This window comes from Mycobacterium intermedium, from assembly GCF_002086275.1.
Classification (GTDB): Bacteria; Actinomycetota; Actinomycetes; order Mycobacteriales; family Mycobacteriaceae; genus Mycobacterium; species Mycobacterium intermedium.
In genome coordinates, this window is record NZ_MVHT01000039.1 from 1 (window position 1) to 56,227 (window position 56,227).

At 65.6% G+C, this 56,227-nt stretch carries 50 protein-coding genes, 1 tRNA gene and 3 pseudogenes; 29 read left to right on the forward strand and 25 right to left on the reverse strand.

Annotation, left to right across the window (positions count from 1 at the left end; genetic code table 11):
• Positions 1 to 335: 335 nt before the first annotated feature.
• Positions 336 to 1,265: a cation diffusion facilitator family transporter gene (locus BST27_RS15185; protein WP_069421198.1), complete on the reverse strand. Its 930-nt coding sequence runs from the start codon at positions 1,263 to 1,265 to the stop codon at positions 336 to 338.
• 81 nt (positions 1,266 to 1,346) lie between these two features.
• Here BST27_RS15185 and BST27_RS15190 point away from each other — a divergent pair, with 81 nt between their 5' ends.
• On the forward strand, positions 1,347 to 1,748 hold the full coding sequence (locus BST27_RS15190) for a VOC family protein (RefSeq protein ID WP_069421199.1): 402 nt from the start codon (positions 1,347 to 1,349) through the stop codon (positions 1,746 to 1,748).
• 4 nt (positions 1,749 to 1,752) lie between these two features.
• On the opposite strand, the gene BST27_RS15195 is transcribed toward BST27_RS15190, so the two are convergent.
• The gene (locus BST27_RS15195; RefSeq protein WP_069421200.1) at positions 1,753 to 2,877 is read right to left on the reverse strand and encodes an epoxide hydrolase family protein; all 1,125 of its coding nucleotides are present in this window, start codon (positions 2,875 to 2,877) and stop codon (positions 1,753 to 1,755) included.
• A gap of 94 nt (positions 2,878 to 2,971) precedes the next feature.
• Positions 2,972 to 4,483 (reverse strand): GMC family oxidoreductase, encoded by a 1,512-nt coding sequence (locus tag BST27_RS15200; protein ID WP_069421201.1) that lies wholly within the window; start codon positions 4,481 to 4,483, stop codon positions 2,972 to 2,974.
• A 77-nt stretch (positions 4,484 to 4,560) separates the two neighbouring features.
• Here BST27_RS15200 and BST27_RS15205 point away from each other — a divergent pair.
• Positions 4,561 to 7,850 (forward strand): annotated as a pseudogene (locus BST27_RS15205) (LuxR C-terminal-related transcriptional regulator).
• 29 nt (positions 7,851 to 7,879) lie between these two features.
• Entirely contained in the window at positions 7,880 to 8,812 is a 933-nt protein-coding gene (locus BST27_RS15210) for a short-chain dehydrogenase/reductase (protein ID WP_069421202.1), read from the forward strand.
• Here BST27_RS15210 and BST27_RS15215 read toward each other — a convergent pair whose 3' ends face one another.
• Entirely contained in the window at positions 8,813 to 9,466 is a 654-nt protein-coding gene (locus tag BST27_RS15215) for a nitroreductase family protein (RefSeq protein ID WP_232007391.1), read from the reverse strand. It lies immediately after the preceding gene.
• Positions 9,467 to 9,528: 62 nt separating this feature from the next.
• Here BST27_RS15215 and BST27_RS15220 point away from each other — a divergent pair, with 62 nt between their 5' ends.
• Positions 9,529 to 9,861: a hypothetical protein gene (locus BST27_RS15220; protein ID WP_069421203.1), complete on the forward strand. Its 333-nt coding sequence runs from the start codon at positions 9,529 to 9,531 to the stop codon at positions 9,859 to 9,861.
• A 52-nt stretch (positions 9,862 to 9,913) separates the two neighbouring features.
• Complete coding sequence (locus BST27_RS15225; protein WP_079220020.1) at positions 9,914 to 10,966, forward strand: PGAP1-like alpha/beta domain-containing protein; 1,053 nt, start codon at positions 9,914 to 9,916, stop codon at positions 10,964 to 10,966.
• Positions 10,967 to 10,978: 12 nt separating this feature from the next.
• Here the strand turns inward: BST27_RS15225 and BST27_RS15230 are convergent, their stop codons facing one another.
• Complete coding sequence (locus BST27_RS15230; RefSeq protein ID WP_069421204.1) at positions 10,979 to 12,187, reverse strand: acyl-CoA dehydrogenase family protein; 1,209 nt, start codon at positions 12,185 to 12,187, stop codon at positions 10,979 to 10,981.
• Between the two features lie 25 nt (positions 12,188 to 12,212).
• Positions 12,213 to 13,289, reverse strand: a complete 1,077-nt coding sequence (locus BST27_RS15235; RefSeq protein ID WP_079220021.1) for a phosphotransferase family protein — start codon at positions 13,287 to 13,289, stop codon at positions 12,213 to 12,215.
• Positions 13,290 to 13,658: 369 nt separating this feature from the next.
• Between BST27_RS15235 and BST27_RS15240 the strand changes: the two genes are divergently transcribed.
• Positions 13,659 to 14,081 (forward strand): DUF6319 family protein, encoded by a 423-nt coding sequence (locus tag BST27_RS15240; protein ID WP_069421205.1) that lies wholly within the window; start codon positions 13,659 to 13,661, stop codon positions 14,079 to 14,081.
• A 1-nt stretch (position 14,082) separates the two neighbouring features.
• Here the strand turns inward: BST27_RS15240 and BST27_RS15245 are convergent, their stop codons facing one another.
• The 5 genes from BST27_RS15245 to BST27_RS15265 all read right to left on the reverse strand — a co-directional run bounded on the left by BST27_RS15245 (position 14,083) and on the right by BST27_RS15265 (position 16,197).
• On the reverse strand, positions 14,083 to 14,337 hold the full coding sequence (locus BST27_RS15245) for a hypothetical protein (protein WP_069421206.1): 255 nt from the start codon (positions 14,335 to 14,337) through the stop codon (positions 14,083 to 14,085).
• A gap of 164 nt (positions 14,338 to 14,501) precedes the next feature.
• Positions 14,502 to 14,576: transfer RNA gene (locus BST27_RS15250), tRNA-Val, on the reverse strand.
• 59 nt (positions 14,577 to 14,635) lie between these two features.
• On the reverse strand, positions 14,636 to 15,097 hold the full coding sequence (locus tag BST27_RS15255; protein ID WP_069421207.1) for a peroxiredoxin: 462 nt from the start codon (positions 15,095 to 15,097) through the stop codon (positions 14,636 to 14,638).
• Positions 15,097 to 15,519 (reverse strand): DUF3052 domain-containing protein, encoded by a 423-nt coding sequence (locus BST27_RS15260; RefSeq protein WP_069421208.1) that lies wholly within the window; start codon positions 15,517 to 15,519, stop codon positions 15,097 to 15,099. Before BST27_RS15260 ends, BST27_RS15255 begins: the two co-directional genes overlap by 1 nt.
• Positions 15,520 to 15,594: 75 nt before the next feature.
• Entirely contained in the window at positions 15,595 to 16,197 is a 603-nt protein-coding gene (locus BST27_RS15265; RefSeq protein ID WP_069421209.1) for a hypothetical protein, read from the reverse strand.
• Positions 16,198 to 16,357: 160 nt separating this feature from the next.
• On the opposite strand from BST27_RS15265, the gene aceE reads away from it, so the two are divergent.
• The 8 genes from aceE (at position 16,358) to BST27_RS15305 (ending at position 27,263) form a co-directional block, all read left to right on the forward strand.
• A complete protein-coding gene (gene aceE / locus BST27_RS15270; protein WP_069421210.1) occupies positions 16,358 to 19,150 on the forward strand; it encodes a pyruvate dehydrogenase (acetyl-transferring), homodimeric type in 2,793 nt (930 codons plus the stop codon).
• 276 nt (positions 19,151 to 19,426) lie between these two features.
• A complete protein-coding gene (locus BST27_RS15275; RefSeq protein ID WP_069421211.1) occupies positions 19,427 to 20,755 on the forward strand; it encodes a PucR family transcriptional regulator in 1,329 nt (442 codons plus the stop codon).
• Positions 20,756 to 20,895: 140 nt separating this feature from the next.
• Positions 20,896 to 21,804, forward strand: coding sequence for an ACP S-malonyltransferase (locus tag BST27_RS15280; RefSeq protein WP_069421212.1), 909 nt, complete (start codon positions 20,896 to 20,898; stop codon positions 21,802 to 21,804).
• A 71-nt stretch (positions 21,805 to 21,875) separates the two neighbouring features.
• Positions 21,876 to 22,223 carry a meromycolate extension acyl carrier protein AcpM gene (acpM, locus tag BST27_RS15285; protein WP_069421213.1) on the forward strand — a complete coding sequence of 116 codons (348 nt, stop codon included), beginning with the start codon at positions 21,876 to 21,878 and terminating at the stop codon, positions 22,221 to 22,223.
• Entirely contained in the window at positions 22,220 to 23,470 is a 1,251-nt protein-coding gene (gene kasA / locus BST27_RS15290) for a 3-oxoacyl-ACP synthase KasA (protein WP_069421214.1), read from the forward strand. Before acpM ends, kasA begins: the two co-directional genes overlap by 4 nt.
• A gap of 26 nt (positions 23,471 to 23,496) precedes the next feature.
• A complete protein-coding gene (gene kasB, locus BST27_RS15295) occupies positions 23,497 to 24,750 on the forward strand; it encodes a 3-oxoacyl-ACP synthase KasB (protein WP_069421215.1) in 1,254 nt (417 codons plus the stop codon).
• Between the two features lie 79 nt (positions 24,751 to 24,829).
• On the forward strand, positions 24,830 to 26,251 hold the full coding sequence (locus BST27_RS15300; RefSeq protein WP_069421216.1) for an acyl-CoA carboxylase subunit beta: 1,422 nt from the start codon (positions 24,830 to 24,832) through the stop codon (positions 26,249 to 26,251).
• Between the two features lie 124 nt (positions 26,252 to 26,375).
• Positions 26,376 to 27,263, forward strand: coding sequence for a hypothetical protein (locus tag BST27_RS15305; RefSeq protein WP_069421217.1), 888 nt, complete (start codon positions 26,376 to 26,378; stop codon positions 27,261 to 27,263).
• A gap of 33 nt (positions 27,264 to 27,296) precedes the next feature.
• Here BST27_RS15305 and BST27_RS15310 read toward each other — a convergent pair whose 3' ends face one another.
• The 4 genes from BST27_RS15310 to BST27_RS15325 all read right to left on the reverse strand — a co-directional run bounded on the left by BST27_RS15310 (position 27,297) and on the right by BST27_RS15325 (position 31,898).
• Complete coding sequence (locus BST27_RS15310) at positions 27,297 to 28,625, reverse strand: MFS transporter (protein WP_069421243.1); 1,329 nt, start codon at positions 28,623 to 28,625, stop codon at positions 27,297 to 27,299.
• 136 nt (positions 28,626 to 28,761) lie between these two features.
• Complete coding sequence (locus BST27_RS15315) at positions 28,762 to 29,682, reverse strand: aromatic alcohol reductase (RefSeq protein WP_069421218.1); 921 nt, start codon at positions 29,680 to 29,682, stop codon at positions 28,762 to 28,764.
• Between the two features lie 102 nt (positions 29,683 to 29,784).
• Positions 29,785 to 31,326 (reverse strand): glycerol-3-phosphate dehydrogenase/oxidase, encoded by a 1,542-nt coding sequence (locus BST27_RS15320; RefSeq protein ID WP_139805172.1) that lies wholly within the window; start codon positions 31,324 to 31,326, stop codon positions 29,785 to 29,787.
• Positions 31,326 to 31,898 carry a TetR/AcrR family transcriptional regulator gene (locus BST27_RS15325; RefSeq protein WP_069421245.1) on the reverse strand — a complete coding sequence of 191 codons (573 nt, stop codon included), beginning with the start codon at positions 31,896 to 31,898 and terminating at the stop codon, positions 31,326 to 31,328. The genes BST27_RS15320 and BST27_RS15325 overlap by 1 nt, the downstream gene beginning before the upstream one ends.
• A 50-nt stretch (positions 31,899 to 31,948) precedes the next feature.
• Here BST27_RS15325 and BST27_RS15330 point away from each other — a divergent pair, with 50 nt between their 5' ends.
• From BST27_RS15330 to BST27_RS15340, 3 genes are all read left to right on the forward strand, one after another.
• Positions 31,949 to 33,529: an FAD-binding oxidoreductase gene (locus BST27_RS15330; protein WP_139805174.1), complete on the forward strand. Its 1,581-nt coding sequence runs from the start codon at positions 31,949 to 31,951 to the stop codon at positions 33,527 to 33,529.
• Positions 33,526 to 34,473: a diacylglycerol kinase gene (locus BST27_RS15335; protein ID WP_069421220.1), complete on the forward strand. Its 948-nt coding sequence runs from the start codon at positions 33,526 to 33,528 to the stop codon at positions 34,471 to 34,473. The genes BST27_RS15330 and BST27_RS15335 overlap by 4 nt, the downstream gene beginning before the upstream one ends.
• Before the next feature lie 90 nt (positions 34,474 to 34,563).
• Positions 34,564 to 35,103 carry an Rv2253 family sensor-like surface protein gene (locus BST27_RS15340; protein WP_139805173.1) on the forward strand — a complete coding sequence of 180 codons (540 nt, stop codon included), beginning with the start codon at positions 34,564 to 34,566 and terminating at the stop codon, positions 35,101 to 35,103.
• 6 nt (positions 35,104 to 35,109) lie between these two features.
• Here BST27_RS15340 and BST27_RS15345 read toward each other — a convergent pair whose 3' ends face one another.
• The 3 genes from BST27_RS15345 to BST27_RS15355 form a co-directional block, all read right to left on the reverse strand.
• On the reverse strand, positions 35,110 to 35,622 hold the full coding sequence (locus BST27_RS15345; protein WP_069421221.1) for a DUF3145 domain-containing protein: 513 nt from the start codon (positions 35,620 to 35,622) through the stop codon (positions 35,110 to 35,112).
• 173 nt (positions 35,623 to 35,795) lie between these two features.
• The gene (locus tag BST27_RS15350) at positions 35,796 to 36,626 is read right to left on the reverse strand and encodes a serine hydrolase domain-containing protein (protein ID WP_069421222.1); all 831 of its coding nucleotides are present in this window, start codon (positions 36,624 to 36,626) and stop codon (positions 35,796 to 35,798) included.
• On the reverse strand, positions 36,626 to 37,687 hold the full coding sequence (locus BST27_RS15355; protein ID WP_069421223.1) for a class I SAM-dependent methyltransferase: 1,062 nt from the start codon (positions 37,685 to 37,687) through the stop codon (positions 36,626 to 36,628). Before BST27_RS15355 ends, BST27_RS15350 begins: the two co-directional genes overlap by 1 nt.
• A 42-nt stretch (positions 37,688 to 37,729) precedes the next feature.
• Here BST27_RS15355 and BST27_RS15360 point away from each other — a divergent pair, with 42 nt between their 5' ends.
• Together BST27_RS15360 and BST27_RS15365 are read left to right on the forward strand one after the other, a co-directional pair.
• Positions 37,730 to 38,815 (forward strand): S-(hydroxymethyl)mycothiol dehydrogenase, encoded by a 1,086-nt coding sequence (locus tag BST27_RS15360; protein ID WP_069421224.1) that lies wholly within the window; start codon positions 37,730 to 37,732, stop codon positions 38,813 to 38,815.
• A complete protein-coding gene (locus BST27_RS15365; RefSeq protein ID WP_069421225.1) occupies positions 38,815 to 39,441 on the forward strand; it encodes an MBL fold metallo-hydrolase in 627 nt (208 codons plus the stop codon). The genes BST27_RS15360 and BST27_RS15365 overlap by 1 nt, the downstream gene beginning before the upstream one ends.
• Positions 39,442 to 39,534: 93 nt before the next feature.
• On the opposite strand, the gene BST27_RS15370 is transcribed toward BST27_RS15365, so the two are convergent.
• Both BST27_RS15370 and lnt read right to left on the reverse strand, forming a co-directional pair.
• Positions 39,535 to 40,281: an SHOCT domain-containing protein gene (locus tag BST27_RS15370; RefSeq protein ID WP_069421226.1), complete on the reverse strand. Its 747-nt coding sequence runs from the start codon at positions 40,279 to 40,281 to the stop codon at positions 39,535 to 39,537.
• A gap of 12 nt (positions 40,282 to 40,293) precedes the next feature.
• Positions 40,294 to 41,808 (reverse strand): apolipoprotein N-acyltransferase, encoded by a 1,515-nt coding sequence (gene lnt, locus BST27_RS15375; RefSeq protein ID WP_079220079.1) that lies wholly within the window; start codon positions 41,806 to 41,808, stop codon positions 40,294 to 40,296.
• A gap of 53 nt (positions 41,809 to 41,861) precedes the next feature.
• Between lnt and BST27_RS15380 the strand changes: the two genes are divergently transcribed.
• The 3 genes from BST27_RS15380 to BST27_RS35060 all read left to right on the forward strand — a co-directional run bounded on the left by BST27_RS15380 (position 41,862) and on the right by BST27_RS35060 (position 44,599).
• Complete coding sequence (locus BST27_RS15380) at positions 41,862 to 42,815, forward strand: SDR family oxidoreductase (protein ID WP_069421227.1); 954 nt, start codon at positions 41,862 to 41,864, stop codon at positions 42,813 to 42,815.
• A gap of 1 nt (position 42,816) precedes the next feature.
• A complete protein-coding gene (locus tag BST27_RS15385) occupies positions 42,817 to 43,920 on the forward strand; it encodes a class I SAM-dependent methyltransferase (protein ID WP_069421228.1) in 1,104 nt (367 codons plus the stop codon).
• A gap of 85 nt (positions 43,921 to 44,005) precedes the next feature.
• On the forward strand, positions 44,006 to 44,599 hold the full coding sequence (locus tag BST27_RS35060) for a hypothetical protein (protein ID WP_069421229.1): 594 nt from the start codon (positions 44,006 to 44,008) through the stop codon (positions 44,597 to 44,599).
• A 21-nt stretch (positions 44,600 to 44,620) separates the two neighbouring features.
• Here BST27_RS35060 and BST27_RS15395 read toward each other — a convergent pair.
• Both BST27_RS15395 and BST27_RS15400 read right to left on the reverse strand, forming a co-directional pair.
• Positions 44,621 to 45,737: pseudogene (locus BST27_RS15395) on the reverse strand (Hsp70 family protein); the annotation flags it as partial.
• 5 nt (positions 45,738 to 45,742) lie between these two features.
• Positions 45,743 to 46,840, reverse strand: a complete 1,098-nt coding sequence (locus BST27_RS15400; protein ID WP_069421231.1) for an NAD(P)H-dependent amine dehydrogenase family protein — start codon at positions 46,838 to 46,840, stop codon at positions 45,743 to 45,745.
• 138 nt (positions 46,841 to 46,978) lie between these two features.
• On the opposite strand from BST27_RS15400, the gene BST27_RS15405 reads away from it, so the two are divergent.
• Both BST27_RS15405 and BST27_RS15410 read left to right on the forward strand, forming a co-directional pair.
• Positions 46,979 to 47,326, forward strand: a complete 348-nt coding sequence (locus tag BST27_RS15405) for an MmpS family transport accessory protein (protein WP_069421232.1) — start codon at positions 46,979 to 46,981, stop codon at positions 47,324 to 47,326.
• Positions 47,323 to 48,609, forward strand: a complete 1,287-nt coding sequence (locus tag BST27_RS15410) for a cytochrome P450 (RefSeq protein WP_069421233.1) — start codon at positions 47,323 to 47,325, stop codon at positions 48,607 to 48,609. Before BST27_RS15405 ends, BST27_RS15410 begins: the two co-directional genes overlap by 4 nt.
• An 85-nt stretch (positions 48,610 to 48,694) precedes the next feature.
• On the opposite strand, the gene BST27_RS15415 is transcribed toward BST27_RS15410, so the two are convergent.
• Positions 48,695 to 49,885, reverse strand: coding sequence for an Rv3169 family protein (locus BST27_RS15415; protein WP_232007392.1), 1,191 nt, complete (start codon positions 49,883 to 49,885; stop codon positions 48,695 to 48,697).
• Between the two features lie 58 nt (positions 49,886 to 49,943).
• On the opposite strand from BST27_RS15415, the gene BST27_RS15420 reads away from it, so the two are divergent.
• Positions 49,944 to 50,495 (forward strand): TetR/AcrR family transcriptional regulator, encoded by a 552-nt coding sequence (locus tag BST27_RS15420; protein WP_069421234.1) that lies wholly within the window; start codon positions 49,944 to 49,946, stop codon positions 50,493 to 50,495.
• On the opposite strand, the gene BST27_RS15425 is transcribed toward BST27_RS15420, so the two are convergent.
• A complete protein-coding gene (locus BST27_RS15425) occupies positions 50,492 to 51,337 on the reverse strand; it encodes an alpha/beta fold hydrolase (protein WP_069421235.1) in 846 nt (281 codons plus the stop codon). The two genes, BST27_RS15420 and BST27_RS15425, sit on opposite strands and share 4 nt — an antisense overlap.
• 79 nt (positions 51,338 to 51,416) lie before the next feature.
• Between BST27_RS15425 and BST27_RS15430 the strand changes: the two genes are divergently transcribed.
• The 4 genes from BST27_RS15430 (at position 51,417) to BST27_RS15445 (ending at position 55,654) form a co-directional block, all read left to right on the forward strand.
• A complete protein-coding gene (locus BST27_RS15430) occupies positions 51,417 to 52,466 on the forward strand; it encodes a phosphotransferase family protein (protein WP_069421236.1) in 1,050 nt (349 codons plus the stop codon).
• A gap of 154 nt (positions 52,467 to 52,620) precedes the next feature.
• A complete protein-coding gene (locus tag BST27_RS15435) occupies positions 52,621 to 53,175 on the forward strand; it encodes an ester cyclase (RefSeq protein ID WP_069421237.1) in 555 nt (184 codons plus the stop codon).
• 62 nt (positions 53,176 to 53,237) lie between these two features.
• Complete coding sequence (locus BST27_RS15440) at positions 53,238 to 54,305, forward strand: sulfite oxidase (protein WP_069421238.1); 1,068 nt, start codon at positions 53,238 to 53,240, stop codon at positions 54,303 to 54,305.
• On the forward strand, positions 54,296 to 55,654 hold the full coding sequence (locus BST27_RS15445; protein ID WP_069421239.1) for an MBL fold metallo-hydrolase: 1,359 nt from the start codon (positions 54,296 to 54,298) through the stop codon (positions 55,652 to 55,654). The genes BST27_RS15440 and BST27_RS15445 overlap by 10 nt, the downstream gene beginning before the upstream one ends.
• Before the next feature lie 5 nt (positions 55,655 to 55,659).
• On the opposite strand, the pseudogene BST27_RS15450 reads toward BST27_RS15445, so the two are convergent.
• Positions 55,660 to 56,151 (reverse strand): annotated as a pseudogene (locus BST27_RS15450) (rhodanese-like domain-containing protein); the annotation flags it as partial.
• Positions 56,152 to 56,227 lie beyond the last annotated feature (76 nt).

Genomic DNA, 56,227 nt, shown 5'->3' on the forward strand with positions numbered 1-56,227 from the left:
CTGGAAAACACCCGCCGAAGCCCTCGACGAACTACTGTCAAACCCGCCCACCGTTGCATCGACCGCTTGAAACCGCCGGCACCCCGCGGTACGTAAGCCACACATTCGACGCCAGCGTCGACCGACACCCCCACACACCCACCGCCGACCGTGCGGCCTACGGCCCCTAAACGGCACCCCGCGGTACTTAAGCCCCACATTCGACGGCAGCGTCGACCGACACCCCCACACACCCACCGCCGAACGTGCGGCCTACGGCCCCTAAACGGCACCCCGCGGTACTTAAGCCCCACATTCGACGGCGGCGTCGACCGGGCCGCCGGCGGCCTCCACCCTCACGCGGGCGGTACGGCGCGCGCCGCCCAGGTGAAACTCCGCATTTCGGGCAGCCGCTCGCACAGCTGGTCAGCAACCAGCCGGCCGATCCGTTCGGCGTCGGCGACCGTGGTGTCGGAGGCGACCCAACCCTCGACCTCTACCCGCAGCGTGCGCCCAGTCCACCGGGCCCGCGCATGTGCGTGCACGACACCATCCGTCTCGGCCGCCACCGCTTCCGCGGTTTCGATCACCTCGGGATCAACCCCGTCCAGCAACCGATGTCCGATGTCAGAGGTCACCTCCCACCCGACGTGGCAGATGAATCCCGTCACCACGATGCCGGCCACGCCGTCGGCCCATTCCCAACCGGCGGCCACCGCGCACAGTCCGACCAAGGCGCCGGCCGAAGATAGGGCATCGAGCCAGGAGTGCTTGGCGTCGGCGATCAGCGTGGACGACTGGATGCGGCGTCCGACCACCAGCTTGTAGCGCGCGACAAGCTGGTTGCCGACGATACCGAGCGCCGCCGCCGCGATACCCCAACCCACGTGATCAGTGGGGCTGTGCCGCACCAACTTTTCCACGCTCTCCCAGCCCGCAAACACGGCGCTCACCCAGATCACCAGCGCCACACCGATTCCGGCGAGGTCTTCGGTGCGTTCGCGGCCGTACGGGTAGCGCGGACTCGCCAAACCACGCGATCCCCAAAAGCCGACGAACACGACGATGCTGGTGGTGACGTCGGCCAGGTTGTGCAGCGCGTCGCCAAGCAGCGCCGCGGAACCGGAGACCAGGGCGACCGCGAGTTCGAGCACGCCCGTCAGCGCCAACCCGAACGCACCGATGACCACCGCGCGGTTGGCCCGTCGTCGCTCGTCGCGATCGTCGATCACATTCCGAAGCGGGAAACTTGTCGCCGGATCGCGTACGCCGCTCTTGATGTGCATGCCGGTAAGCGTGACACGACGACGCGCCGCGGTCACGACACCTCGCGGAATTCGGTGTGCCCTAGCGCGGTTGCTGTACCCATGACCTTTCCCGCTCTCAACCATGTGGCGGTCACGGTGCGTGACCTTGAGGTCAGCGGTCCCTGGTACCGGGACCTCATCGGAGCAGACCCAGTGGTTGACGAACACACCGACGCCGGCTTCCGGCATCTGGTGTGGATATTGGGTAGCCGAACCGTCTTCGGCATCCACCAACACGACCGCCAGGCGCCAGACGAGAAATTCAGCGAGTTCCGGGTTGGCCTGGATCACGTCGGTTTCGGCTGCGCTGACCGCGCCGAACTGGAGCAGTGGGCCGCCCGCCTCGATGACCTGGGCATCGAGCACGGCGGGATCGTGGACGCGCCCTACGGCTCGGGGCTGAGTTTCCGCGACCCCGACGGCATCGCGTTGGAGTTCTTCGCCCCGCTGGGCCGCCAATGAACGCTCAGCGCACAGTGGCGAAGAACGCGCGGACGTCCTCGACGAACAACTCGGGCTGTTCCAGCGCGGCGAAGTGCCCACCGCGCGGCATGGTCGTCCAGTGGGTGATGTTGTAGACGGGCTCGCACCAGGAGCGCGGCGCGCGCAGCAACTCCTTCGGGAAAGCCGCGACGCCCGTGGGCAATTCGACCCGGTATGACTCCCCCCAGACCCGGAAGCTCTCCCAATAGAGTCGCGCTGAGGAAGCGGCGGTGGCGGTGACCCAGTACAGCATCACGTTGTCGAGCAGTTCGTCACGGCTGACCGCGTTCTCCGGATGCCCGTCGCAGTCGGTCCAGGCCCAGAATTTCTCCACGATCCACGCCAGTTGTCCCACAGGCGAATCCGTCAAGCCGTAACCGAGCGTCTGCGGTCGGGTCGACTGCTGCTTGGAATAGCCGGTGCCCCACTTGCGGTGGTGGTCCAGCGCCGCCAACGCCGCCTTTTCCTCCTCCGTCGGATTCTTGAACGTCTCGGCGGTCGGCCGACCCATCGGCATGTTCAAATGGATTGCCGCGCAATGCCCTTGGTTACGACCGAGCTGGGTCGTCACTGCGGCTCCCCAGTCACCGCCCTGGGCGCCGTAACGGTCGTAGCCCAGTCGCAGCATCAGCGTCTCCCAGGCCTCCGCGATCTTCTCGACACCCCAGCCCGTGCGGGTGGGCTTGCCGGAGAATCCGTAGCCGGGCAGCGACGGACAGACAACGTGGAAGGCGTCTTCGGCGCGGCCGCCGTAGGCAGTGGGATTGGTGAGCGGCTCGATCACCTTGTGAAACTCCACGATCGAACCGGGCCAGCCATGCGTGATCACCAGCGGGAAGGCGTCCTCGTGCGGCGAGCGCTGATGGATCAGGTGGATGTCCAACCCGTCGATCTCGGTCACGAACTGGTCGAAGCGGTTCAGCGCGGCCTCGCGCGACCGCCAGTCGTAGTCGCCGGCCCAATAGGCGGCCAGGTCACGGGTGTACGCGAGCGGGATGCCCTGGCTCCAGTCGTCAACGCATTCGGCTTCCGGCCAGCGGGTGCGCGAAAGGCGCGCCTTCAGGTCATCGAGAACGTCGTCGGGTACGTCGATGCGAAACGGCTCCACCCGCGGGCCTACTTCTGCGTCGATTCGCGAATCAGCACGCCCACGACCTTGCCATACCCTCCCAAACCCGTCCACGAGGTGGCGAATCAGGCGCCTACAGTTGCGCCAGCAGGAAATCGGCGCAACGTTCGCCGATCATGATCGCCGGGGCGTTGGTGTTGGCACGGGGAATCCGCGGCAGCGCCGACGCATCCGCGACCCGCAGGTTATCCACGCCGCGCACCCGCAGTTGCTCATCGAGCGGACTGTCGGGTTGGCTGCCCATCGCGACGCTGCAGGCAGGGTGGGCGGTCGTGATCGCGGTGCTCCTGATGGACGCCTCGACGTCGGCTCCCGGGCCGGGCACCACCTCGTGATCGACGGCCGAAGCGAGCGGCTCGGTGCCGATGATCTCCCTCGACCGCTGCACCGCACGGACCATCGCGTCGATGTCCTCACGTTCGGAGAACATGTTCAGCCGGATTGCCGGTGGGACCGCAGGATCCGACGAGCGGATCAGCACGCTGCCGCGGCTCTTCGGTGTCCAGTACGAGTGGATGACGGTCAACGCGGGCTCGAACTTTCCCGATTGGCTATCGGCAAGGGCGTCGCCGGGAGTGAAGGCCAGTTGGAAGTCGCAGGCCGGTAGGTCGGGCGCTGACCGGATATGCGCCACCGCTTCCACCCCGTTACTCGTGAGCTTGCCCCGTCGCTGAAACAGCCACTGCAGCAGCCACTTTGGGTTGGCGGCGTCTGCGAGCCCGACGAAACCGGGTGCCAGCCGCCAGATACCGAACGCATTGGGATGGTCGGCCAAACCCTGGCCCACGTTGGGGCTGTCGACAATCGGGGTGATCCCGAGTCCGACAAGGTGATCCGCTGGGCCGATACCGGAGAGCTGCAGCAGTTGCGGCGTGCCGAACGCGCCGGCGCTCACCACGACTTCCCGGTCGGCACGAGCCCGTTGCAGACGACCCCCGCGACGGTATTCGACGCCGACGGCCCGACCGTTGCTGATGACGATCCGGTTGACCACGGCCTTGGTGACGACGGTCAGGTTCTTCTGGTTCCGCAGGTAGCCGCGCGCGGTGGTCCAGCGCTGGCCGTTGTGAATGGTGACGGGGCTGATGGCCGCGCCGTCCAGATCGGGGCCGCTGACGTCGTCGGTCGCGGCGACCCCGGCCGCGCGTGCGGCGGCGACGAAGCGACGGGACACCTCGTCGGGTTCGGCCACGCGGGTAATGCGCATGGGTCCCCGCTCGATCCGCTTGAAGACCGGCGCCACGTCTTCCCATGCCCAACCTGGCAACTGCCAGCCGTCGTAGTCGAGGTCGCTCCCCCGGACCCACACCATCGCGTTCATCGCGCTGGTCCCGCCCAGTACACGCCCGCGCGGCTGCGGGATCTGCCGGTGGTCGCAGCCCGGTTCGGGCTCGGTCTGGTAGGCCCAGTCCAAGGAGGTGCCGAGCTGGCGCGGGAACGCCAGCGGTGCGCGCACCGTCAGGCGCCGGTCCGAACCGCCGGCTTCGATCAGCAGTACGCGGGCTGAGGACTCCGTGGCCAGGCGTCCCGCCACCGCGCAACCGGCGGAACCGGCACCCACCACCACGAAGTCGTACGAAGTCATCAAGCCCCGATCATCTACGCATTCCGCGCCGCAACTATTGGCATTTTCGCTGATGCTCGGCTTCGGCAAAGCGCCGCATGCTGGCTAGCATGAGCGAAACAAGCTGGAGCGACGTAACCATGAGCGAGCTTCCGACCGGAACCGTCACGTTGCTGCTGGCTGATGTCGAGGGTTCGACGCGGCTGTGGGAGACTCAGCCCGAGGCCATGAAAGCCGCTGTCGCGCGACTCGACGCGACGCTGTCCGACGCGGTCGCCGCCCATCACGGCGTCCGCCCGGTGGAGCAGGGCGAGGGTGACAGCTTCGTCATCGCTTTCACGCGCGCCGCCGACGCGGTGGCCTGCGCGTTACAACTGCAACTTGCCGCCCTGGCGCCGATCAAACTGCGAATCGGCCTGCACACCGGCGATATTCAGCTCAGGGATGAGGGCAACTACATCGGTCCGACGATCAACCGCGCGGCCCGCCTGCGCGACCTGGCGCACGGCGGCCAGACCGTGCTGTCCGGAGCCACCGAACCCCTTGTCGTCGACCAGCTTCCGGCCGGAGTGACTCTGCTGGACCTGGGCTCGCACCCGCTGCGCGATCTGCCCCGGCCCGAACGGGTGACCCAGCTGTGCCACCCGGATTTGCACAACGACTTCCCTCCGCTGCGTACTGTCAATATCGTTGCCGCCGAACGACTTCCGATGCAGCTGACCAGTTTTGTCGGACGGCAGGCGGAGGTCAAAGGCATCCGCGATGCGCTGGCCGACAACCGGCTCGTCACCCTGACCGGTGCCGGGGCGCAGGCAAGACGCGGCTGGCGGTGCAGATCACCGCTCAAGTGGCCACCGAATTCGCCGACGGCATTTGGTACGTCGACCTGGCACCGATCACCGACCCTGACGTCGTGCCACTCACGGCGGCACGTGCTTTGGGGGTAACAGACCAACCCGGTCAACCGACGACGGACCTGGTGGTGCGGTTCCTTCGCGAGCGTGAAGCACTGGTGGTGTTCGACAACTGCGAGCACCTGCTCGACGCCAGCGCCGAGCTGATCACCGAACTGCTGCGCGCCTGCCCGGGCCTGACGCTGCTGACCACCAGCCGCGAGCCGATCGGGGTAGCCGGCGAAGTGAGTTGGCGGGTGCCGTCCTTGTCGCTCGCCGACGAGGCGATCGAACTCTTCGGCGACCGCGCTCGTCGCACCAAGCCCGACTTCCGCATCAGCGTCGACAATGTCGATACCGTGACCGAGATCTGCCGCCGACTCGACGGCCTGCCGCTGGCCATCGAACTTGCCGCCGCGCGCGTCCGCGCCCTGTCCCCAGCCGAGATTCTGCGCAGCCTGCACGACACCTTCCGGCTACTGACCGGCGGAGCACGCACGGCCGTGCGCCGTCAACAGACGCTGCGCGCTTCGGTGGACTGGTCGCACGAACTTCTGAGCGAGCCCGAACAGGTACTGTTCCGCCGCCTCGCGGTCTTCTACGGGGGCTTCGACCTCGACGCCGCCCGGGCCGTCGCGGGCGACGGCCTGGAGCGCTACCAAGTGCTCGACCAGCTCACCCTGCTGGTCGACAAATCACTCGTGGTTGCCGAAGACACTGCGGACGGAACCCGCTACCGGTTGCTGGAAACCGTCCGCCAATACGCACAGGAAAACCTGCACGAGTCCAGTGAGGGCAACGAGGCCCGCAACCGCCATCGCGACCACTACACCGCGCTGGCAGGACTGCTTGACACACCGGTCGCCGGAGAGCATCAACGCCGCATCGAGCGGGCAGGGATCGAAATCGACAATCTGCGAGCGGCTTTCGCGTGGAGCCGGGAAAACTCGGATACCGATTTGGCGCTGGGCCTCGCGTCGTCATTACTCCCGCTCTGGTTGTCGCGGGGGCTCATGCAAGAGGGGCTGAACTGGTTGGGTGCGGCGCTCTCCGATGTGGACTGCGACGGCAACGAAGCGGCGCCGGCGCGGGTGCGGGCGTTGGTGCACAAGGTCGTCTTGGAGTCCTTCAGGGGCGTGACCGCCGATCTCGATAGCACCGAGCGCGTCCTGGCAGCGGCCCGCAAACTCGGCGATCCAGCACTCGTGGCGCGCGCGCTGACCGCCTGCGCGTGTCACGCCGCCGACGACCGCGACTTGTCAGTCGCGTATTTCAGCGAGGCGGCGGGCGTCGCGCGCGACATCGACGATTCATGGTGGCTGGGCCAGACACTAACCTTGGAGGCAATATTCGCCCTGCTGTTCGGCGAACCCGTCGCGGGCCAGGTTGCCGCCGAGGAGGTTCTTCGAATTGCCGACCGGGTGGGCGACAAGTTCTTATCGCGCCAGTGCCGTTACGTTCTGGGCTGGGCCCAAATCCTCCGCGGCCAGCTAGCTGAGGCGCTCACAGCGCTTCGTGAGGTCGAGGAGGAGTCCACAGCGGCCGGCGATGCCTTTTTCTCCATGCAGGCAATGGCAATTCAAGCGATCGCGCTTGCCTACCAGGGCAACATCGAGGCCGCTCAAGCCGCCTCCGAACTCGCCTTTCAGCGCGTAACCGATCTCTTCGCCACCTTCACCGGAATCGTGCATGCGGGCTCCGCTTACGTGCACCTGGCCGCGGGCGACGCGTCCGCCGCGTGGGAAGCGCATGAAACGGCGCGCAAGCTCACCGGGTTGGATCCGCAACTTGCGCCCATGCACGTCTTTGCGGCATTGGCTCCGTTGGCTTGTGGTGATCTCACCGCGGCGCGTCGTTGGGCCGACGACGTGGTATCCGCCACCAGAGGTTGGAGCCTAGGCGCATCCTTGACAACCCGGTCGCGCGTCGAGATCGCTCAGGGCGAGATTGGCGCCGCCGAACGCGACGCCCACGACGCCCTGGACTTGGCGGCCCGCCTCAAGGGAGACCTGCTCGTTCCCTTTGCCCTCGACTGTCTCGCCACCGTCGCGGCCGAATACGGCAACGAACATTCGGCTGCGCGACTATTCGGCGCCGCGGACGCGGCACGCCGGCATATGGGCATAGTGCGCTTCAAGGTACTCGATGCCTACGACGAAGCCCGGGTGGCCGTGTTACGGGACACCTTGGGCGACAACGACTTCGACACAGCATGGGCGGAAGGCGCGGCACTGTCGATCGAGGAGGCGATCGCTTACGCGCAGCGTGGCCGCGGCGAACGCACCCGGGCCACCAGCGGTTGGGCATCGCTGACGCGCGCCGAGTTGGACGTGGTCCGGCTCATCAGTGCGGGTCTGGCCAACAAGGACATTGCCGCGCGCCTGTTCGTCTCGCCCCGCACCGTGCAGGCCCATCTCACGCACATCTACACCAAACTCGGGCTGACCTCGCGGGTGCAGCTCGCCCAGGAAGCATCGCGACACGGAGCTTGTTAGGACTGCGCCAGAGGGGTAACACAGCATGCATGCAACCCGTTCGAACGCTCGCCCGTACGACGTCGCGGATTGCGCGGTCGCTGCCGGTCATTAATCGCGTCCTCGGCAGCCATGACAGCCTGCCGTTAGAGGAGCGGGTCGTTTTCGTCACCGGCGCAGCCCGCGGGCTGGGCGCAGAAGTCGCCCGCCAAGCCCACGCAGACGGCGCCCATGTCGCTCTGGTGGGCCGCCGTCTGGAACCGTTGCAGAAGCTTGCCGGCACTCTCGGGGACCGCGCCGCCGCTTTCGAAGCCGACGTCACCGACGTCGAGGCGCTGCAGCGCGCCGCCGACGACACGGTGGCCACCTTCGGCGGGATCGACGTGGTGGTGGCCAACGCTGGGATTGCGCCTCCCGACCAAACCGTCGCGACGATCTCGCCAGATGATTTCGAGCGGACCGTAGAGGTGGACTTGCTCGGTCAGTGGCGTACCGCCCGAGCGACCCTGCCGGCCTTGATCGATCGGCAAGGGCACATCTTGTTCGTGGGTTCCATCTACGCGTTCTTCAACGGCGTGCTGGCCGCCTCCTACGCGGTGAGCAAGGCCGGTGTCGAACAGTTGGCCCGGGCACTGCGGGTCGAGCTGGTGCCGCACGGGGTGACCGTCGGCATCGCTTACCTCGGCTTCATCGACACCGACCTTGCGGCCGACGTGTTTTCACAACAGCACGCGGCTCAGGTGCGCCAGGCGGTCCCGGGCTTTCTCACTCGGCCGATAACGGTCGCCGACGCCGCCGAGGCGGTTCTGGACGGCGTCCAGCGTCGCGCCGCCCGGGTGACCGCGCCGGCGTGGGTGGGACCGATGCTAGCCACGCGCGGCATCACGACGAGGCTGATGGACAGCATCCTGCTGCACAACGCCGACGTCGCGGCGGCGATCACCGGCGCCGAAACCGACAGCGACAGCGACGGTTCGGCCTGACTACCGGAACGCCCGGTTCCCGTACCGGTCCAGCGAGACGAACTCGCCGACCGGCCGGCGCGTCGTGGGACCATACTTGCCCTTCGGCCAGCCCAGCGGCACCACGGCGACCGGGGTGACATTCCAGGGCAGGCCCAGCGCGCGCTTGGCCGCGAACGTGTTCCACAGCGGCAGCGTGATCAAGGCCGCGCCCAGCCCGGCCGCACGCGCCGCCAGCAACAGGTTTTGCACCGCGGGATAAATGGACCCGTAAGCGCTGGTGACGGCGAGATTCGGGCGGGGCGGAATGACGCCTTTGAGGCAGGCAACGACGATGACCGGTATCTCCTCGAAATGGTCGGCCTGCCACCGCACGGCCTTCTCGATGCGCAGCATCTTCTCGTCCATGCGCTTTTCCAGGGCACGTTTGTAGAACGGGCCGAAGACATTTATCGCGGCGCGATTCAAACGTGCCAGCTTGCCCACCACCGCGCGGTCCTTGACGACGATGAACTCCCAGTTCTGTGCGTTCGAGCCCGTCGGGGCCTTCATGGCCAGTTCGAGGAGATGCAGTACCAGCGAATCGTCGACCGGGTCGCTCTTGAGCCGGCGGATCGCGCGCTGGGTGCGCATCGCTTCTTCGAGCGGCATGTTCAGGGGTTCTGGGTTCGTCATGACCACGATTCCAGCAACCCGGTGAGCTCGCTGGCAATGCTTCGAGAACTTATCGTGAGTTGATGCGGCAGATCCGGGCGTCCCTGATGAAGTACGTCGGTGTGCTGTCGGTGCTGATCATGGCTTGTCTTGCCTGGCCTTCGGCGCACGCCGAAGCGACCTATGGACCGGGCACGTATGCGGTACCCGCTCAGCTTCCCTACGGCGTCTACACCGCCAGCGTCGACCAGAACGACTTTGGACGTGCCTGCTCGTTCAGCACCTGGACCAGCGATTGGAAGTTCCTGACGGGCGACAGCGGGAGCCCAACGAAAACGCTCGTCGCCGTGATCCAGCCGCCGTTGGTCGCGAATTTCATCACTCACGGCTGCACGCCGTGGACCAAGGTGCAGTGAGTCGTCCCCCGGTTAGGCCAGATTCACCGTCATCGAACTAGTCTTTTTGCACATGTTGCGATTGCTGGCGTTTTTCGCGGTAGTGATGGTGTTGGCTGGCTGCGGTGGCGGCAACCATGCCGCCAACAAGCCGGCGGCCGGCCAAGCGGTGGTGATCGTTTCCGGTGGGGATGCGACGAGCCCCTTCACCACCCCCGACCAGGCCTGCGCCACGGGGCTGGCCGCGGGTAACACGGACACCGCGATCCGCGAGTACCTGCTCAAGCAGGGCTACACCGTCTACACCTCCCCCGCCATGGCGGGCCGCGGCCAAGTCACCGATCAAACCGGTTTCGGTCCATTCGCGATGTGCCCGGTGACGCTGCCAGAGACCATGACGGTGAACTCGCAGGGAAGCATTGACACCGCGGGTGAGCATCTGGCCCGGTTCTTGACCTGGCTGCAGACCGAAAAGGGCGTCACCGAGGTGGACCTGATCGGCCATTCCATGGGTGGCCTGTACTCACGCGCCGCAATCCGAGTGCTCACCGGCACCAACTCGACGCTGAAGGTCCGCTCGCTGACCACCATCGGCACACCCTGGCAGGGCGCCTATGTGGCCGACTACGCCAATGACGCGGTGCCGCTGAGCGATTGCCTGGGAGACCGACTCTGCGAAGACGCCATGAAAGGATTCAAGACCGAGGTGCAGCGGCTGGTGTCGGGCTCCGGGCGTGAGGTCACCAATGCCTACCTGCAGGGCGACAACGGCTGGAACCAGTTTCAGGCCGGTGTGCTCGACAAAATCCCGGTGGTGCTGATCGGTGGTAACAAGTTCACCAAACCCGGTCAGGTGAACCCCGCTGTGTGGCCTAACGACGGCATCGTCGCTCTTCGCAGCGCGCTGGCCACCGACGTCCCCGACTCGGTGCTGCCGCACCGACGCTGCTACACCTTCGATGACACCCACAGCATCTACGTCTCCAACCTGGCCGGGCTGGACTGGAAGACCGGGCTCACCTGGGATCCCCGGGTGTTCGACGTGCTGAACAACGCGCTCAAGGACGCACCGACGGCGCTCGACACCCCCAACCGGCGGGACTGCCCCGAACCTTCGCGCCGCTAGCCGAGATCCCGATCAGACGGTGTCGGATCCCGGCACCCGCGCCGCCGTCGAGCCAACGTGGTTCATTCGCCGGATGATCGCGTACTTGTGGACCTCCGTCGGCCCGTCATAGAGCCGGAATCCGCGGATGTCCCGGAAGATCATCTCGATCGGCGTTTCGTCGGTGACGCCGATGCCCCCCATGACCTGGATGCAACGGTCGACAACTTTGAAGAGCTCCTCGGACACGAAGGCCTTGCTGATCGAACTCTCGTGCCGCCCCTTTTGCCCCTGGTCCAGAACCCAGGCCGTGTACCAGATCGCCAAGCGGCACTGGGTGAGCGCAATCTCGTTGTCCGCCAGCATGAACCCGACGCCCTGGTGGTCGATGATCGGAGAGCCGAACGCGGTTCGGGTCTTCGCATGCTCCAAGGCGATGTGCTGAGCGCGCGAGGCGGCACCCAACCAGCGCATGGCGTGCGTGAGACGTGCTGGGGCCAAGCGCATCTGCGCGTAACGCATGGCCTCCCCGACCTCGCCGAGCACGTTCGCTGCGGGCACCCGCAGATCGTCGAAGACGACCACGCCGTGCCCTTCGACGTAATTGCGGTCCATCGAGTTCATCACGCGTTCGATGACGATGCCGGGGTCGTCACCCTTGGCCAGGAACAACGTTGGTCCGCTGCGGTTTCCGTCGTCGACCACGTTGGCCATGATGATCCAGGTGCCCGCACCGTTGGCTCCGGTGATGAGCCACTTTCGGCCGTTGATGACGTAGGAGTCGCCGTCCCGTCGCGCCTCGGTGAGCAGTTGCGAGGGATCCGAACCAGCCCCGCCGGGCTCGGTCATCGCGAACACCGACCGGAACCGCCCGTCGAGAACGGGCTTGAGGAAGACCTCGGCCTGCTCGTCGGTGGTCAGCTTGTCGAGCAAGAACATGTTGCCCTCGTCCGGCGCAGCGCAGTTCATCGCAACGGGGCCGAGGGTGGACCATCCGGCCGCCTCGTAGATCACCGACTGCTCGATGTGCGAGATTCCCTTGCCGCCGAATCGCGGGGACGCCTGCGGGGTGAGCAGCCCTTGCTTGCGGGCCAGCTCGACGAGCTCCTGCCGCAACTCGTCATTCGGACCGTGCTGGGTGAGCCGCGGATCGCGCTCGTAGGGAATGATTTCGTCGATGACGAACTGGCGGACACGTTCGCCGAGTGCCGTCAGTTCCTGCGGTATGGAGAAGTCGATCACGGAGCCGTCCTGTTCGTGTGAGTGATCAAATGTGTTCTGTCGAAAGACAATCTGCGGTCACCGCCAAGACCGACGTCGCAATGCGGTTGAACGCGGCGTACTTCGGGCCAACGAGCGCGCCGCGTTGATGCAGCACGAACATCTGCTGCCAGGCGATCGCTAGCCGCAGTCGGCCCAACGCCAGGTAGAACCCCACCGGCACCGCTTCGCGTCCTGCCGCGGCGAAGTATTTGGCCGCGAGCGCCTTTCGGTGCGGGAAGCCGGGCTGCAGTGATGGCGCCAACCCGAGTTCGCGAATGACTTCGGCGTCGTCAGGCTGCGCCCAGTAGGACAGCGTGACGCCGAGATCGAAGAGCGGATCGCCCAGTGTCGACATGTCCCAGTCGATCACGGCGGCGGCCGCGCCCGTTTCGTCGAAGATCACGTTGTCGAACTTGAAATCATTGTGCAACACAGTGGGTTTCACGCAAGGATCTGGTGCGGCGGTCTCCAGCCAGGACACGATGTGCTCGACAGTGGTGGGTGGCGATCCGTCGAACGCATTGTGAGCCCGCCGGTTCCAACCGCTGATCTGGCGTGCGATGAAGCCGTCCGGCCGCCCGAGCTCGCGGAGTTCAGGATGTGCGTCGAGGTCGATCGAGTGCAGGTCCGCGAGCGCGGTCACGAATTCGTCGGCCAGCCGGGCAGCGGGGATGTCCGCGAGTTCCTCGGGGATCGCGTCGGACACGACCGTGCCCGGCCGGTATTCGATCAGCTGGAATGGGCCGCCGAGTACCGAGGTGTCCTCGCAGAAGGCGACCGCGCGCGGGGCGCGGCGGTAGTGCGCGTGCAGGCGACTCAGCACCCGGAATTCGCGCGCCATGTCGCTGGCGCCCTCGGCCAGCGGTCCGCTCGGCGGGCGGCGCAGGACCACGGGTTGGCCATCGACCCAGATCAGGTAATTCAGGTTGGCCAAGCCGTTGGCGAACTGGCGAGGTTCCGTCGCGTCGAGCGTCATCCCGCGGCTGCGTAGCCAGGCACCCAGCGCCGCCCAGTTCTGCGGTACGCAGTCAGCACGCAGGCTGCGCTCTGATACGTCACCACGGTCGTGGCGTGCGGTCATCGGGCTCCTTCGTCCGACGTCGATGGCGGGCGCATCCCCTGAGGCGTCCGTTGATCAGATGGCCCCCGCAGGTCGGGATGTCGTCAATCAGCCCATCACGGTACCCACGGTCCGGATGCCGCGTCGGGGTCACCCTCTCGACCCGTGACTCAGCCTCGTCGTCGCTGAATAGAGCCGTGGACTGCTACACCGCGCAAGAGTTTTCGGTCGGAGATTCGTTGTGGCTCTGAACGAACACGTGGACCAAGCTCCACGGTTTACCACTGGACCGCGGCGTTTGGATTTTGCCCATGGTCGAACATATGTTCTAATAGGCGTCTGTTCAGCCTGTTCCCAGCCGGCGACGTTCACGAGGGGATACCGCAAACGATGACTGTAGACACTCTGGCACCACAAGCACCGTCCACCGACCCTACCGACGCCTTGGTTGCTTCTGTCGAGGGCACCAGCACCTCACCTTCCGCCGACGAGGAGCCCCAGTCTCATCCTAAGAAGGCCCCGGCCAAGAAGGCCGGCGCCAAGAAGGCGAAGACCCTCGAGTTGACCCTCACTGTCACCGGCACGGCCGACGGCGAATGGCGCGCGGAGTTAAAGCAAGGGACCACCTACCTGGCCCGCAACCTTGCCGTCGCGGCAGCAGCCGTCTCCCGGGCAGCCAAGGAACTGCATGAGGACCTTTCCACCCCAATCGACGAGGTCATCGAAGAGGCGCGTAGGCAGCAGGCCGCCAGGGTTGCCGCGCTCGAAGCCGAACTGGAAGCCGCCCGTAAGGCCCTGGCTGAACTGGACTGAGTCAAATCCGCGTCCGGTACCGCTCGGCATTTGGTTGCAGCAAGGCACCGCAATCGAAAACCGTCGTGACGGGGATGCCGAACTCGTGCCACAGTTCTACGATCTCGGGGTCGTCGTCGATGGCCGCCCCGGATGTCGTACGTCGTTGCCAGCCGGTGACGACCAAAATCTCGCGTCCGTCGTTGTGGTGGTCGACGAGGATTGATCGGCCACGTCCCGCGCGCTGTTGCGAATTTGGCCCACCGAGCAGCGACAATCGCTAGACCTGCAGTAATGCAACACGATCGACGCCGGGCTCGCCCTAGAAATGCGGCCTTGACGTGCAACAACGCCATTGTCGCTGAAACGCGGGCAACACTCCTAGTGGCCGAAACACGAGGGCTGTACACGCCCGCGGCGCTGGGGGGAACTGCATGATCTTGGTGGGCGCGGACGGTATCGAACCGCCGACCGCTGGTGTGTAAAACCAGAGCTCTACCACTGAGCTACGCGCCCTATGCCCCGGCGCAGCAGGCTACACGCCGAAGGGCCAAGCACCCAAAACGATCAGGACTTCAACCCCTTAACGCCGCTAACGCGTCGGTCCACGCCCGCTGATCGCGGGACTCACCGGGCTGCTTCATCTCCGCAAACCTGATGATCCCCGATCGGTCGACCACAAAGGTACCGCGGTTGCTGACGCCGGCGACATCGTTGAAGACGCCGTAGGCCTGGCTCACCGCACCGTGCGGCCAGAAGTCGGACAACACCGGGAACAGAAACCCGTTCTGGGTGGACCAGACCTTGTGCGTCGGCGGCGGACCCACCGAAATGGCCAGCACGGCACTGTCGTCGTTTTCGAACTCCGGCAAGTGGTCGCGCACTTGGTCCAACTCGCCCTGACAGATCCCCGTGAACGCCAGCGGAAAGAACACCAGCAACACGTTCTTCTTGCCCTGGTACGAACTCAGCGTGACGCGCTGTTGATTCTGATCGCGCAGGGTGAAGTCGGGGGCGGGGACTCCGACTTCCAGCATCAGCGCCGCCCGGCCCGTGTTTTCGGCTGCACCAGCCGGCTTGCGCTCCAGTTACCCAAGTTGACCGACGACGTCGGCACCAGCCCCGCAGTGGGTGCGGCCTCGGCGATCTCGGCGGGCAGCACATGCCCAGGCCGACCCGTCTTCGGCGTCAGCACCCAAATCACGCCGTCATCGGCCAGCGGGCTGATCGCGTCCATCAAGGTGTCCACCAAGTCTCCGTCACCGTCGCGCCACCACAGCAGAACGACGTCGACAACCTCGTCGGTGTCCTCGTCGAGCAAGTCGGCACCACAGGCCTCCTCGACCGCTGCGCGGATATCGTCGTCGGTGTCTTCGTCCCAGCCCCACTCCTGGACAACTTGGTCTCGTTGGATGCCCAGCTTGCGAGCGTAGCTCGGGGCGTGATCCGCCGCGACCACCGTGGAACCTCCCTTACCCAACGGATGCGATGGCAATTATCGTCGCACAACCAGCACCCTGCCGGAATCTCCGTCTTAGTAGTACGTCTTGCACAATTTGATCGCCTTTGACCTGGCGTCGTTGAGTTGATTGACCCGCCGGTTGAACTCGCCCGTTGCCGCGTGGGTCGCGATGGCGTTCGCGACTGCCCGCGAAGCGTCACTGTAGGCGTTGAGCGCATTGCGCAACTCGGGGCCTATCGCATCGGTGATGCTGTTCGTCACGGCCGTGGCGCTGTTGTTCGACGCTTCGATGGCCGGTCCCTCAGTGGGGCCGGTGTTGCGGTTCGAGTTGAACGCCTCGACGAAGGCGTTGACCTTGTCGATCGCCTCGTTGCTGGTGGTGGCGAGCGTGTCACAGGAATTGTGGATCGCCTTGGTCGTCAAAGACACCTGCCGCTGTGACTCCCGGACGCTGGACGTCGCGATCGACGCGGACACCGACGCCGACACCGACGAGCGGTAGGCCGGCGCCACAGCGGTATCGGGCGCGGCCGTACCTTCGGTGACCTTGGTACACCCCACGATCCCCAGCAGCACAGCAGCTACAGAGCCAAGCGCCAGGGCACCTCGCCGACGGTCACGAAAGGGAGAAAACCCCCCGTGCGTGCGAGGGACGGCACGCCATCCGATGAGCACGGCTAGAAACGTTACCGGTTCCCGTCAGCAACACAATCCCCACGCACACCAGAAGCAACCGCGGACCGCAACTATCCGCATCGGACGCCAGTGCGGCACGATAGGGGGTGGATCACTCGAGTTGCCCCCAAACAGCACCCCGCCGACTGAGGAGCGGAAGTTGACCACCGAGTTCGCTCGCCAAGATCTGGCCAAGAATTCAAGCAGCACAAGCGAACCCGACCGGGTCCGTGTCATCCGCGAAGGAGTTGCCTCCTATCTGCCCGACATCGACCCCGAGGAGACGTCGGAGTGGTTGGAGTCGTTTGACGAATTGCTGGCCCGTTCGGGGCCGGCACGGGCCCGCTACCTGATGCTGCGACTCCTGGAGCGAGCCGGTGAGCAGCGGGTCTCCATCCCGGCGCTGACGTCGACCGACTACGTCAACACCATCCCCACCGAACTGGAGCCATGGTTCCCCGGGGACGAGGATGTCGAACGTCGCTACCGCACCTGGATCCGGTGGAACGCCGCGATCATGGTGCACCGCGCACAGCGCCCGGGTGTGGGCGTAGGCGGCCACATCTCGACCTACGCGTCGTCGGCGGCGCTCTACGAGGTCGGCTTCAACCACTTCTTCCGGGGTAAGTCGCATCCCGGAGGCGGGGACCAGGTTTTCATCCAGGGTCACGCATCACCGGGCATCTACGCGCGCGCCTTCCTCGAGGGGCGCTTGACCGCGGAACGGCTCGACGGCTTCCGTCAGGAGCACAGCCACTCCGGCGGCGGGCTGCCTTCCTACCCGCACCCCAGGCTCATGCCCGATTTCTGGGAGTTCCCCACGGTGTCGATGGGTCTGGGCCCGCTCAACGCCATCTACCAGGCCCGGTTCAACCACTATCTGCATGACCGGGGCATCAAGGACACCTCCGACCAGCACGTGTGGTGCTTCCTCGGCGACGGCGAGATGGACGAGCCGGAAAGTCGCGGGCTTGCCCACATCGGCGCGTTGGAGGGTCTGGACAACCTGACCTTCGTCATCAACTGCAATTTGCAGCGCCTCGACGGCCCGGTGCGCGGCAACGGCAAGATCATCCAGGAACTCGAGTCGTTCTTCCGCGGCGCGGGGTGGAACGTCATCAAGGTGGTGTGGGGGCGCGAATGGGACGCGCTGTTGCACGCCGACCGCGACGGCGCCCTGGTGAACCTGATGAACACCACGCCGGACGGCGACTACCAGACCTACAAAGCCAACGACGGCGCCTACGTGCGCGACCACTTCTTCGGACGGGACCCGCGGACCAAGGCACTGGTCAAGGACATGACCGACTCCGAGATCTGGAATCTCAAGCGCGGCGGGCACGACTATCGCAAGGTCTATGCGGCCTACCACGCCGCCCTGGCCCACAAGGGACAGCCCACGGTGATCCTGGCCAAGACCATCAAGGGCTACTCACTGGGCGCGCACTTCCAGGGCCGCAACGCCACCCACCAAATGAAAAAGCTTGCGCTGGAAGACCTTAAGCACTTCCGCGACGCGATGCGGATTCCGGTCAGCGACGCGCAACTGGAGGAAGACCCCTACCTGCCGCCGTACTACCACCCCGGTCCCGACGCTCCCGAGATCCGCTACATGCTCGACCGGCGCCGCGCGCTGGGCGGCTTCGTCCCCGAGCGCCGAACGACGACCAAAGCGCTGGCGCTGCCCGGCCGCGACGCCTACAAAGCGCTGAAGAAAGGGTCCGGCAACCAAGCGGTCGCCACCACCATGGCGGTCGTGCGTACCTTCAAAGAACTGTTGCGGGACAAAGAGATCGGCAAGCGAATCGTCCCGATCATTCCGGACGAGGCGCGCACCTTCGGCATGGACTCCTGGTTCCCCTCGCTGAAGATCTACAACCGCAACGGGCAGCTGTACACCGCTGTCGACGCCGAGCTGATGCTCGCCTACAAGGAAAGCGAAATCGGCCAGATCCTGCACGAGGGCATCAACGAAGCCGGCTCGGTGGGCTCCTTCATCGCCGCCGGCACGTCGTATGCAACGCACGACGAGCCGATGATCCCGATCTACATCTTCTATTCGATGTTCGGCTTCCAGCGCACCGGCGATGGCTTCTGGGCCGCGGCCGACCAGATGGCGCGCGGCTTCGTGCTGGGGGCCACCGCGGGCCGCACCACGCTGACCGGTGAGGGCCTGCAGCACGCCGACGGCCACTCGCTGCTGCTGGCGGCCACCAACCCGGCGGTGGTGTCCTATGACCCCGCGTACGCCTACGAGATCGCCTACATCATCGAAAGCGGGCTGGCCCGGATGTTCGGGGAGAACCCGGAGAACGTGTTCTTCTACCTGACCATCTACAACGAGCCCTACCCGCAGCCGCCCGAACCGGAGAACTTCGACCCCGAAGGGGTGCTGCGCGGCATCTACCGCTACCGGGCCGCACCGGAAAAGCGCTCCAAGACAGCACAGCTGCTGGCCTCCGGGGTGTCGATGCCGTCGGCGCTCAAGGCCGCCGACATGCTGGCCGAGGACTGGGATGTGGCCGCCGACGTGTGGTCGGTGACCAGTTGGAGCGAACTCAACCGCGACGGCGTTGCGGTGGAGCGCGAACGGCTGCGCCACCCCGACCAGCCGGCCGGTGAGGCGTATGTGACGAAGGTGCTCGCCGACACCACCGGGCCGGTCGTCGCCGTGTCGGACTGGATGCGGGCGGTCCCCGAGCAGATCCGGCCCTGGGTACCCGGTACCTACGTCACGCTGGGCACCGACGGGTTCGGCTTCTCCGACACCCGGCCCGCGGCTCGTCGCTACTTCAACACCGACGCCGAATCGCAGGTGGTCGCGGTGCTCGCGGCGCTGGCCCGCGACGGCGAAATCGACCAGTCGGCGGCCGTCGAGGCCGCGCGGCGGTACAAGATCGACGACGTGCAGGCCACTTCGGGGCAGGCCGAAGACGCCGGCACCGCGACGTAACCAGCCGATAGCCGCATCAGCGGCGCCCCACTCGTCGCCGAACGTCACACCAGCGTGGCTCTCACCGCCCAGCGCCACGCCAACGTGACGCTCGGCGGGCCCAGGCGCGCGTCGGGTCCCAGCGGCGCCAGCGGCGCCCCACCCGTCGCCGAACGTCACGCCAGAGTGGCTCTCACCGCCCAGCGCCACGCCAACGTGACGCTCGGCGGGCAGCGAGGCGCCCTATCCCCCGCTGAGTTAGCGGAAACTGCCATAAAAGAGGCGTAGATTTTAGGAGTGAGCGACAATAACTTCGGCCAACCTGCGCGGCCTGGGTCTCTCAAATCCCCCCTCGAACTGCTCGACGCGGTGCCCGAGTCGCTGCTGCGCAGATTGAAGAACTACTCCGGTCGACTGGCCACCGAGGCGGTCTCGGCAATGCAGGAAAGGTTGCCGTTCTTCGCCGAATTGGAGGCCTCGCAACGCGCCAGCGTCGCCCTCGTCGTGCAGACGGCCGTCGTCAACTTCGTCGAGTGGATGCACGACCCGCACAGCAACGTCAGCTACACGGCCAAGGCATTCGAACTGGTACCCCAGGACCTGACGCGGCGCATCGCCCTGCGCAACACCGTGGAAATGGTGCGGGTCACGATGGAATTCTTCGAAGAAGTGGTGCCGTTGCTGGCCCGCTCCGAAGAGCAATTGACCGCGTTGACCGTGGGCATTTTGAAGTACAGCCGCGACCTGGCATTCACCGCCGCCACCGCCTACGCCGACGCCGCCGAAGCACGCGGCACCTGGGACAGTCGGATGGAGGCGAGCGTCGTCGACGCGGTGGTCCGCGGTGACACCGGGCCCGAACTGCTTTCCCGCGCAGCCGCATTGAACTGGGACACGACCGCCCCGGCGACGGTCGTCGTCGGCATCCCGGCGCCCGGACGCGACGGGTCGGACGCGCAGAGCGGCAGCGGGCGGGCCAGCCAAACCGTGCGCGATATCGCCCTGCGACACGGCCGACAGGCGTTGACCGACGTCCACGGCACGTGGTTGGTGGCCATCGTGTCCGGCCCGATGTCACTGACTGACAAGTTCTCCAAAGAACTGCTCGACGCCTTTGCCGACGGCCCCGTGGTGATCGGACCGACCGCGCCCATGCTGACGGCCGCGTATCACAGCGCCAGCGAAGCGATCTCAGGAATGAACGCCGTTGCCGGCTGGCGCGGCGCCCCGCGTCCCGTCCTGGCCCGTGAACTATTGCCGGAACGCGCTCTGATGGGTGACGCCTCGGCGATCGTGGCACTTCACACGGATGTCATGCGGCCGCTGGCCGACGCCGGACCGACGCTCATCGAAACGCTCGACGTTTATCTGGATTGTGGCGGCGCTATTGAGGCTTGTGCCAGGAAGTTGTTCGTTCATCCAAACACGGTGCGCTACCGACTCAAGCGGATCACCGACTTCACCGGCCGCGATCCCACCCTGCCGCGCGATGCGTATGTCCTGCGTGTGGCGTCGACCGTCGGGCAGCTCAACTACCCAACGCAAAACGCCAACGTCAATAACAATCCGGTCTCGGCCGCTCCGCCGCCGGTCAGAGGGGGTACGGTGAGCCCGTCTGGCAGATAGTGACATACGCCTCACATCGCGCCCGGATCTCAAACATGTAGCTTACGAGGCTATTTTGTAGGGTATCTACAAAAACCTAAGACGAGGTTCATAATCTGATACACCCCGCAAAACCCTCTTCACAGTGTTCTCTTAGACACGTGATTGCATTTCTTGCGCCCGGACAGGGCTCCCAGAGCGAAGGAATGCTGTCGCCGTGGCTGGAACTGCCCGGCGCGGCGGACCAGATTGCTGCATGGTCGAATGCCAGCGGTCTTGACCTGGCGCGACTGGGCACCACCGCACCGATCGAGGAAATCACCGACACCGCGATCGCCCAGCCCCTCATCGTTGCCGCCACGTTGCTGGCTCATCGGGAACTGACAAGCCGCGGGCTCCTCAGTGGACGGGACTTCATCGTGGCTGGTCACTCGGTCGGCGAGATCGCTGCCTATGCGATCGCCGGTGTGATGGCCGCCGACGACGCGGTAGCGCTGGCCGCCACCCGCGGCGCGGAGATGGCCAAGGCCTGCGCCAGCGAGCCGACCGGCATGTCCGCGGTGCTCGGCGGCGACGAGGCCGAGGTGCTGACCCGCCTCGAGCAGCTCGACCTGGTGCCCGCCAACCGCAACGCCGCCGGCCAGATCGTCGCCGCCGGTCGGTTGACCGCACTGGAGAAGCTCGCCGAGGACCCACCGGCCAAGGCCCGGGTCCGTGCGCTGGGTGTTGCCGGCGCATTCCACACCGAGTTCATGGCATCGGCTCTGGACGGGTTTGCGGCCGCGGCGCAGCGCATCACCGTCGCCGAGCCCACCGCCACGTTGCTGTCCAACCGCGACGGCAAGCCGGTGACTTCGGCGGCCGCGGCGATGGAGACGCTGGTCGCACAACTCACCCGGCCGGTGCGCTGGGACTTGTGCACCGCTACCTTGCGTGAGCAGGGTGTCGAGGCGATCGTGGAGTTCCCCCCAGCGGGCACGCTCACCGGTATCGCCAAACGAGAACTTCGGGGGGTTCCGACGCGCGCCGTCAAGTCGCCCGCAGATCTGGACGAGTTGGCGAACCTGTAACTGTCGCTCGACCGAACCACCAAGCACGTCATATCGATTTACACACAACACATTACGAAGGGAAGCAAGTCGTGGCCGTATCTCAGGAAGAAATCATCGCCGGTATTGCCGAAATCATCGAAGAGGTCACCGGTATCGAGCCCTCCGAGGTCACCCCGGAGAAGTCGTTCGTCGACGACCTGGACATCGACTCGTTGTCGATGGTTGAGATCGCTGTGCAGACCGAAGACAAGTACGGCGTGAAGATCCCGGACGAGGACCTCGCCGGTCTGCGCACCGTCGGTGACGTCGTCGCCTACATCCAGAAGCTCGAGGAAGAGAACCCCGAGGCCGCCGAGGCGCTGCGGGCCAAGCTCGAGACCGAGAACCCCGAGGCCGTCGCCAACGTCAAGGCGAGGCTGGAAGCAGAAAGCAAGTGACCAAGCCTTCCACTGCTAATGGCGGTTACCCCAATGTTGTGGTAACCGCCGTCACAGCGACGACATCGCTCGCGCCTGACATCGAAAGCACGTGGAAGGCTCTACTAGCTGGCGAAAGCGGCATTCACGTCCTTGAAGACGACTTCGTCACTAAGTGGGACCTTCCCGTCAGGATTGGTGGCCACCTCAAGGAGTCGGTCGACATCCACATGGGCAGGCTCGACATGCGCCGCATGTCGTACGTCCAGCGCATGGCCAAGTTCCTGAGCCAGAACCTTTGGGAAACTGCGGGCACTCCGGAGGTCGACCCCGATCGGTTCAGCGTCGTGGTCGGTACCGGCCTGGGTGGTGCCGAGCGGATCGTTGAGAGCTACGACCTCATGAATGAGGGCGGGCCCCGCAAGGTGTCCCCGCTCGCCGTTCAGATGATCATGCCTAACGGCGCTGCCGCCGTGGTCGGCTTGCAACTGGGAGCCCGTGCGGGTGTCATCACTCCGGTGTCGGCCTGCTCGTCGGGCTCGGAGGCCATCGCTCACGCGTGGCGTCAGATCGTCATGGGCGACGCTGACGTCGCCGTCTGTGGCGGTGTCGAGGGTCCCATCGAAGCGCTGCCCATCGCGGCGTTCTCGATGATGCGGGCCATGTCGACGCGCAACGACGAACCCGAGCGTGCGTCGCGTCCCTTCGACAAGGATCGGGACGGATTCGTGTTCGGCGAGGCCGGGGCGCTCATGCTCATCGAGACCGAGGAGCACGCCAAGGCCCGCGGCGCCAAGCCACTGGCACGCCTGATGGGTGCTGGCATAACCTCGGACGCTTTCCACATGGTGGCGCCCGCGGCGGACGGTGTCCGCGCCGGCCGCGCAATGACGCGCTCGCTGGAATTGGCCGGTTTGTCGGCCAAGGACGTCGACCTGATCAACGCACACGGAACCGCAACGCCGATCGGCGACGCCGCGGAGGCAAACGCGATCCGGGCCGCCGGTTGCCAGCATGCCGCTGTATACGCACCGAAGTCGTCGCTGGGTCACTCCATCGGCGCCGTCGGGGCACTCGAGTCAGTACTCACGGTATTGAGCCTTCGGGACGGCGTCATACCGCCCACGTTGAACTATGAGACTCCCGACCCCGAGATCGACCTCGATGTCGTCGCCGGCGAACCCCGCCACGGCGACTACCGATACGCGATCAACAACTCGTTCGGGTTCGGCGGTCACAATGTTTCGCTCGCGTTTGGGCGTTACTAAGTACGAGAGGAAACTTCGGTAAACCTATGACCGAACTGGTTACCGGGAAAGCGTTGCCCAACGTGGTCGTCACCGGCGTTGCCATGACGACCGCGTTGGCTACCGACGTGGAAAACACCTGGAAGTTGTTGCTGGATGGCCAAAGTGGCATCCGCACACTCGACGATCCCTTCGTTGAGGAGTTCGACCTGCCCGTGCGCATCGGCGGGCACCTGTTGGAAGAGTTCGACAGCCAACTCACGCGGGTTGAACTGCGTCGCATGTCCTACCTGCAGAGAATGTCGACGGTCATGGGCCGACGGGTATGGGAGAACGCCGGAACGCCGGAGGTGGACACCACCCGCCTGGCGGTGTCGATCGGCACCGGGTTGGGCTCGGCAGAAGAGCTCGTTTTCGGGTACGACGAGATGCGGATGAAGGGCTTCCGGGCGGTTTCGCCGCTGGCCGTGCAGAAGTACATGCCCAACGGCGCTGCGGCTGCCGTCGGGCTGGAACGCCACGCCAAGGCCGGGGTGATGACGCCGGTGTCGGCGTGCGCGTCCGGGTCGGAGGGTATTGCCCGGGCGTGGCAGCAGATCGTGCTCGGCGAGGCCGACATCGCGATCTGCGGTGGCGTGGAAACCCGCATCGAAGCGGTGCCGATCGCCGGCTTCGCGAACATGCGCATCGTGATGTCCACCAACAACGACGACCCGGCGGGTGCCTGTCGCCCGTTCGACAAGGATCGTGACGGCTTCGTGTTCGGCGAGGCGGCCGCGTTGATGGTGATCGAGACCGAGGAGCACGCCAAGGCCCGTGGCGCCAACATCCTGGCGCGAATCATGGGCGCCAGCATCACTTCGGACGGTTTCCACATGGTGGCACCGGATCCCAATGGTGAGCGTGCGGGGCATGCGATGACGCGTGCGATTCAGCTCGCTGGGCTCACTCCGCAAGACATCGACCACGTCAACGCCCACGCCACCGGCACTCAGGTTGGTGACGTGGCCGAAGGCCGGGCGATCAACAACGCCTTGAAGGGCCACAAGCCTGCGGTGTATGCACCTAAGTCAGCGCTCGGCCACTCGGTGGGTGCGGTCGGAGCGGTGGAGTCCATCCTGACGGTGCTGGCGCTGCGGGATCAGGTGGTCCCGCCAACGCTGAACTTGGTCAACCTCGACCCGGAGATCGATCTGGACGTGGTGGCCGGAAAGCCGCGGCCTGGCACCTACAACTACGCGATCAACAACTCGTTCGGGTTCGGCGGACACAACGTCGCCATCGCGTTTGGGCGCTACTAGGAAAACGCAAGAGAAACCCAAGGATCGTCGAGGATCGTCGGATCAACCCAGAGCAACACGGAACTACAGGAGACCTGCGATGACAATCATGGCCCCCGAGGCGGTTAACGAGTCGCTCGACCCCCGCGATCCACTGCTGCGTCTCAGCAATTTCCTCGACGACGGCAGCGTTGAGTTGCTCCACGAGCGTGACCGTTCCGGTGTCCTGGCCGCGGCCGGCACCGTGAACGGTGTACGCACCATCGCGTTCTGCACCGACGGAACCGTGATGGGCGGTGCCATGGGCACCGAGGGCTGCCAGCACATCGTCAACGCTTACGACACCGCCATCGAAGAGCAGTGCCCCATCGTGGGCATCTGGCACTCCGGCGGTGCCCGACTGGCCGAGGGTGTGCGGGCGCTGCATGCGGTCGGCACGGTGTTCGAGGCCATGATTCGCGCCTCGGGCTACATTCCGCAGATCTCGGTGGTCGTCGGCTTCGCGGCCGGCGGCGCCGCCTACGGGCCCGCGCTGACCGATGTCGTCGTGATGGCGCCGGAAAGCCGGGTCTTCGTCACCGGCCCCGACGTGGTCCGCAGTGTCACCGGCGAGGACGTCGACATGGCGTCTCTCGGTGGTCCGGAAACCCACCACAAGAAGTCCGGGGTGTGCCACATCGTCGCCGACGACGAACTCGACGCCTACGAGCGTGGTCGCCGGCTGGTCGGATTGTTCTGCCAGCAAGGACATTTCGACCGCACCAAGGCCGAAGCCGGTGACACCGACATCCACGCGCTGCTTCCCGAGTCACCTCGGCGCGCCTACGACGTGCATCCGATCGTGTCAGCGATCCTCGACTCGGACACGCCGTTCGACGAGTTCCAGGCCAACTGGGCGCCGTCGATGGTGGTCGGCCTGGGCCGGTTGTCGGGTCGCACCGTCGGCGTGCTGGCCAACAACCCGCTGCGACTGGGCGGCTGCTTGAACTCCGAAAGCGCTGAGAAGGCAGCACGTTTCGTGCGGCTGTGCGACGCCTTCGGCATCCCGTTGGTGGTTGTTGTCGACGTTCCCGGGTATCTGCCGGGTGTTGACCAGGAGTGGGGTGGCGTGGTGCGCCGCGGCGCCAAACTGCTGCACGCGTTCGGCGAATGCACCGTCCCGCGCGTCACCCTGGTCACCCGAAAGACCTACGGCGGGGCCTACATTGCGATGAACTCCCGGTCGCTCAACGCGACCAAGGTGTTCGCGTGGCCGGACGCCGAGGTCGCGGTGATGGGCGCCAAGGCGGCCGTCGGCATCTTGCACAAGAAGAAGCTGGCCGCTGCTCCGGAGCATGAGCGTGAGGCGCTGCACGACCAGCTGGCCGCCGAGCACGAGAAGATCGCCGGTGGTGTGGACAGCGCCATCGAGATCGGTGTGGTCGACGAGAAAATCAACCCCGCCCACACCCGCAGCAAGCTGACCGAGGCGCTCGCGCAGGCCCCCGCCCGCCGCGGCCGCCACAAGAACATCCCCCTGTAACCTTTCCCCGCGAGCAGACGCGAACTTGTACGTTTCGAGCCCGAAACGTACAAGTTCGCGTCTGCTCACCACTTATCCCCAGGGGTGACTCGCCGCTCGAGCGCCCATTGTCGATGCTCTGGCGGTGCATCCTGACGCGTCAAGGCTCATAGCGGAATCCGGTGGCTTCGCCACGACCCGGCAACTGCTGACAGTCATGAGCCGCGTGCAGCTCGACGTCCAAGTGAAAAACGGTGGGCTAGTTCGCGTATGGCGCGGCGTCTACACGGCTGAGCAACCGAATCTGTTGGGACGCTTGGCCGCACTCGACATTCTGATCGGGCAGCCTGCCGTCGCATGCCTGGGCACCGCCGCCGCGTTGTATGGATTCGACACCGAGGACACCACCGCGGTGCACGTTCTCGACCCTGGCGTACGGATGCGCCCCACAGTGGGTTTGATGGTTCACCAACGTACGGGCGCCCGGCTACAGAGGGTGTCGGGACGTCTCTCGACCGCACCGGCCTGGACAGCGGTGGAGGTGGCCAGACAACTGAGTCGTCCGCGAGCCCTCGCAACACTGGACGCTGCGCTGCATTCGATGCAGTGCAGCCGCAACGAGATTGAGGTGGCCGTCGACGAGCAGCGGGGCCGGCGCGGCATTGTCGCAGTCCGGGAACTCCTGCCCTTGGCCGACGGGCGGGCGGAGTCGCCCATGGAGAGCGAAGCCCGGCTGGTGATGATCGACTATGGCTTGCCGCGTCCCGAACTCCAATACCCGATCTACGGCGCAAACGGGGAGGTGTGGCGCGTCGACTTCGCGTGGCCCGAAGCCCGCGTAGTCGCTGAGTACGAAAGCTTCGAGTGGCATTCCGGGGTAACCGACATGCTACGAGACAAGTCACGCTGGGGCGGCATTCAAGAGGTCGGGTGGACGATCGTCCCGATTGTGGCGAAGGATGTGAGGCGCCAACCGGCAAGGCTCGCGGAAAGACTCAACGGTCACCTACGCCGCGCGCGGCAAGCCAGTTAACCCCCGCGAGCCCTCCCCCGCGAGCAGACGAAGCTAGCCGCTGTCGCAGGCCAGCGCTCGGGCCTCCTCCTCGGTCTCGACGGCAGGACCCGACCCCGGTAGCGGCCTGCCGGCGACCTCCGGGGTGAACACCAGCGTGACCACGCCCACCACCCCGGCGAACATCAGCATGTAGGCCGGCACCATCTCGTTGCCGGTGGCCGAGATCAACGCTTGGGCGATCAGCGGGGTGACACCCCCGACGGTCGATATCGACAAGTTGTACGAGATCGCCAACGCGCCGTAGCGAACCCTGGTGGGAAACAGTGCCGGCAACGCCGAGGGCGTCGTGCTGTCGAAGCACAGTTCCATCAGTCCGATCAGCAACACACCGATGAAGATCACCGGATAACCGCCGCCGAAGCGCATCAACAGGAACGCCGGAATCGACGCGACGATCAGCAGTCCACAGCCGGTTCGCATGATCGGTTTGACGCCGATCCGATCGGACAGTTTCGCAACGAACACGACCGTCGCCATCAACACGGCCAAGGTGGCAACGATCATCACCAGTGCAGGCGTTTCAGCCACGTGCACAATAGTTTTCAGGTATGTCGGCAGGTAGCCGGTGACCATGAAATCGGCGACCTGAGACGTGAGCACCAAGGCGGCGCAAATCAGCATCGGCCGCCACTGCTCGACGACCGTGTGCCGGAATCGGTCCCGCCCGCCTTCCTCGGCCTCGGTGTCCTGGTGCGCTTGCGTGAACGCCGGCGACTCGCCCAGCCGCAGACGCATGTAGAGCGCGATCAAACCCAGCGGCGCCGCCAGCAGCAACGGAACTCGCCAGCCCCACGCCAACCACGCATCGTTCGGCAGCCACGCCTGCAGCCCGGTCACCAGGAATCCGGCGGCCACAAAGCCGATCAGATTGCCCAACGGCAGAAACCCGACCAGCATGCCGCGCTTACGGTCCGGTGCCGTCTCAACCAGGTACGTCATCGCTCCGACGAACTCGCCCCCGGTCGACAGGCCTTGGAAGACGCGGGCGACGACGAGCAGGATCGGCGCCCAGATGCCGATCGCGCTGTAGCCGGGCAGGAGGCCGCTCATCGTCGTACCGAACGTCATCATCAGGATCGTCATCACCAGCACCCGCTTACGACCGATGCGGTCGCCCAGCGGGCCGAAGATCATGCCACCCAGCGGGCGCACCACAAAGGCCGCCGCCAGGGTGCCAAAAGTGGCAATGAGGTGGACGGCGCTGACGCTGTTGCCGGGATAAAACACCTGCGCAATCGTGGTGGCGATGTAGCCGTAGACCCCGAAGTCAAACCACTCCATGACGTTTCCGATCGCGGTACCCGTGATCGCTCGCGACATCGCACTTCGATCGGTCACCGTGATCTCCTCGCGCGCCCACTTCTGCTGGGAGCGCGATTTCATCGACACACCGCGACGATAGCCGTCGGGCTAGCCCACTCCCACCGCGATCACCCCCAGCGGGCCGGTCCGACGCTCATGAGGTGAGGTGTTGTCGGGCCCACTGCTCGGCGGTGGTGGTGGGAATGTTGTTTCTGGCGTTGAACGACTGCGCCTTGGGCCAGGCGACTCCCACGCCTTCGCCGAAGACGGCCCGGTATTTCTTCATGGTGTCGGTGGGATCGGCGGCGAGCTCGTCGTGGAGCTGTTGGACGGAGAGTTCGATCCGGGAAACCTGCGTGTGCAGGGTGCGGTCCACAATGTCGGCGAGGTCGCGGTAGGTGATGGTGTCGCCGGCGATGTAGACGACGTCGTTGACGATGGGCGGTTGTGTGTAGAGCACGGCGGTGGTCAACTTCGCGATGTCTTCCGCGGTGGTGAGGGTGACTTCGGTGTCCCAGCTGCCGAGCGCCCGTACGGTGCGGCTGGCGGTGTCCACCACGCCGAAATCGGGTTCGAACACAAAGCTGGTGAACATGCCGGCGGAGACGATGATCCAGTTGGTTTGGTGTTGGGCGCGCAGCAGGTCGCGGACGTCGAGTTGTTCGTCGAAGAGGTCTTGCGGGCTGCCGCGTCCGATGAGGTCGTAGTCGGCGCCGAATTGCCATGGCAGGTAACGCTTCACGCCGGCGGCCAGGGCGGCGGAAGTCAGCTTGCGTTGAGTGCCTCGTCCCGCCGCGAACCCCAGGCAGCTGATCACGGTGTCGTAGTTGCTGAAGAGCGCGGCCAGGTCCGAAGGTGAGGCCGACGCGATGTCGGCGTGGACGACGGCCACTGGCGCGGCGGTGAGCCCGTCGAGCCGATGCGGCCGGCCCTCGCTGGGTGGTCGCAGCAGAACCGTCACGGTGTCGTCGAGGTGGTGAGCGGCGATGTGGTCGGTTAGGGCGGTGATCATGGCCCGGCCGAGCTCGCCGGCGCCGATCACCAGGAATCGGGTAGATGGGGTCACGCTAAACATTTTGGCTCTCCTCGTACGCCCCCGGCACCCCGGCGAGGAGACGTGAAGTTGTACGTTTCGCGCCCGAAACGTACAACTTCACGTCTGCTCGGCACCAGCCACTCAGGCCACAAACGAGCTGACGAATTCCTGGGCCACAGCCACCACGCGCTCGCGGTCGCGCGGAACCAGGCCGATGCGCGTCCGGCGATCGAGGATGTCGTCGACACTCAACGCACCCTCATGCGTCACCGCGTACTCGAATTCGGCCCGCGTCACGTCGATACCCTCGGCTACCGGATCTTTGGGCCGCTCACATGTGGCGGCCTTGACGACATGAGCCGCCTCAGCCCCGAATCGAGCCACCAAAGAATCCGGCAGGCGCCCGACGGGCCCGGCGGCCGGTCCCGGATTGGCCTGGGCGCCGATCAACGGCAGCCGACGGGTACGACATTCACCGGCCTGCAGCTGCCGCAGCACGATCGCCCGGTTCAGCACATCCTCTGCCATGTAACGGTATTCGGTCAGCTTGCCTCCAACGACACTGATCACGCCGGACGGTGACTCGAAGACGGCGTGGTCGCGCGAGACGTCCGCGGTACGACCACCGCCGGTGTCGATCAACGGTCGCAACCCGGCGTACGAGCCGATCACATCCGAGGAAGTGACCGTCGTCCCCAACGCGGTGTTCACCGTGTCCAACAGGAACGAGATCTCTTCCGAAGAGGGCTCTGGCACATCGGGAATCGGGCCCGGCGCGTCCTCGTCGGTCAGCCCCAGATAGATTCGGCCCAGTTGCTCGGGCATGGCGAACACGAACCGGTTCAGTTCACCGGGAATCGGAATGGTCAATGCCGCAGTCGGATTGCCAAAGGCAGCCGCGTCGAAGACGAGATGTGTTCCGCGGCTTGGCCGTAACTTCAACGAGCTGTCAATGTCACCGGCCCACACCCCCGCCGCGTTGATCACGGCGCGCGCCGACACATCGAACGACTGCCCCGTGCGCTGGTCGGTCAGCCGCACCGATGTTCCGGTGGCGTCGGACGCGGCCACATAAGTCAGGATCCGGGCGCCGTGTTGGGCCGCGGTGCGTGCCACCGCCGTCACCAATCGGGCGTCGTCGATCAATTGCCCGTCATAGTTGAGGAATCCACCGGACAGCCCCTCTTGCTGAACGGTCGGCGCCAGCTCCACGACGCGGTGCGCCGAAATCCGGCGCGATCGCGGCAGTATCGAGGACGGCGTTCCCGCCAGCACCCGCAAGGCGTCGCCGGCCAAGAAACCACCGCGCACCAGCGCACGCTTCAGGTGGTTCATCGACGGCAGCAACGGCACCAGCTGCGGCATGGCATGCACGAGATGAGGGGCGTTGTATCGCATCAGGATTCCGCGTTCGATGGCACTGCGCCGGGCAATGCCGATATTGCCGCTGGCCAGATAGCGCAACCCGCCGTGCACCAACTTCGAACTCCATCGACTGGTACCGAAGGCCAGATCCTGCTTTTCCACCAGCGCCGTTCGCAGTCCGCGCGAAGCCGCATCCAGGGCGATACCCACCCCGGTGATGCCACCCCCGATGACGAGAACGTCCAGCGGCTCGCCGTCGGCGAGTGCGGTGAGGTCCGCGGTGCGGCGTGCGGCATTGAGGGCGCTCGAGTTCTCCATCAGGCCAGGTATCCGTTCAGTGCGTAGGTGAGTTGGGTGGCAAGGGCGTCGTCGTCGAGGACCGGCTTGACGATGTCGGCGGATTGAATGGTGGACTGCGCGATCAGCAGGATCATCGTCGCGAGTTGGCGGGGGTCGCCGGGACGCACGCTGCCCTCGCGTTGCGCCATTTCCAGACGGGTCGCCAGCCCCTCTATCAGGAACAGCTGGCTGGAGCCCAAGCGCTCGGTGATATACACCCGGGCCAGTTCGGAATGCATCACCGACATGATCAGTTCGTCGCGGCGCAATCGGTCGGCCACCGCGACCACCTGCTTCACCAGGGACTCGCGGTCGTTGCCGTCGAACGGCACCTCCCGCATGGCGTCGGTGACGTGGTTGGTCAGCAGCGTCGACATGATCGAGTTCGTATCCGGCCAACGCCGGTAGACGGTCGGGCGACTCACGCCGGCGCGCCGGGCGATCTCGGCCAGCGTCACCCGATCGGCGCCGTAATCCTTCACGCAACTCGCCGCCGCCGCCAGTATGCGATCCCCGATGTCCACATTGGGATCGTTACCGATTGACAGCATGTGTAATACTGTAACGCATGACGCAGACATCGGAGCAACTCCTTCCCCCCATGAAATGGAACGCGTGGGGAGATCCCGCCGCGGCCAAGCCACTTTCCGACGGCATCCGGGCTTTGCTGAAGCAGGCGGTGGGACTGGACGACTCCGAAAAGCCGGAACTCGAACCCGACCAGGTCAAGGTGCGTCCGTCCTCGTTGAGCCAAGAACACTCCGACGCACTGGCCAAGATCGTCGGTGCCGAATACTTCCGGACGGCCGACCGCGACCGGCTGCTACACGCCGGCGGCAAGTCCACCCCGGATCTGTTGCGCCGCAAGGACCCCGGCGTCCAGGACGCGCCCGACGCGGTACTGCTGCCGGGCGATGACGACACCGTCAGCGAAATCCTGCGGTACTGCTCCGAGCACGGCATCGCCATCGTCCCGTTCGGCGGCGGTACCAACGTCACCGGAGGGCTCGACCCGGTGCGCGCCGACTTCAGCGCGGTGATCTCACTCGATTTGCGCCGCTTCAACGAGTTGCACTCGCTCGACGAGGAATCCGGCATCGCCGAGTTGGGGGCCGGCGTCACCGGCCCCGATGCCGAACGCCTGCTCGGCGAGCACGGTTTCTCCCTCGGGCACTTCCCGCAGAGCTTCGAGTACGCCACCATCGGGGGCTTCGCCGCCACTCGCTCGTCCGGCCAGGACTCGGCCGGCTACGGCCGCTTCAACGACATGATCCTCGGGTTGCGGCTAATCACCCCGGTGGGCGTGTGGGATCTCGGGCGGGTCGCGGCGTCGGCCGCCGGACCCGACCTACGACAGCTGGCCATCGGCTCGGAAGGCGTGCTGGGCGTCATCACCAAAGTGCGGCTGCGCGTGCACCGGAAACCGGAGACCACCCGATATGAAGCGTGGTCATTTCCCGACTTCGCCACCGGCGCCGCGGCACTGCGCGCCATCACGCAAATCGGCACCGGACCCACCGTCGTCCGGCTTTCCGACGAGGCCGAGAGCGGAGTCAACCTGGCCACCCACGAGACGATCGGCGAAAACCAGTTCACCGGTGGGTGTTTGGGCCTGACGTTGTTCGAGGGCACCAAGGAACACGCCGAGAGCCGGCACGCCGAGACGCGCGCGGTGCTCGAAGCCCACGGCGGCACATCGTTGGGCGAAGGCCCGGCCCGGACCTGGGAGCACGGCAGGTTCAGCGCGCCTTATCTGCGCGACTCGCTGCTGGCTGCGGGCGCGCTGTGCGAAACGCTGGAGACCGCCACCAACTGGTCTAACCTCGGCACGCTGAAAACGGCTGTCACCGAGGCACTTACCACTTCACTGGCCGCCTCGGGCACTCCGGCCCTGGTGATGTGCCACATCTCGCACGTCTACCCGACCGGCGCCTCGCTCTACTTCACCGTGGTCGCCGGGCAGCGCGGCAATCCGCTCGAGCAGTGGTGGGCAGCCAAACGGGCGGCGTGCGATGCCATCATCGCCAACGGCGGAACGATCACCCACCACCACGCGGTCGGCGCCGACCACCGTGCCTGGATGCGCGACGAGGTGGGCGAGTTGGGCGTGCAAGTGCTGAAGGCGGTCAAGGCGACCCTGGACCCCGCCGGAATTCTCAACCCCGGCAAACTGATTCCGTGACCTCGGACAGCCCGGCGAACCCCGGGCAACTAAGCCGGCGTGAGATCGCCAAGGTCACCGCGCTGACCAATCCCCTGTCGGGGCACGGCGCCGCGGTGCAGGCATCCCAGCATGCGATTGCCCGGTTGCAGCATCGGGGCGTGGAAGTCATAGAGATCATCGGTGAAAATGCCGAAGACGCCCGCTATCTGCTGGCCGCGGCGGTCGAGAAGGGCACCGACGCTGTCGTCGTCACCGGCGGCGACGGTGTCATCACCAACGCACTGCAAGTGCTTGCGGGCACCGATGTTCCGCTGGGCATCATCCCCGCGGGCACCGGCAACGATCACGCTCGCGCTTTCGGCATCCCTACCCACGATCCCGACGCCGCAGCCGACGTCGTCGTGGACGGGTATACGGAAACCATTGACCTGGGCCAAATTCGGGACAGCAATGGAGTCACCAAGTGGTTCGGCACCGTGGCGGCAACCGGTTTCGATTCCCTGGTCACCGATCGCGCGAATCGGATGACGTGGCCGCACGGACGGTTGCGTTACTACGTCGCCATGTTCGCCGAGCTGTCCCAGTTCCGCGCGTTGCCGTTCCGGTTGGTGCTCGACGGCGATCGGGAGATCGAGGCCGACCTGACGCTGACGGCGTTCGGCAACACCCGCAGCTACGGCGGCGGGCTGCTGATCTGCCCGAACGCCGATCCCACCGACGGACTGCTCGACATCACCATGGTCGCTGCCGGATCCCGGACGAAGCTGATCCGCTTCTTCCCCACCCTCATGAAGGGCGCCCATGTCGAGTTGGACGAAGTGACCACCGCGCGAGCCAAGTCCATCCACGTCGAGTGCCCCGGCATCAACGTCTACGCCGACGGGGATTACGCGTGTCCGCTGCCCGCCGAGATCTCCGTGGTCCCGGCAGCGCTGCAAATACTGCGGCCCAAGCGATCCTGAACCTGAGCATGTAACGGGCGACGGCCCGAACGCGAAATCTCTTCCAAACCGCTGGATACCCGCGTGTTCGGGTCAGGATGGGGAGGGCACATGGCGCGGTCGGGCAACACCGGATTCGTCGCAACCGCAGCAACCGCCGCCGCAACAGCGGCAGCGTCCCTCGGCGCCTTGCTGTTTGGCGCTCCCGCGGCGCACGCCAGTGAGGTCGCGGCTTGGAACGGCGAGTTCATCATGACGCTCGGCGCGAACGCCAAGACCGGCACCAGCATCGCCGCCGGTCAGAACGAGTTCGCCCATCGGACAATGGCTTCGATCAGCTCCACCTGCGCGGCGGGCCTGTGCGTCGCCACGGTGAACAACCCGGCCCCGCCGAAGAACGACACCATGCCCCGGACCATCGAATTCATCTGGAACGGTGCTCAATGGGTCCGGCAATTCGCGTGGAAATGGGACTGCTTGCTTCCCGACGGCACGATCGAATACGACCCGGCGGAATCGATCACCGTCTACACACCGGGTGAGTACGGAATCCTCACCGGTGCCTTCCACACCGACATCCTCAGTGGTGCCTGCAAGGGCAACGTCGACATGCCGGTCTCGGCGAAACCGGCCACGCCGCCGGTTACTTAACGCGGCTCAGCCGACGCCTCGGCTCAGCCAGGTCACCTCACCCGCGTCGCCGCCGTCGCGGTACACCTCGAGCGCCTCGTCCCACGCCGTTCCCAGCACCGAATCGAGCTCGGCGGCAAGGGTGTCGGCGCCTTGAGCCATCATCGCCCGCAACCGCATCTCGCCCACCATGATGTCGCCGTTGGCGCTCATCGCCCCGCTCCACAAGCCGAGCTGCGGGGTGTGGCTGAACCGCTGGCCGTCGACACCGGGGCTGGGGTCCTCGGTGACTTCGAACCGCAGCACCGACCAGGAGCGCAGCGCGTTCGCCAGCCGGGCGCCGGTCCCGACCGGACCCACCCAGTTGGTGACGGCGCGCAACTGCCCCGGCATGGCCGGCTGCGGTGTCCAGACCAAGTTCGCAGTTGCCTGCAGGGTCGACGACAACGCCCACTCGACATGCGGGCAAACCGCCGCGGGCGAGGCATGGATGTAAACCACACCGGTCGTCACGTCGGCGAACTGATTCGACGCATGCATCTTGTTGCTCCTTCGGCTCCACGAGGGACGTCTTCCCCAACGACCTGGTGAATCCGACGAGCAATTGCCTGCGTCAATTTTTTTGTGTCGTGCGTGTCTATTGTGCCCTGTGGGACCCCTGTTGCGCTAGTGTGCAGTTTTCCTTTTGCTTGTCGGTTGCTTGTTGGTGCGTGTTATCGCACGTGCTCGGCCAGCACAGCGTCGGAAACCGCAGGCCACAGATCCAGCGCCCACTCGCCGAAAGCCCGGTCGGTGAGTACCACCAACGCCAGGTCCACCTCGGGATCTACCCAGATAAACCCGCCTGCCTGCCCGAAATGGCCGTACGTGCGCGCCGAGTTGCGCGAGCCGGTCCAATGCGGGGACTTGCGGTCCCGGATCTCGAAACCCAGCCCCCAGTCGTTGGGCCGCTGCACCCCGTACCCGGGCAGCACCCCGTCCAGTCCGGGGAACTGTACGGCCGTCGCGTCGGCGTGCATCTGCTCCGAGACCGTCGAGGGGCGAAGCAGGTCGCCGGCGAAGGCGGCAAGGTCGGCGACCGTCGACGACACCCCAAACCCGGCCGCCGCCGTGCCGCCCTCCAACTTGGTGGCCGTCATGCCCAGCGGCTCGAAGACGGCTTCGGTCAGATAGTCGGCGAATTCGATCGCTGACTCACCCTGCAGGGTCTCGGCCAGCACGGTGAACCCGTAGTTGGAATAAATCCGGCGGGTACCGGGCTCGGCCAGCACCTGATTGGACTGCATGGCCAGCCCCGAAGCGTGCGCCAGGAGGTGGCGGACGGTGGCCCCGGGCGGGCCGGCCGCGGTGTCGAGGTCGACCGCGCCCTCCTCGATCGCGATCTGCGCCGCGCGGGCCACCAGCGGCTTGGTCACCGAAGCCAGCGCGAACACCCGCTCGGTCTCGCCATGAGTGGCCAACACCCCTGCGGGTCCGACCACCGCGGCGGCGGCATTCGACACTGGCCAGTCGTCGAGCGCGGCTAGCGCGTCTGAAGCCGCCATCACTTGCGCGCGATGTAGTAGTAGTTGATCGGATCCTGCTCGGCTTCGGCCACCAACACGTCGTCGAAACCGGCGTCCGCCAGCATCTTCTCGGCCAGCTGTCGGCCCCACGCCGCACCCAGTCCGGCACCGCCCGCCGCCAGTGACACCGTCATGCAGTGCATCATCGAGACGGTGTAGAGGTAGGTGCTCAACGGCACCCCGACGTTCTCCTCGACGCGGCTCGACGCCTTCGTGTCGGCCATCAAGAACACGCCGCCGGGGCGCAGGGCGCGGTGGATGTTCTCCAGCACGCGGGCCGGCTTCGCCTGGTCGTGGATGGCGTCGAACACCGTGATGACGTCGTAGGCCTCGACCTTGTCGAGTTGCGGCAAGTCATGGCTTTCGAAGGTCGCGTTGGTCAGACCCATGCGCTCGGCCTCGGCGATGCCCGCCGCGATCGCCTCATCGGAGAAGTCGATGCCGGTGAACCGGCTGGCGGGGAACGTACGCGCCATCAGGTTCACGGCATGACCACTGCCGCAGCCGAAGTCGGCCACCTCGACGCCGGACCGCAGCCGCTCGACGAGTCCGTCGACCAACGGCAACACGACATCGATCAGCGCGGCGTCAAATACCGCGCCGCTCGTCTCCGCCATCAGCTTGTGAAAGCGTGGGTATTCGCTATAGGGCAGTCCGCCTCCGGCTCGGAAGCAGCCGATGATCTTTTGTTCGACGTCGCCGAGCAGCGGCATGAATTGCGCTATCGCCGCGAGGTTGTCGGGCCCGGCAGCCCGGGTCAGCACCGCGGCGCGGTGAGGGGGCAACGAGTAGGTGGCGGCCTCGGGGTCGTATTCGACAACGCGCCCAGCGGTCATGCCGCCCAGCCATTCCCGGACATAGCGCTCGTTGAGGTCGGTGGCAGCGGCGATTTGGGCGCTGGTGGAAGGCGGCAGCTCTGCCATCGCATCCAGGAGGCCGGTTTGATGCCCGACGCTGAGCAACAGCGCCAGACTGGCGTTGTCGATAGCGCCGACTATTCGTTCGCTGAAATCCTCGACAGTCTCGGATGTTGTAGACATGCGCCGCTCCTCGTCTCTGCTTCACACCGTAAGTTAGACGCCATGAGTCAGACAGTGCGCGGTGTGATTTCACGGAAAAAGGGCGAACCCGTCGAGCTGGTGGACATCGTCATACCGGACCCGGGACCCGGCGAGGCGGTCGTCGACATCATTGCGTGCGGCGTCTGTCATACGGACCTGACCTATCGCGAGGGCGGCATCAACGACGAGTACCCCTTCCTGCTGGGCCATGAGGCCGCGGGCCGAGTCGAAGCCGTCGGCCCCGACGTCACCAGCGTGGAACCGGGCGACTTCGTCATCCTCAACTGGCGCGCAGTGTGCGGCCAATGCCGCGCCTGCAAGCGCGGCCGACCGAGCCTGTGCTTCAGCACCTTCAACGCGGAACAGAAGATGACGCTGACCGACGGCACCGAACTCACGCCCGCCCTGGGCATCGGCGCCTTCGCCGACAAGACGCTGGTGGCCGCGGGTCAGTGCACCAAGGTCAACGACGAGGCCGACCCGGCCGTCGCCGGGCTGCTGGGTTGCGGCGTCATGGCCGGCATCGGCGCGGCGATCAACACCGGCGGCGTCACCCGCGACGACACCGTGGCGGTGATCGGCTGCGGCGGGGTTGGCGACGCCGCCATTGCCGGCGCCAGGCTGGTCGGCGCGAAGAAGATCATCGCCGTCGACACCGACAACACCAAGCTCGACTGGGCCCGCAAGTTCGGCGCCACCCACACCATCAACGCCCGCGAACTCGACGTCGTCGAGACCATCCAGGACCTCACCGACGGTTTCGGCGCCGACGTGGTGATCGACGCCGTCGGTCGGCCCGAGACGTGGAAGCAGGCCTTCTACGCCCGCGACCTCGCCGGAACCGTTGTGCTGGTGGGTGTTCCGACGCCCGACATGCGCTTGGAGATGCCGCTGGTGGACTTCTTCTCCCGCGGTGGCTCGCTCAAGTCCTCCTGGTACGGCGATTGCCTGCCTGAGCGCGACTTCCCCACCCTGATCGACCTGCACCTGCAGGGTCGGCTCCCGTTGGACAAGTTCGTCTCGGAACGGATCGGCCTCGGCGACATCGAAGAGGCATTCCACAAGATGCACGAGGGCAAGGTGCTGCGCTCGGTGGTGATCCTGTAGTGGCCGCCCGCATCGATCGCGTCGTCACCCACGGCACCTTCGAACTCGACGGTGGCAGTTGGGAAGTCGACAACAACATCTGGCTGGTAGGCGACGACTCCGAGGTCGTGGTGTTCGACGCCGCCCACTCGGCCCAGCCCATCATCGAGGCGGTGGGCGGCCGCAATGTGGTGGCGGTGGTGTGCACGCACGGCCACAACGACCACGTGACGGTGGCACCAGAACTCGGTGCGACGCTCGACGCACCGGTACTGCTGCACCCTGGTGATGACGTGTTGTGGCGGATGAGTCACCCCGACAAGGACTTTCGTGCCGTCGCCGACGGGGAGACGCTGCGGGTGGCCGGGACGGAGCTGCGGGCGCTGCACACGCCGGGTCACTCGCCGGGTTCGGTGTGCTGGTATGCCCCCGAGCTGAAGGTCGTGTTCAGCGGCGACACCCTGTTCTCCGGCGGACCGGGCGCGACGGGCCGCTCCTATTCGGACTTTCCGACGATCCTGCACTCGATCTCAGAGCGACTCGGCAAGTTGCCCGGAGAGACCATCGTGCATACCGGCCACGGAGACAGCACGACCGTCGGCGACGAGATCGTCCACTACGAGGAGTGGGTAGCCCGCGGGCACTGAAAGTTCTCCCGGCGAGCGTGCGCAAAATGCCAGCCGGCACCGGCGTGTCGCGTACATATGCGCGCGCTCGTGAGGAACTGGCGAGGGTTGGGCTCAATAGCCTTCGTCGAGGATGCGGCGCTGCTCTGCACGATACTCCTCTTCGGTCAGAGCACCCGAACTACGCAGGGCTGCAAGGTTTTTCAGCCGTTCAGCCTGAATGTTCTGGCCGGTAGGCTCGTACGCCCCGGCCGGCGGCGCCGGCGACGTCCCCGGGTATTGCGGATAGCCGCCGCCGTACCCATACGGCGACACGGTGACCGGACGCCGCGACCGGGCCAGCCACATGATCGACAACACCAATAAGACCAGCGCAAAGACGAACATCGCGACGAACACCCACACCAGATAGCCGTAGGAGCTCGAGTGCCCGAAGGCCAGCCGCGGGTTGATGTATCCCCCGGTCTGCCCCTCGGTCGTCACCCGGTAGTCGCCCTCTTCGAAGACCTGAACTTTGAAGACCCGGATGTGTGCGTCGTTGTTGACTGTCGTTGAGGAGCCGATACTTTCGGTGATCTCCACTTTCGGTGCACTTGCGGGTGGAGTGATCTCGAGACTGAGCGGCGGAACGGGTAAACCCCCGTCGCCGCCGCCAACCACCAGGGCGTGCAGGCTGACGTTGACTTCACCGGCGGGCAGATGCACTGTGCCAGAACCCGGTACCGCCACCTCGCCGTAGGCGTCGAAGTCGTCGAGAAAGAACGCGTTGGCCACCAAGGCGATGATGAAGCCGATCACCGATACCACCAGCGTTACGATGGCCAGCGTCAGCGAGATCTTGGCGACTGCTCTGCTACTCATCCAGGCAGTGTGTCACGCAGGTCGACGCAGGAACAGCCCACACGCAGCAAAACAAATCAAGACCACCACCGCGGTCATCGGCACCCACTCACCCCACCGTTGGTACGGCGTGACGTCAGCACTTGAAACCCCATCCGAAACCGGGACGTTGACGACGGTGACGCCACGCCAGTCCGAAGCACACCACGCCAACAGCCGGCCGCGCGCATCGAAGGCCGAGCTGTCACCGGACAACCCCACGTGCGCCACCGGGCGGCCCACCTCGACGGCCCGCACCGCGGCGTGGGCGGCCAACTGCGGCTGCGCCCAAGTCCCCTGAAACGAGGAAGTCGCACTCTGATACACCAGCAGTTGCGCCCCCAACCGCGCCTCGCGCCGCGCCAGATCGGAGAAGGTCAGCTCGTAGCTGACCAACGGCCCGACCGCGAACTCGCCGACGTGCAAGACCACCTCCCCGGTGCCACGCTGCCGGTCCTGCTCGGCCGCCTTGCTGTGTCGGGTGATCCAGCCGAACAGCGGCCGCAGCGGCACATACTCACCGAACGGCACCAGCCGCGTCTTGCGGTAGCTGCCTGCCACCCCACCCGCGTCGAGCAACACCGCCGACTTATAGATGCCACCGCCGGGCGCGGCGGCGTCGACGTTGACCAACAGGTCGGCACCAACCCGACGGGACAACTCGGCCAGGCGGGCCACCACATCAGGGTGGCCGAGCAGGTCCAGCCCGACGCTGCTTTCACCCCAGACCACCAGGTCCACCCGTTGACCGACCAACGTCGCAGTGATCGCCTCGCCGGCCTGCTGACGCGCCGAAGCATCGGTGATGTCGCCGACCTGCACCAATGCGACGCGCACGGTCGGGCCGGGTGCCGGCGTCGGCGCCACCACGTACCAGGCCGGGCCGACGGCCGCGCACACCGCCGCACATCCGACCATGACCAGTCGAACGGCAGGGCGCCGGTGCAGGATCATCCCGACGAGAGCGGTATTGGCCGCGGCCAGCAGAAAGCTCGTCAGCCACACTCCCCCGACGGCGGCCGACGCCAGCGTCACGGGCTGGTTCCATTGCGACGCGCCCAACGGCGCCCAGGGTCCCCCCAACGATGGCAGAGATCGCACCGCCTCGGCCAAGACCCAGGCGCTGGGCACCACCGCGACGGCGGCCACGGTGCGGCCGATGCTCACCGGTGCCGCCAGTAGCCGGTGCGCGGCCCAACCGCACGGCAGCCACAGCGCTCCCAGCCCGAAGCCCAGCAGCAAGAGGAACGGGCCGACGCTGCCCATCAGCCAGTACTGGTTGACCACCACGAACGCGCCCAGCCCCCACCAGCACCGCACGGCACCCGCCCGTGACGACGGCGCCGCCCGCACCACCATCAGCAGGGGTAGCAGCCCCACCCAGCCCAACCACCACCACGATGGGGCCGGGAAGGCGAGTGTCGGTAACGTCCCGCATATCGACGCCGCCGCCCAGCCCGGCAACCGGTCGGGGAGGCGCTGTCGCAGTGTCTCCCAACCGACGCGCATGCCAATTAGAGCGCACACTATGTAGGGCACCACCGGCAAGAGGAGGGATAAGCATGGCCAACGATCTCATCGCCACCGTGCCGGATCTGTCGGGCAAGCTGGTGGTCATCACCGGTGCCAACAGCGGGCTGGGCTTCGGACTCGCCCGACGTTTGTCGGCGGCCGGCGCGGATGTGGTGATGGCGATTCGCAACCGGGCCAAAGGCCAGGCCGCGATCGATGAGATCCGCAAGACCGTCCCCGACGCCAAGCTGACCATCAAAGACCTCGACCTGTCGTCGCTGGCATCGGTCGCCGCCTTGGGCGAACAGCTCAACGCCGAGGGGCGCCCGATCGACATCCTCATCAACAACGCCGGGGTGATGACTCCGCCGGCGCGCGAAACCACGGCCGACGGCTTCGAATTGCAGTTCGGCAGTAACCATCTGGGGCACTTCGCGCTGACCGGGCACGTGCTGCCACTGCTGCGCGCCGCCCAGCGTGCCCGCGTGGTGTCGCTGAGCAGCCTCGCCGCCCGACGTGGCCGGATCAACTTCGACGACCCGCAATTTGAGAAGTCGTACAACGCGATGGCGGCCTACGGTCAGTCGAAAGTGGCGGTGTTGATGTTCGCCCGGGAACTGGACAAGCGCAGCCGCGCTGGGGGCTGGGGCATCGTGTCCAACGCCGCGCACCCCGGCCTGACCAAGACCAATCTGCAGATCAGTGGTCCGTCGCACGGTCGTGACAAGCCCGCGTTGATGGAGCGTGTCTACAAGGCGACGTGGCGGTTCACGCCGTTCCTGTGGCAGGAGATCGACGAGGGAATCCTGCCCGCGCTCTACGCGGCCGCCACACCGCAGGCCGAAGGCGGCGCGTTCTACGGGCCCAGGGGCTTCTACGAGGCCGCCGGCGGCGGCGTCACGGAGGCCAAGGTACCCGCACAAGCCCGCAATGATGATGACAGCCAACGACTTTGGGAACTTTCCGAGCGGCTGACCGGTGTCCGATTCCCAACCTCCGACTGACATGGTGTCCGAAATCCGACTCCCCGAATCCATGACCGTCGTCCGACCCGAACCGATGGAGAGCGCGACGTACACGGCGTCGTCGCGCCTGCAGGCGGCCGGATTGTTGCCCGCCGTAAAGCTTTTCGAACGCGCCGCGGCCGAGATTCCGCTGCCGGCGCCCCCGTCACCGATCGTCGTCGCCGACTATGGCGCGGCGACCGGTTACAACTCGCTGCGGCCCCTTTCCGCCGCGATCCAGGTGCTGCGTCGGCGCACCCGCCACGATCACGCGATCCTGGTCACGCACACCGACGTCGCGGACAATGATTTCACCGCGCTGTTCCGGACCGTGACCGATGACCCGGACAGCTATCTGCAGCACGACACGGCGACTTTCACCTCCGCTATAGGGCGGTCGTTCTACACCCAGATCCTGCCGACCAACACCGTCAACCTCGGCTGGACATCGTGGGCCATCCAGTGGCTCAGTCGGCTTCCTGCTCCGCTGCCCGACCACATTCAGGTCGCCTACAGCAGTGACAAAACGGCGCGCCGGGCTTACGCGGCGCAGGCCGCGACGGACTGGCAGGATTTCCTGGCTTTTCGCGGACGCGAACTGTGCCCGGGCGGAAAGCTGGTCATCTTGACGATGGCTCTGGACGAGAACCACGAATTCGGGTATCGCCGGTTCAACGAGGCGTTCATGACCGCACTCGGCGATTTGGTGCATGAAGGATTGTTGCGCCACGAAGAAGTGCGGCGCATGGCGGTTCCCGTTTTCGCCCGCAGCGAGGAGGACATGCGCGCGCCGTTCCAACCGAAGGGACGGTTCGAGGGGCTGGTTATCGAACAGCTCGAGGTGTTCAACGCCGAGGACCGCTTCTGGACCCGATTCCAAAAGGATGGGGACGCGGAGAATTTCGGGGCGCAGTGGGCGGCGTTCGCGCGCGCAGCTATCTTCCCCAGCCTTCGGGTAGGGCTCGACGGAGGCGTGAACGATCCCCGCGCGCCGGAATTCATTGAGCGATTGGAAGCCGCTCTGGCCGAGCGCCTGGCGCGGTCACCCGAACCGACGCAGATTCCGCTCGCCTCATTGGTGCTGGTCAAGCAGCGAACCGGGTAAGCGTTTCGACCCGACGCCCCAGTGGGTAACCCTGATCACAGGGCCGACCACAACAAATTCGCACATCCACAGGGGGCGAGAGGTAATGACCAAGCAGGACGCGGCGCAGGCCGAGGACCAAGGGCCGGGCCCAGCCAGCGAAGACACTGACGACCGGGCTCGGGACGAGAAGTCGAGCGACGGCACACTCAGCGAAAAGCCCGAGCCAGACGAGGACGCCAAGGAAAAAGCCGCCGAGATGATGAAGTCCTACGAGGACCGTCCGACGCTGGTCGTGCCGGGCAGCGGCGGTGCGATATCCGGTACCGCCGTGAATGACTGGCTCGACGACGAGGGCAATCCCAAATTCGCCGACGACAAGGACTCGCCCGCGAACAAGGTTGAGAACGACTCCGGCGACAACGGTGACACCGGCGACGCGAAACCCCGCGACGACGACTCCGAGGACCACACCAAGAAGGCCAGGAACGTGACCGGTGAGGATTCGACCACCGCGTCCGAAGGTGACAAGACTCGCGGTGAAGCCGCCGAAGAGCGCGAGCGCGAAAAGCAGAGCAAGTCGATGGAAGAGCAGATCGAAGAGGACAAGGCCTTCAACAAGAAGGTCATCGAGGAGTCTGAATACACGCCGCAGAAGTCCGACCAAGAGTCGAAAGAAAGCAAGCAGGCCGCCAGTTAGCTTGCGGCACCGCCGGGGTTCGTTCGCGGTGGCCTCGGGCGGTTGGACAGCTGATTCTTCCGTAAGTACGGGCGGCGCCGGGGCGACGCGACCGTCATCCGCCGGCCCGCGCGCCGCGTAACGCCGCACCGATGGCAGCCGCCAGTTGCGGGCGCGGCGTCGAAATGATCGGCACGCCAAAATGTCCCGACAGCGTGGTGGTCACCGCCGGAATGTTGGCGCCGCCACCGACCGCGACGATCCCGGCCAGGCCCGCAATTCCGGTGCGGCTCAAGAGTTTTTCCAGCACCCGCACGAAGCCGTCCAACGGCTCGCGGATGGTTTCCTCGAAATCGTCTCTGGTGATAAGAATCTCACCGTGTGGCAATCCATCGGCCAGCGTAGTGCGGGTCGATGCCGACAGTCGCTCCTTGGCAATGCGGCACTGTCCGCGCAGCCGGGCCAACGAGCCGATCGCCGAGATGCTGTCCCGGTCAAGTCCACCCGTGCTCGGCAGTTCCGACATGACGAAGGTCAGCAGCAGTTGGTCAATCATGTCGCCGGAAAAACCATGATGGCGCACGGTCGGTGCGACCGGTCGATACTCGCCGGCCGCGTCGATCAGGGTGATGCTCGTTCCACTGCCACCAAAGTCGCACACCGCGATCGTGCCGCGGGCGGCAAGACCCGGTTTGGCCCGCACGGCGAACAGTACCGCGGCAGCATCAGGGATAAGTACCAGCGGGTTCGTGCGGTTCGACCATTCCGACACCCGGCTCAAAGCGCGGCCCAGCGTGTCCACCGCCGCGGATCCCCAGTGCGCGGGATGGGACACGGTGACGTGGTCGGGCATGGGGCGCCCGCCCGTCGCGGTATAAGCCAGCGCACGCAATCCGTCGGCAACCAAGGCCTCGCTGCGATGCGTCGAACCGTCGGCCGCCACGATTCCGGCCGGCGCACCCACTCGGTCCACAAAGTCGGTCAGTACCAACCCGGGTTCGTCCAATCTCGGGTTTTCCGAAGGGATTCCCACTTCCGGCGGCCGCTGCCGGTACAACGTCAGCACGGGTTTGCGGGTGACCGCCTGATCGGCCGTGACCGCCGCCAGGTTGGTGGATCCGATCGAGAGACCCAGCGCGGGCCGTTGTCTCTCTGCCATCGGTATCAGCGGATCGTGCCCGCGCCGGGGATCAGCGGCAGGTCCAACGCGGTGACCCAACCCGGTGGCAAGTCGTTGACCGCCGGCACGGCGTTCAGCGTGCGCAGTCCCGTCGCCAAGCATCCCGCAGCCGCCGCATCCCGGCCCGAGCCGTCGGTGAAGCGGAACGCGGTCTCCTGAAAGATGCTCGGCGTCCCTTCGATGTCGACCCGATACACGTCGTTGTCGTGACCCGTCGGCCAGTCCGGAGCGGCGTCGAGCCCGATGCGGTTGACGTGCTCGAGTTGGATGCGCGTCTCACCCTGATAGATGCCGTTGATGGTGAATCGAACGGCGGCGACCTGGCCGGCTTTGATGATGCCCTTCGCCGACTTGCGGTCGGTCGGAGTCACCCATTTTTCCCAGGTGGTGGTCATCCCGTCGAGCATGATGCCGGCGGCGTGGGCGATCATCGGCACGGTCGCGCCCCACGCGAAGATCAGCACGTCGCTGTTTTCCAGCATCGGGCTGAACTCGGGTTCACGCCCGATGCCCATCTCCTTTTCGTAGTCGCCCTCGTAGTTGGTGTAATCCAGCAATTCCGAGGCGCGGACCTTGCGGACCTCGGAGCACAGACCCATCAGCGTCATGGGAAACAGGTCGTTGGCGAAGCCCGGGTCGATGCCGGTGGTGAAGCAGGACGCCTCGCCGAGTTCGCAGGCTTCGGTGATCGGCGTGATCCAGTTCGGCGGGTTGAGGTGCATGGTCGGCCAGATCCACGGCGTCATCGCGGTCGAACACACATCGATGCCGGCCCGCAGGAAGCGGGTGATGAGCAGGATGTTGTCCTTGGCGTGCATCGCCGTCGGGCCGTAGTGAACCAGGGCGTCGGGCTTCAGTGCGATCAGCGCGTCGACGTCGTCGGTGGCCGTGATGCCCACCGGTTCGGGCAGCCCGCAGATTTCGCCGACGTCGCGGCCTACCTTGTCCGGGTTGCTGACGCCGACTCCCACCAATTCGAACAGGGGGTGCTTGACGATCTCGGGGATCACCATCTTTCCCACGAATCCGGTACCCCACACGACTACCCGCTTGGAGCCTCGCCTCGAGCCGCTTTCCGACATCCGCACCTCCGCATATCCGGTTCGGCTTCCACCCTAGGCGCACCCGAATTTCGCTTTCGGTAAGGACGTGGACTTCTGGCAGAACAGGGCCGCGAAACCTCTGGTGCGGCGCGGTGCGTGGTGACACGATGGGAAACCATGACGACGCGATTGTTGGCACCCGCGATGCTGTTGGCTCTCGGAATCGGCTTTGTCGGTACGTGCGGTGCAGCAAGCGCCATACCCGACCCGCCGAAGGTGCGTTATGAGGTGAGCGGCGGCGGCGTGGCCGAATACATCACCTACCAAACCCGCAACGGTCAGACCAAGTTGGCCAACGTGCCCTTGCCGTGGTCGACTGAGCTGCAAGGCTTTTGGGCGCAGCAGTATGTGCTCAGCGCGCAGGGCCAAGGCACCATCGCCTGCCGGATCCTGCTCGACGGCACCCCGGTGAACGACGCGCATTCCACCGGGACGCCCGGACGAACCATCTGTACTCACTCATGACGGACCTCAAGACGAGCCTTCCGACCCGGGAGAACGGAGTCCCCCCGCCAGAGGTTCCCTTCAGCGAGATCGACCTCGGGTCATTGGACTTCTGGGCGCGCAACGACGACTTCCGTGACGGCGCCTTCGCCACCTTGCGGCGTGAGGCGCCCATTTCGTTCTGGCCCGCCATCGAACTGGAGGGCTTCGTCGGCGGCAACGGGCATTGGGCGCTCACCATGCACGACGACGTGCACTTCGCCAGCCGGCATCCCGAGATTTTCAGTTCCACCCCCAACATCGTGATCAACGACCAGACACCGGAGTTGGCCGAGTATTTCGGTTCGATGATCGTGATGGACGATCCTCGCCATCAGCGGCTGCGCTCGATCGTCAGCAGGGCGTTCACCCCGCGGGTGGTGGCCCGCATCGAGGAATCGGTGCGCGATCGCGCGCATCGCTTGGTGGCGGCGATGAAAGCCAACCACCCGGACCGGCAGGCCGATCTGGTCAGCGAGCTCGCCGGCCCCCTACCCCTGCAGATCATCTGCGACATGATGGGCATCCCCGAAGAGGACCATCAGAAGATATTCCATTGGACCAATGAGATTCTCGGCTTCGGTGACCCCGACCTGGTCACCGATTTCGAGGAGTTCATCAAGGTGTCGATGGATATCGGCGCCTATGCCACCGCGCTGGCCGAGGATCGCCGCATCAACCACCACGACGACCTGACCACCAGCCTGGTGCAGGCCGAAGTCGACGGAGAACGCCTGGCGTCGTCGGAGATCGCGACGTTCTTCATCCTGCTCGTGGTGGCGGGCAACGAGACGACGCGCAACGCGATCAGCCACGGCGTCCTGGCCCTGTCGCAGTATCCGGAAGAGCGGCACAAGTGGTGGTCCGACTACGAAGCGTTGGCGCCGACGTCGGTCGAGGAGATCGTGCGGTGGGCCTCCCCCGTGGTTTACATGCGGCGCACCCTGACCCGCGACATCGAGATGCGCGGGGTCCGGCTGGCCGAGGGCGACAAGGTCACGCTGTGGTACAACTCGGCCAACCGCGACGAGTCAAAGTTCGCCAATCCCTGGGCTTTTGACGTGGCCCGCGACCCCAATCCGCATGTCGGCTTCGGCGGCGGCGGTGCCCACTTCTGCCTGGGCGCGAACCTGGCGCGCCGCGAGATCAGGGTGGTGTTCGACGAGCTGCGGTGCGAAATGCCCGACATCGTCGCGACCGACCAGCCCGCCCGGCTGCTGTCGCAGTTCATTCATGGCATCAAACGCCTCCCCGTCGCCTGGTAATTGGGGTGCGTTTCCCTCGCGAGCAGACGCAAACTTGTACGCAGAAGGGCAGTTTCATACAAGTTTACGTCTGCTCGCCGGGGGCCTAGAGGAAGGAATTCTCGGCGCTGAGGCCACGTTCGGGGAAAGCGCCCATCGCAAAGGTCTCGGCGTTGCCTAACCCGGTGCCACCGCCCACCGGATCCTCCACGCGCACCAGCAGATCCCGCAGTTGGTGCACCTGACGTGCGACCTCGGGTCGGTCGCAATTCGCCACGTGATTGCCCTCCACCTTGAGCTCGCCGACCCACTGGCCGTAGATCCAGTCGTTCCAGCCGTAGTAACCGGCGGTGCCGAGGTGGAATCCGGTCGGCCCGGCTGCGGTGATCGTCAAAGGCCGTTTGCTGCCGTCGGATTCGGTGAGCGTGATGGTGCCGTGGGTGAAGCGCCGGTTGGCGTCGTCGAAATGTAAGTCTTGCTCGACGGCGGCGAACCGATGGGAGGTGCCGTTGTCGTTCTGCTGTTCGGCTTGGTAGCGGGTGGATTCGAAGCCGTCACCCTTTTCCTGTTGAAAGAAGACAAACAGCGAGTAGGCGGATCCGTCCGAACGCGTCAGCGTCATGGGACACCAGGTCATGAACATCTGCGCGATGCGCCGACCACCTCTCGGCAGGCCGGGAATCGGCTTCCCGACCCCGGGCCGCAGACCCCAGGAGTGGTCGCGGACGCAGATCCACTCGTCTGGCTTCACCTCGGTGCGGACGCCGTCGAGTTCCACCCAGCCTGAGGCCACACCAATCTGGTGGTAGCGCAACACATTATGGGTGACCCGGTACCCGTCGGGGCTGCGGTCGGGCCACGGGTCCTCGAGCGCGGCGTCGAAGCTGCCGCGCATGGTGACGTCGAATGCGATGGGGCCGTGCTCGGTCTTGTCCAGTGCGACCCGGATGGCCCGCAACGGTTCGACGACGCTGTAGTGGATGGGCCCGACGTCGGTGGCCGACGGGTTCGAAGACAGCCGCCGACCTGCCCGCACCGTCCACTGCTCGGTGCCTCGGCACACCCCCGCTGCGCCGTCGAACACTCCCCTGTTCGTGTACTTGCCGACGCCGAGGCACAACTGCAGAGAGTTGTCGCGCTTGTGGGCGGTGGTCCAGATCTTCTCCGTCCAGGACGGGTCCGATTGGCTGACGGTGGCGAAGGTATCGACTATTTGGTGCGTCAACAGTTCGTCTTCTGGAACCAGGCCGCCGTAGTTGGTGGACAGCAAGAAATTGCCCCCTCGCCTGACGTTCACAGCCACTTTGTAATGCCTAGCAGTGTGACATTCAAGGGTATAGATGTAAAGTACAGAGATGCCCGCCCGAGTGCCTCCCAACGCCGAGTCGTCGACCCGGCGGCGGATCCTGGCCGCCACCTTCGTGGTGCTCGCGCGCAGCGGACGCAAGCGGCTGCTGCTGTCCGAGGTGGCCGCCGAGGCCAAGGTGTCCCGGCCCACCCTCTACCGGTACTTCCCCTCCAAGGAGGAGTTGCTCGCCGCGTTCGGACTCTACGAGCAGGACATCTTCGATGCCGGGATGGCTCAGGCGGTCGCCGGCCTGCGAGGCACCGAAAGACTCGATGCTGCTTTGCAATTCGTCGTCGACTTCCAGCACACTTATTCGCTGGGGTTCTTGGCCGACACCGAACCCGAGCACGTTCTCGCGCAGATGAAGCGGGTCATGCCCATCCTGCACGAGCGCATCGCACGGCTCATCCCCGGCGAGAACGCCGACCTGGCCGCGGCGACCGTGGTACGCGTGGCGGTATGCCATTACCTGATCGCGGGCGGCGACCGCGACCGCTTTCTGGCCGAGTTGCGTTATGCCGCTGGGATTGACCCACTACGGACATCACGCTCGGCCTAATCGGTCCCAGGGCTAGCCAACCACGAGCAGATCCGCTCGGCGATCAGGCCGGGCTTTTCCAGGTGCAGGAAATGCCCCACACCGTCGATCAAATCGAATGCCGAACCCGGCGTCGGAAGGTATTCGGTCACCCCGTCCAGGAGTTCCGCGCCGAGTCCGCCGTCAGTGCTGCCGTGCAGATATAGGGCGGGTATCGCCGGCGGTGAAAATGTTGCTGCGGCTTCATTTTCCGATGCTGGATCGGCAAACTCCGGATTGAATGTGGCGCGATACGGGTTGATGACCCCGCTGATGGTTTCGGCGGTCACGTGCTCGCGCAGCCACGCAATGTCTTGTGTTGCATCGTATCCGGGCGACCAGTCGGCCCACAGCGATTCCCAGAAGCCCGGTTGCAGCAGGGCGGTCTCGGCGAGGCCGACCTGTTGGATGAACCAGACGTAGAAGGATCGCTTGATCTGGGCGTAGCTGAACATCGTGCCGGCCAGCACGGCCGGTGGCGGCACGGCAATAGTGACCAACCGGGAGAACGCTTTTGGATCTGTTGCTACGGCTCCGTATGCGGCATAGGCACCCCAGTCGTGACCGATCAGCACACCGCGTTCGTCGCCCCGATAAGCGCGGCGCACCGCCAAGACATGTCGCACGTAGGTGCCGGCGTCGATGGGTCCCGACACCGGCGCGTCATACCCAGGTAGCCACGGCGCCACCACCCGATAGCCGCGGTCGGCGAGGACGGGACCGAGGTGGCGCCAGGTGTGCGGGGTGTCGGGGAACCCGTGCACGAGGATGGCCAGTGGTTTCGACGTGTCCTCGATGGCTCCGAATGAGAGCGCCTTGATCATGGGAGTACTTTACAGCCTGCTGGTCTGATGTAAGGCAAGTGCTATTTACATCTAGCACTTGATATGTAAATCTTCACCCATGGCGGGACTGTCCCTCGGCCAACGCGACCTGGCCGCTACGCGCGCCGGATTGGCCCGCTGGTTTGAGCACAAGTTCGATGGAACGGCCGACGTCGGCGAACTGCGGCCCGCCAATCGGGCCGCGGGGTGGTCGAGCACCAGTCTGTTGTTCGCCGTCGCGCAGGGCGGTGAAACCCGGGAATTCGTGGTTCGCATCCCGCCGGAGGGCGGCGGCATCTACGCCGAATACGACCTGGCCGGCCAGACCCGAACCCATCAGTTGCTGAGCCGGCACGGGATCGCCGCCCCATCACCGACCCTCTACGAACCCGACACCTCGTGGCTCGGATCGAGTTTCCTGGTGATGCCACGCATCGTCGGCCACACCCCTTCCGACACCTCCTACGCGCTGCGCGGCTGGCTGTACGACGCGGGCGCCGAGGTGCAGCGCCATGTGCATGAATCGTTCCTCGACACACTCGTTGCCTTGCAACGGATTCCGGTCAGCGAGGCACCCTGGCTGCGGCGCCCCACCGCCGTCGGCAACGACAGCGAGCTCACCTGGTGGCGCGAGTACATCCAATGGGCCACCGACAACCAGGTTCCCGAGGTGATCAGTCGCGCCTTCGACTGGCTGCGCCGCCACCAACCTCCCGACCCGCCCGAGCTCACCGTGTGCTGGGGAGACGCCCGGTTGTCCAACGCCATCTTCGATGACAGCGGGCAGATCATCGGTGTCCTGGACTGGGAGCAGGCCTGCATCTGTCCGGCCGAGACCGACTTCGCCTGGTGGTTGTCGACCCGTCGGCAAACCATGGAAGTCCACGGCATCCAAGCCGACCCCGAACTCCCCGGGTTCGACAGCTGCGAGAACGTCATCCGCCGCTACGAAGAGATGATCGGCCGGCCGCTGCAGGCGTTGCGGTGGTACGAGATCTTCGCCATGGTCCGGATGGGCTGCTGCATCGTGCGGGTGCAATGGCTGTTGCGCAGCATCGGCCAGGGCGACCATGGGCTCACCCGGGCCCCGATCATGCCGGCCTGGGCCATCGAAGCGGTCACGACCTAGACGTCGTAGACCAACAAGACCCGCGGATACACGGTCAACCACTCGGGCGGCTCCGGGATGCGGGCGACCCGAATAGCCGGCTCCCCCAGCCACTCCAGCGCCAATCGCCCGTGGGTTTATTGTCGAGACTGCCGCCCCAACTCTAGGACCCATCATGACCGTTCCCGCGTTTCCCGCTGCCGACGTGTTGGCCGCCCGGCAGAAGCTCGTCCTCGACCACTTTCACGACGAGGTCCGCCAGGACTGGGATGACGTGCTGTCGACGTTTCCGCACCCCCACTACGAGCTGATCCCGCAGCTGACCGTGCACGACGGGGATGAGGCGGTGCGCGGCTACTACAACTACACGCGCACGGCGTTTCCCGATCAGGACCACGAGATCATCGCGTTGCGGCACAGCGCCGATGCGGTGATTGTGGAGTTCTGGCTGATGGGGACCCACCGGGGCTATCTCGGCAAGATTCCGCCCACCGGCAGCCGATTCCGGGTCCGGATGACTGCATATTTCATCTTCGATGACACGGAAACGCTGGTGTGCGAACGGATTTACTTCGACACGCTGACCATGATCAGGCAGCTGATCGGCGGCCTGGACATGAGGAAGCCGACGAACTGGGTGCTCGCCGCGCGCTGTGTGCGGGGGCTGCTGGCGATGTCGACGGACCCCGACCCCGCCCTCACCAACACCGTGCCGCCCACGTTTGACTGACCATTCGGCTCAACACGAGCCTAAGTGCGTAGCTAACCCCTCTCGCGGGTATCAGACAGCACATGGTTGTCCACGAAACGACACCCTTCAATGCGGAACCTCCGCTGGCCGTACTCGCGCGCGCCGACATCACGCCCGTCAGCGACTTCTACAGCCGCAACCACGGTCCGGTGCCCAAGATCGAGCCCAGGGACTGGCGACTGTCGGTCAACGGGCTGGTCGAGCGGGAACTGACTCTCACCTATGACGAGTTGACCTCACACTTCACGCCGCACACGCTGATCGCCACGTTGCAGTGCGCGGGCAACCGGCGAGCGGGGTTCAACGAGATCGAGGAGATCGAGGGTGAGGATCCCTGGCGCGGCGGAGCCACGTCGACGGCGCAGTGGCGCGGGACGCGGTTGGCTGATGTGTTGAGCGCCGCGGGCGTCACCGACCCCGGCGGCCTGCATGTCGCGTTCGCCGCCCCGGATGTTTCGGAGCTGGCGTCGCCGCCGCAGGAGTACGGCAGTTCGATCCCGTTGTCGAAGGCGCTGTCGCCCGAGGTGCTGCTGGCGTGGGAGATGAACGGCGAACCGCTGCCCGAGGTCCATGGCGGGCCCGTGCGGGTGGTCGTCCCCGGCTACATCGGCGCCCGCAGCGTCAAATGGGTCACAGCCATCACCGTGCAGGACAAGCCGTCGGACAACTACTTTCAGGCCCAGGCGTATCACGTGCTGCCCGCTGACGCCGATCCGGAGACCACCGAACCGTCGGCCGGTATCTCGTTGTCGTCGATCGCGCTGAACTCCGAGATTCTGGTGCCAGAAGACGGTGCTTCCGTTTCCGCCGGACGACAGACGGTGCGCGGCTACGCATTTGCCGGTGATGGCCGGTTCATCGAGCGCGTCGACGTCTCGCTCGACGGTGGCCGGAGCTGGCGGCAGGCGGAGCTGCAAGCGCAACGCAGCCCTTGGTCGTGGCGAATGTGGTCCTGCGACGCCGATTTGGCGCCCGGTGGAGTGGAGATCGTCGCACGCGCCTGGGACAGCAGCGGCACCATGCAGCCCGAATCGGCCGCCAAATTGTGGAATCCGAAGGGCTACGCCAACAATTCCTGGCCGAGAGCGCGGGTGACCGTATGCGAGTAGAAATCATCGAAACGTCCAGCCTGGGCGATCGCAGCTATCTGGTGGCCGACAATGACGCCGTCGTCGTCATAGACCCGCAGCGTGATATCGACCGCGTCACCGAACTACTCGGCGACCGCACCGAGCGCATCACCCACGTGCTCGAAACGCATCTGCACAACGATTATGTGACGGGTGGGCTCGAGCTGTCCCGGCTCACCGGCGCGGAATACGTCGTCCCGCAAGGCGAAGACGTCGGCTACCCCGCGCGTCGCGTCACCGATGGCGACATCATCGAAGCCGGCGGTTTCAGTCTGCGCGTGGTCCACACACCCGGTCATACCCGCGAACACGTCAGCTACGTACTCAACGATGCCTCTGGCGAGGCGGTGGGCGTGTTCACCGGTGGTTCAATGCTTTACGACACCACGGGACGCACCGACCTGCTCGGGGAAGAGCACACCCACGATCTCAGCGTCGACCAATACCGCTCGGTGCGGCGGCTGGCGCAGGAATTGCCCGCGCGCGTCGAGGTGTACCCCACCCACGGCTTCGGTAGCTTCTGCTCCGCCTCTGCGGCCGGCAAAGAGGCCTCCACCATCGGCGAGCAACGCGAATCCAATCCCGCCCTGACGCAGGACATTCAGACCTTTGTCGAGGACTTGCTGACGAACCTTTCTGAGTACCCCGCCTATTACGAACACATGGGCGTGATCAACCGCGAAGGGCCTGCCCCTGTCAACCTGTCGGCGCCGACGCCGGTCGACCCGTCCGAACTGCGGCGGCGTATCGAGGCGGGAGAATGGGTGGTCGACCTTCGCTCCCGAACCGCCTTTGCCGCTGCGCATCTCGGGGGGTCCTACGGTTTCGAGCTGTCCGACTCCTTCGTGACGTATCTCGGCTGGCTGTATGCATGGGGCGAGCCGTTGACGCTGATCGGCGATGATGGCGAGCAAATCGATTCCGCTCGAAGGGAACTCGTGCGGATCGGGGTCGACGAGGTACGTGGTGCCGCTACCGGTGACATTGCGCAACTCGCGGGCGATGCGCCGTTGCGTTCCTACCGGGTGGCCGATTTCGCCGCGCTCGTCGAGGAGATCCGCCGCGACGACGTGGCAGTGCTCGACGTCCGTCGCGACGACGAATTTCAGGACGGGCACGTGCTGAAGGCGATCAACATCCCGATTCACGAACTCACCCGCCGCTGGGATGAGCTACCGCCCGATGCCGAAATCTGGGTGCATTGCGCCAGCGGTTACCGGGCGTCGGTGGCGACATCGATCCTGGACAGGCACGGCCGCAACGTCGTGTTGATCGACGACAAGTACGACGTCGCCGAGCAACTCGGTTTGACGGACGCGGGCCGTTAGCGTCGTCAGCGCAGTTGCTCGACGATCGTCTGGACGTCCGGGACCTCGGCACCGCGGTTGTACGGCAGCTTGGACAGTGCCGTGCCCATGGCGCAGGTGTCGGAGACCGCGGCGAAGGTCAGCCCTGCGCCAATCCCAGCGGCGAGCCACTTGAGCTTCGATACCGCGACGCTGCCAAGTACCGAGGAAAGCACGATCGAGCCGGCGACCAGTCGTACCTGGCGCTCCAGATCCCAACGCTGCCTACCGCGTTCGACCGCCAGCCCCTTGTTCTCCCAGTCGCTGAAACCCTTTTCGAGCACCCGCGTTTCGGTGACACCCGCACCGCGAAGCAGCTCCTCGGCCTGCGACGAGCGCTGCCCTGACTTGCACAGCAGCACCACACCATTGGCGAGGTGCTCAGAGATTTCGGAACGATGCTTGCGCAGCACATCGAGCGGTACGTTGTAGGAGCCAGGGATATGCGCGGTCTCGAACTCTGCCGGGGTTCGTACGTCCCGACTTGGCTCAAATTAGTGCGCACCGTCGGCGCGGATTTCGAGCAGCGCAATGCGTAGGTCGTCGGGTAGTGGG

Bases quoted from the DNA above. Each gene is read 5' to 3' on its own strand.
- BST27_RS15185 (WP_069421198.1), bottom strand. From the start codon at position 1,265: ATGCACATCAAGAGCGGCGTACGCGATCCGGCGACAAGTTTCCCGCTT.
- BST27_RS15190 (WP_069421199.1), top strand. From the start codon at position 1,347: ATGACCTTTCCCGCTCTCAACCATGTGGCGGTCACGGTGCGTGACCTT.
- BST27_RS15200 (WP_069421201.1), bottom strand. From the start codon at position 4,483: ATGACTTCGTACGACTTCGTGGTGGTGGGTGCCGGTTCCGCCGGTTGC.
- BST27_RS15210 (WP_069421202.1), top strand. From the start codon at position 7,880: ATGCAACCCGTTCGAACGCTCGCCCGTACGACGTCGCGGATTGCGCGG.
- BST27_RS15215 (WP_232007391.1), bottom strand. From the start codon at position 9,466: ATGACGAACCCAGAACCCCTGAACATGCCGCTCGAAGAAGCGATGCGC.
- BST27_RS15220 (WP_069421203.1), top strand. From the start codon at position 9,529: ATGCGGCAGATCCGGGCGTCCCTGATGAAGTACGTCGGTGTGCTGTCG.
- BST27_RS15225 (WP_079220020.1), top strand. From the start codon at position 9,914: ATGTTGCGATTGCTGGCGTTTTTCGCGGTAGTGATGGTGTTGGCTGGC.
- BST27_RS15235 (WP_079220021.1), bottom strand. From the start codon at position 13,289: ATGACCGCACGCCACGACCGTGGTGACGTATCAGAGCGCAGCCTGCGT.
- BST27_RS15240 (WP_069421205.1), top strand. From the start codon at position 13,659: ATGACTGTAGACACTCTGGCACCACAAGCACCGTCCACCGACCCTACC.
- BST27_RS15255 (WP_069421207.1), bottom strand. From the start codon at position 15,097: ATGCTGGAAGTCGGAGTCCCCGCCCCCGACTTCACCCTGCGCGATCAG.
- kasB (WP_069421215.1), top strand. From the start codon at position 23,497: ATGACCGAACTGGTTACCGGGAAAGCGTTGCCCAACGTGGTCGTCACC.
- BST27_RS15300 (WP_069421216.1), top strand. From the start codon at position 24,830: ATGACAATCATGGCCCCCGAGGCGGTTAACGAGTCGCTCGACCCCCGC.
- BST27_RS15310 (WP_069421243.1), bottom strand. From the start codon at position 28,625: ATGTCGCGAGCGATCACGGGTACCGCGATCGGAAACGTCATGGAGTGG.
- BST27_RS15315 (WP_069421218.1), bottom strand. From the start codon at position 29,682: ATGTTTAGCGTGACCCCATCTACCCGATTCCTGGTGATCGGCGCCGGC.
- BST27_RS15320 (WP_139805172.1), bottom strand. From the start codon at position 31,326: ATGGAGAACTCGAGCGCCCTCAATGCCGCACGCCGCACCGCGGACCTC.
- BST27_RS15325 (WP_069421245.1), bottom strand. From the start codon at position 31,898: ATGCTGTCAATCGGTAACGATCCCAATGTGGACATCGGGGATCGCATA.
- BST27_RS15330 (WP_139805174.1), top strand. From the start codon at position 31,949: ATGAAATGGAACGCGTGGGGAGATCCCGCCGCGGCCAAGCCACTTTCC.
- BST27_RS15340 (WP_139805173.1), top strand. From the start codon at position 34,564: ATGGCGCGGTCGGGCAACACCGGATTCGTCGCAACCGCAGCAACCGCC.
- BST27_RS15345 (WP_069421221.1), bottom strand. From the start codon at position 35,622: ATGCATGCGTCGAATCAGTTCGCCGACGTGACGACCGGTGTGGTTTAC.
- BST27_RS15350 (WP_069421222.1), bottom strand. From the start codon at position 36,626: ATGGCGGCTTCAGACGCGCTAGCCGCGCTCGACGACTGGCCAGTGTCG.
- BST27_RS15355 (WP_069421223.1), bottom strand. From the start codon at position 37,687: ATGTCTACAACATCCGAGACTGTCGAGGATTTCAGCGAACGAATAGTC.
- BST27_RS15360 (WP_069421224.1), top strand. From the start codon at position 37,730: ATGAGTCAGACAGTGCGCGGTGTGATTTCACGGAAAAAGGGCGAACCC.
- BST27_RS15370 (WP_069421226.1), bottom strand. From the start codon at position 40,281: ATGAGTAGCAGAGCAGTCGCCAAGATCTCGCTGACGCTGGCCATCGTA.
- lnt (WP_079220079.1), bottom strand. From the start codon at position 41,808: ATGCGCGTCGGTTGGGAGACACTGCGACAGCGCCTCCCCGACCGGTTG.
- BST27_RS15380 (WP_069421227.1), top strand. From the start codon at position 41,862: ATGGCCAACGATCTCATCGCCACCGTGCCGGATCTGTCGGGCAAGCTG.
- BST27_RS15385 (WP_069421228.1), top strand. From the start codon at position 42,817: ATGGTGTCCGAAATCCGACTCCCCGAATCCATGACCGTCGTCCGACCC.
- BST27_RS35060 (WP_069421229.1), top strand. From the start codon at position 44,006: ATGACCAAGCAGGACGCGGCGCAGGCCGAGGACCAAGGGCCGGGCCCA.
- BST27_RS15400 (WP_069421231.1), bottom strand. From the start codon at position 46,840: ATGTCGGAAAGCGGCTCGAGGCGAGGCTCCAAGCGGGTAGTCGTGTGG.
- BST27_RS15405 (WP_069421232.1), top strand. From the start codon at position 46,979: ATGACGACGCGATTGTTGGCACCCGCGATGCTGTTGGCTCTCGGAATC.
- BST27_RS15410 (WP_069421233.1), top strand. From the start codon at position 47,323: ATGACGGACCTCAAGACGAGCCTTCCGACCCGGGAGAACGGAGTCCCC.
- BST27_RS15420 (WP_069421234.1), top strand. From the start codon at position 49,944: ATGCCCGCCCGAGTGCCTCCCAACGCCGAGTCGTCGACCCGGCGGCGG.
- BST27_RS15425 (WP_069421235.1), bottom strand. From the start codon at position 51,337: ATGATCAAGGCGCTCTCATTCGGAGCCATCGAGGACACGTCGAAACCA.
- BST27_RS15430 (WP_069421236.1), top strand. From the start codon at position 51,417: ATGGCGGGACTGTCCCTCGGCCAACGCGACCTGGCCGCTACGCGCGCC.
- BST27_RS15435 (WP_069421237.1), top strand. From the start codon at position 52,621: ATGACCGTTCCCGCGTTTCCCGCTGCCGACGTGTTGGCCGCCCGGCAG.
- BST27_RS15440 (WP_069421238.1), top strand. From the start codon at position 53,238: ATGGTTGTCCACGAAACGACACCCTTCAATGCGGAACCTCCGCTGGCC.
- BST27_RS15445 (WP_069421239.1), top strand. From the start codon at position 54,296: ATGCGAGTAGAAATCATCGAAACGTCCAGCCTGGGCGATCGCAGCTAT.